We start from the raw sequence: 42517 nt of genomic DNA, 5'->3' as shown, positions 1-42517 counted from the left end.
AACCGAATATTGGACAGAAGTAGTTTTGTTACCCTCACTGTCAGTTGCCTCAATATAAAATGTAAGGCCCAGGTCCCCGAACGCAGAATCGGTAAATGTCCCGGAATAATTATCCCCAGAGATGCTTATCGCTGTTGCTGTGTAGTCCGTTTCAGACGTTTTTTTGGCAAAAATCTGAACATCTGAGAGATTTACGTTATCCGTTATAGTAGCTGTAATTGTATATCCACCTGATCCTATCAGATAAGAATCAGCAGCTATGATATTAGAGATAATAGGACTTCCAGCGACAGTTACAGTTACCGTCCAGACTTGAGAAGTACTCCCATCCTCAGAAGTGACTGTATAATTCACCTGACTAGAAAAATCATTGGCTGTTGTTCCACTTATCTGGGTTGTGCCATTGGCTTTGGTGGTTGCTCCACTAGACAGAGTAAAAGTGGCAACCAGCGATGTCAGGTCTGTACCTGAAGCCACTTCAATAGAAATGGTGTGGTTATTTAAATCAATTGTTGCAGGGCCGGTCTGCTGACTGAAAGAGTACGCTAGAATATCACTAGCATTCGTGATGACCTGATCTGACGTACCAGTTCCCAAGAGTGGAATTGAATTGGTCCCACTTGTCATATTTGAGATAGCTGTTAGAGTAGAGCTGTAAGTTTTGGCCTCGGTAGGAGAGAATGTAATCTCGACCTGAAATGAACTTGATGGTTCAATTTCCTTGTTACTAAAAGTACTTCCTACGTCTACTACAAACTGTGGAACTTCTCCATAAGACAAGCTACTTACAGTCAGAGGGCTATTTCCATCATTATGAATAGTCAAAGAGCGACTCACAGTTGTATTTAGTAGAATATTGCCAAATGACAAATCTCCTTCCAATCGTATGATTCTAGTTGGTGATATTGTTTTACTTAAAACCGATACCGTATTACTTCCATTATTAGCTACAGCTAAATCAGCTTTACCATCATCATCCAGATCTCCTATCACAACAATGTTTGAACCTTGGCCTGTCACATATTCAATTTTCGATGCATAACTTATCGAACCAGAATTTACACTTACGTTTTTAAGTATCGCTAAACTACCACTACTTGAAACTACCAAATCAGGCTTGTTATCACCATCCAAATCACTAATGGACACAGAATTAGGATAGAATGACGTTGCATAGTCTACCTTCGAATCAAAACTGAGTTCAACACCAGTTCCTCTGGCATTTCTAAACACTGATACGGTATTATCACTTTGATTTACTACAGCCATATCGGTCTTACCATCCATATCCAAATCCCCAACTGAAATAGAGACTGGACTTGCTCCCGTTGAATAATTAACTTTGGATGCAAAATCAACTGTGCCAGCACCTGGACTATTATTTTTAAATACAGCTACTTGAGCATCAGAATCAACCGCAACTGCCAAATCTGGCTTGTTATCTCCATCTAAATCTTCTATTGAAATGTCTGTTGGCTTTAGACCAGCCGGGTAATTCAACCCTGGAGCAAAACTAATAGCATCAACACTTGAACTGGTATTTCTAAATACCGAAACAATCCCACAATCTAAACTAACAATCGCTAAATCAGTCTTACCGTCACAGTCAAGGTCACCGATGTCAAGTGCAACAGGATTACACCCTGTTGCAATATCTAGCCTAGCTGAAAAGCTAATAATGCCAGTATCTGAACTGGTATTCCTAAATACGGACACAGACTTACTCGTATAATTTACCACTACCAAATCTACTCTACCATCCCCGTTTATATCGCCAACGGAAACCGAATTTGGCTTAGTACCTGTAGCATAATCATTCCTAGCAGCAAAGGAAACGGTTGAAGCACTTGTATTTCTGAACACTGACATTGTATTGCTGTTGAAATTCAATGTAACCAAATCTGCCTTACCATCGCTGTCTAAATCAGCTAATGCAGTTGAAATCGGATATTCTCCAGTTTCGTAGTCAGTTTTGGAGGCAAAAGAATTAGCATCAATTACTCCTCCACCATCAAAGGCTACCACAAAAGGTAATGATGAATAGCCTATTAAGTTATCAACCAAAACGGTAATAGGCTCATAAGTTGCACCCGCGGGAACAGTCACTGTAAGCGATATTGAAGTGGCTGCAGTGACGGCAGCTTTAGCGGCTCCAAAGAAGACAATATTGTTGGCTGGTGTAGCATCGAAATTAGTGCCAGTAATGGTTACTTCAGTACCTATCGGTCCATTTGCAGGAGAGAATGAGGAGATTGTAGGTACAGGCTGAGGTGCGATACTCACCGAAACCACCCAATCTTGAATTGTAGAACCGTCTTCGGCTACTATAGAATATGTAACTGGACTAGAAAAATCATTGGAAGTAGTACCACTTACTTGATTTACTGATGCGATCTTAGCCATCGCTCCATATGACAAGCTAAAAGCAGGAGTCAGTGACGTTACATTTGAACCGTAGGCCGCCTCAATTTCTATTGTGTGATTTTCATTATCTATAATTGCTGGCTCGGTTTGCGCAGAAAGGCTAAAAGCCGTAATATCAGTCATATTACTGGAAGCGGTAGTAACAGTTACGTTCCAATAATCATCATAGATTCCATTCGAAGACGTAACATGATAGGTAAAGGGACTTGTAAAGTTGCTTGCTGTAACGCCACTCACATGGATTGTACCATTCGCTCTAGCCACAGCAGACTCTGAAAGTGTAAACGTTGGTATCAAAGAACTAAGATCTGTACCAAATGCAACTTCGATATCTATAGTATGGTTGACCACATCAATGGTTGAAGAACCTGTTTGTTCCGAAAGAGAAAAACTGAGTATATCAGTTTCTGTATCAAGCTCTGGATTTACACGAACTCTCCAAAGCTGAGATGACACACCGTCTTCTGCCAAGATTTCATAGACCACAAAATTATCATATAATGGAAAAACACCTGCAGCAATAATCACTGAGCCTACATTTCTATAAAAATCATTAGATGTAGCTCCGCTTACCTGAGATATATCATTCACCTTTGCACTGGCACCTTGGGATAAAACAAAGGTAGCAATGAGTGAGTGTAGATCCGCTGAAGGTGATACATTGATTGAAATAGTATGAAGAGTATTGTCAATTACAGCTGAACCAGTCTGTTCTGTAAAGGAAAGTGCAGTTATATCCGTTTCACTATTAGGAGGGCTTTTTGAAACTGTCACTGTCCAGACTTGAGTTGTAGATCCATCCTCTGCGGTTATGGTATAAGTGACGACATTGGTAAAATCATTCACGGTTGTTCCACTGATTTGATCGGTCAAATTGACTTTGGCCGATGCTCCCGCAGAAAGTGTAAAAGTTGATATTAGGGCTGTCAAATCTGTACCATAGCCCACTTCTATATCTATTGTGTGATTGACATCGTCAACAGTTGCTGGACCAACCTGCTCCGTGAAACTATAAGAAAGGAAATCTGTATTAGTATTTGCGTATAACGCACTTCTTTCTGAATCAGACAGCGCCCTACTGTAGATGTGAACGTCATCAATTATTCCCTCAAATTTCCTATCCCAAAGTGCATCGCTGTGATGTACTGCTCCAATTACGAAATTGGTATTACTATTGCCCGATTTCATGGTTGCCGTAATTGATGTTTCCGAGACAAGTACCTGATCCACATACATCTTGATCTTCCCATCATCGGCAATAACTAATACATGCTGCCAAGATGTATTATATGTGCTGCTTACTACGTCTGTCGTCTCATACGCCCCATTATGATAAGCTTCAAAGGTGAGGGTGGTTGCAGGGTCGTTATCAAGAAATAGTAAATAAAACCTCCTGTCTTCTGTAGCAATATGTCTGCTCAAAATAGCCTGCAAAACACTTAGATTCGTATTATCAGGTTTTATCCAAACGGAAATTGTATACTCAGGGTATTTTTCCAGATCAAAAATTGTTGAGGCTCCACAATCAATATAGCCGTTACCATCGAATGCATAGGCCGAATTGCTGTTTCCAAAACGATCTGCAGTTAAGCTTGCTCCAACAACATTTCCATGAAGGGCATTGGCCGATTCGTCATTGGCATTACCACTGAATGGATAATAGGCTATATAATCAGTCGGCTGAGCAATCAAACTACCTGCTACTATGATCAAACCAAAGAAGAGAAAAGAAACTTTATTCATAAGCGCTCCCACCACAGTTAATTCTCACACTGTACTATTATACATCCGTTTTCCGATTTCATCAACATCAAAGCGTCGGCAAATCTGGCGGATTCGGAAAATTATCGCCACCTTCTGACCCACTGCCAGAATCCTTCAGTAAAATATAGCCTACTCCGATCAGCACTGCAGCTGGCAATACTTTGACTACTAGTGGGATCTTTCTTTTAATTCTAAACTCACCGGAAATTATGGATTGTGCGGGGTTCGTATTAGACTTCAACATGAATTTATACTTGCTTCCTGCTTTTGTCGATTTTGGAATATCCCATATATGGGCGGGTGGCTCGATTTGAGTTTCTATTGTGGAAACCAATTGACCTTTTCTCAACAGATCTATAGAATAATTATCTTCTTCCAGGCCTCCCTTCCACTTGATATCCATTGGCTTACCTTTTTTTCCACTACCATTTTTTTCTGGTGAAATAAATCTGATAGGTGAAAAAGTCATTTTGGCGGTTATGCTAAAATCTACTTCTCCTTTGATATTCTTGAAATTTTCTTCGCCTGAAAAAACAAACTGGAGTCTGTTGCCTGGTCGAACATCAGACAAACTCCCTTCTTTGACTTGCATTTCTTTCGTTACATTTCCAAAATGTGCCATTATGGTGATTTGATAGAGTTCATGGATACTTTCCTTGGGCATCAAATCGAAAGTAATGATCAAATCCTCCTCCACTATTTGAGCCGCAGCATTTTCCACTTTTTGTGCTTGTGCAACTGATATCACTGTCAGCAGTCCAATAAGAACTATGACAATTTTCAATTGTATATATTGATTTCTATTCTCCACGACTATCCAACTTTAACCACTCAAGAAATGCTGCCCTGATAATGCAATTTGCTGATCGAATTCGCAAAAATACAATAAAATATCTGCATCGTAACTCACCAGTTGGTGTCAGGAATAAGTCTGCTCTAATCATCTTCTAAGGGTAAAATGACCAAAATATTATTTTTTCGTATGCTAAGCGGATTCGGATCAAAATATTGAGTTTCAGCGTATGATTTTCCTGCCAATTTGTTTCCTTGCTCATCAAATAATGTTATTTGGGTAGTGGCATTTTCGATTACAGAATCTGACTGACCCACAATAGTCGACCACATTTCATATCCCTTTTGATCCAACTTTGACAATTGATAGCTTCCCTTTTTTGTAACAGTGAGCAGGACTATGTTACCCTCCTTATCGATGGCTATTTTTTTTAATTTTTTTTCAGGATCCACGGAAATCGTTTTACTCCATTTGGCCTTATTGTCGATGTCAAAAGAAGCCAATAACAAGCTGTAGCCTGATGTAGATATTGCTTCATCCTGAATCAGGATACTTTGTGAAAAATTGCCTGCCATGATTGTGCCTTCTTCAATTTTAATCACCTCTGGCGAGGTCAATTCGCCCTTTATTCCTAGCATTTCTTTTAGATTCTCTAGCGCGGGGGAACTCAGTTCTGACCTTTCCATTTGTATAATCTCTGCAGAATAATTACTTAGATCTCTCATGGACATGCCCACAGGAGCATTAACATACGTGGGGTCACAAACGACGTATTTTTTATCATTAAGCATGAAATAATCTCCCGCTACTTCTGTCTCAAAACGAACAGCTGTAGCAACATGTGAAGGATAATCTAAACCAACGACTTCATTACCCAAGAGGGTATTGACTAAGTATGCGAAAAAAACTGAGCGGTCTTCACAGTCAGAAAAAGGATAGTGTAAGATTTCTTCAGGGAAAAAAACTTTCTCTTCACCGAATTGGGCCTCATCAATTTTGTAACTGAAACTTTTCTGAACCAAGGCCAGTAGAAAGCCAACTGCTTCGAGCTCATCCATTGGCTCCATTATCGGATGCAAATTATGAATAAGGGATTGTTTTGTAACTTCCGAAATGTGCGAATTGAAATAGCCATCCAATGCTATGGAGGGAATGACGTTATAGAGATCAATTGCATTTTTATTGTATTCAAATTTGAAATTATAACTCTTATCCATGTAGGAAAAGTCAAATAAATTATACTTCGAACTCTGTTTTAGATTAAGAGCCTCGTTGATAGTGAAGTCCATAGTTTTGTAGGCTCCGGGATAGTCCTCTTCATAAGCGTACAGCTCACCTCCAGAATAATCCATAACATAAAACGGGATCTCATTATGAGTAAAATAGCTTTTACCGAATACCTTCCTGTTGCTTGGCAACAATAAATAAACTTGGTTCTCATTATATCCAATTTTTGATTTGTACTTGGATTTGGAAAGGATGAACCAAGTAAATAGACGTCTTTTGTTTTCCGTAGAAAATACGTAAGAAGTGAACTCCTTTATTAGAAGATAATAACCATAATCATTTAGTCGGTATTTCATTTTGTAATAGAGAAACCTTTCTAAAGCAAGCCTATAATTTGACTGGCTAATTTTTTCCCAAAAATCTCCGATTGTTGCCGGAGAAATGAAATTCAACTTACCCAAATCCAAATTCGTATCATATTTCAACAATACCGTATCTCCGAAGAAAGGGAAAGCCACCGTTTTGGACTCATCGGTATGTACCGCCCGTTTATGGTTGACAGGCATGACCAGTTCCTCAAGTAAATCCAACTTTTGAGGAAGGTGGCTTTGCTCAAGTTTTTTCGATTCTGGTATAATTTTACGCACCCGAGGAAACTCAACTGGTTTGGGTCTAGGTTCAATAATAATTCCGTCATGTAACTGAAAAGCTCTCCAGTTTTTCCTTAAAAAATCTGCGAATTCCTTGTCCTTTTGTTCGACAAACTCGTCATATCCCGAGCTATGGCTACTTTTTGCACTATTAAATTGATCACGAACGCTTTGTCCCGCGGACATTGACAAGGTCACGGTATAAATCGCAATGAGTAAGAAAAATTTAAGGTATTTCAACCAGTTCATATGATTTTTAGTCTATGGTTGCGATAACTAGCCTCTCTTCCACAGCAAAACCTCCCGTATCAAGTGCCTCTTCGCTATATGATCTGTTTTTGATGATGACCTCTTTGGTTTCAGCAGTTATCAAATTGAACCCATCTTTCATCTTGGTATCCAAAGGTACAAATTCGACATTTTGAGCATTGGCCTGAACGAATTCGATACCACATGGGCATGTCACTTCCCACTCTAAAGGCAGTTTGATCACACGATTGACTTTTCTATAATCGATATAATAATTATCAAGTAACATCACTTGAGTACCGTCCGCCCAATGGTTTATTAGCCTGATGTAGCCGATTTTATTCATTCGAATCAAAAGTCTCAGTTTATCTCCTTCTTTGTAAATTAATCCTTCATCTCCTTTGTTAGTCCATATTTCAAGTTTGGCTCCTCCGTTTACGATTTCATTTTTTGAGAAAAGTTTACCCTTTTCTACTGCGTAGAAATAGTTGGACGGTTTGTATTCCAATTTGGAATTGATCAGAGTTGCTATAGTCGTCCATCCTTCTTCTCCGGCTAGAATTGTTTGATTTAGGTCATCTTCCACCTTCCGAAGTGCCATTACGACCTGCAAACCATCCTGGCCTTCTTCCCAATAACTGCCCGAAAGAAAGTTGCCTGTTTTCGGTTGGTATGGTGCGCTCTTGAAATCAGCTACAATGAATCCCTCATTGGTCAAATCATTAATGAGAAGAGAAGAAAATCGTTCGGAAAACGCACTGCTCATTTTAGAATCTCTATAGGTAATATTAGATACTTGTATAGGTTCTTTCAAAGTACCGGTCTGCATCTTTAATGAAGCCACCAGAAAAGCGCTCAATTCTGATAGTGATAAATTCTTGCTGCTGTTGATGACCTCGGTCATTTTAGCTATCTCTCTTTTCAAATTTTGCGTCTGAGCTTTTAGCAAAGTATCCTTATCATCCAGGCCACAAATCACGAGTATGGTCTGAGCTTCTTCCATCTCTCTAAACAACCTTTTGGTCGAGTAAAAAATTCTCAGTGCTTTGATCTGATTGATTCTCAATAAATCAGACCCCAGATGAAATTGTTCTTCAATTTTTTGAAATTGGCTCTGAATTAGATTTGAATAATGATCAATCACTTCAGATTTCCTTACCCAAGTGAATGCAAAAATTTCTTTCTTTCGTGTATCAATAAAAACATCAGTTTTCAAGCCAGATACACTAATGTGGCTGTAAGACTGACTCACCTTTTCAAACTCTTGTAGTGAAATAGAGTTTACATTGGTCATTTTGTTTGTAATCTTACTTTCTATTGAAATTCTTATATTCTCGGATAACTGAACTTTGGCTTGTTCAATGATGTCCAGCTTTGCTTTTTCCAGATCATCACCTTTACTTAAATGCCCAGACATGAATCCGGTGAAATAGACGGCAGAGGGATAATTATCTATTCTTGATCTGTAGGATGTCCAATCCTGTTTCTGGGCTGAAAGGTACCCTGAACTAGAAACCAATAAGAGACCAACAAGAGCGCAAAACCTCAGCATTAATTACAAACCCAATAACTGATTGAGCTGTGCTTCATTGGTGTCCAACTTTTCACTCAATTCCTGTTTCATTATTCTTTTAGCTATACTCTTCACAGTTTTTAAGCTATAGATCGTAGAATATCTGTACTCAACATTATTGTCCACCTTTCTGTACATACGAATGACTGGTTTTAAAGCACCCAATTCTTTTTGGATAAGCGTTTTACTATTCGAAATAAACTCATCAATTGTCTCGACTTCTCCATTCTCATATTGTGTATTGGCCTTGTTGTTAGAAACCAAAGCAGAAACCTCTGACTGTATCTGACCTGCCAATGCTCCTCTGGCATTATCCATAGCATTGGCCGAAGCTACTCCCTCAGTACCGGCTACCGCACTTCCCATAGTAACGATATAAAGTGGGTTTCCTTTCTCATCCAACAAATATTGCTTTATCATGGACACTTCAAATTGTTTATCGAGCGGAGGGTCTCCAGGAAGATTGCTAAAGCCCATTTTCTCCCATTTTTTTGCCTCTTTTCTTGCTCCTTTAATGGCTTTGTCTTTTAGCTCTTTCTTTGCGTCTTTATAATCGGTTTGCGCCTCACTAGCCGTACCCAAAAGAATAATTGCCAAACATACCGTTAAAGCAATAGTATAAATTTTCATATCAGTTGATTTAATTCTTTGGTTTATACCTATAATTAAAAATTGTCAACACTACTTTTTGCTTTTTTTAATGAGTCCGAAACATTTTGAAGACTATCACGCTCAAGCGTTGCCGAATCTGCATGAACCGGTGCTTCGTTGATCTCAAACATCATGGGTGTCTCATTTGTGATGTCGGCGTTATTTTTCGTTTGATAAAAGAATAGCATAATCAGTGATAAAGAAGCTGCGATTCCACCATAAAAAATATATTTATTGAACGGAATTAATTTCTTACGCTCCTTACCTTCAATATATTCTTTCAGATAACCGTCTAGATCAATTCTCAGTTCAGCTTCCCCCTTCTCGCGAATGGCCAGAATAATTTGTTCATAAAGAGCTCTCTCCTTTTTCAACTCAGGGTTTTCTTCCAACAATTTTTCCAACTCTGCTCGATCATTGGCGCTGAGATCATTTTCAAGAAGCCGAATTATTTGTTCCTCTATTTTCATGGCTGCTGAATCAGGGTTGGCATTTTACTGACTTTATCTCTAATCTTTTTCAAACATCTGTACTTTTGCTGCCGAACAACCTGACTCGATCTATATGCCAGTCGTTCTTTAATTGCCTCTAAGTTTAGTTTTTTAAAATAAAATAATTGAAGAATCTCCTTGCATGTATCTCCAACCTCATCCAGAATTTTGTGAATTTTCTGGCCCAAATCTGGAGACGAAAACTGAGGCAATTCAAACTCAAAAGTCTCTACCGCTGTCAAATCTTGATCGATTTCACTATCGGCTATCTTGATTTTCTTCCTCCTCAATTGGTTAAGCCACATTCTTCTGCCGATGGCAAACAAATAAGTTCCTATAGAAGAAGTCAGTAGAAACTCTTCCTTGATTGCATTTCTATGAAATACTATAACCGTTTCCTGAAAAATGTCATGTCCATCTTCTCTGGAGCCAGAATTTTTGGTAACAAAAGAGGTAACTGTATTCAAATGAACATAAACATGCTTAAGCACACTCGTGTTACCATTCTTTAATTCCTTAATTATGTTTGCTTCGGTCATCAACTATTATTTCAGAAGGCTTTCAATTTAACTATTTAGCCCAGAATGACAAAAGTAACATTTGCTGATTAATAGCTGTTTCTTAGAAATGTCAACATTAGTTTGAAAATAGTACCATATACGTCCTCGTTTGAAGAGAATTCACTGAGAAAGGAACATCATCATCTATTCTACCTACTACTACTCTAAAGGCAAGTGATTATTTATTATTAATATTTGATCAATCGGGTTACATCTTCTTGTAGCATCACCCAACCATTATTGATCTAAATATCCGTGTCTTTTTATTGGGAATTTCATAATATACGTTGAGAAAAATTGTCAATTATGAAATGTCTATGAGTCGATTGCAGAAGAGGTTGCTCATTGCCGAATTGTTGCTTATTATATCTCCTATCTCCCCTTATGCACAAATCAGCGATAAGGGAGTGCCAAATATTGAAAATTTTTCCTATGAAGTATATAGCGCAGGAGCTCAAAATTGGGACATACTACAGGACGATACCGGTGTCATGCTTTTTGCCAACAACTATGGTTTACTGGAATACAATGGTCACGAATGGAACCTAACTCTTCAGACACCGAACAAAACTGTTATGCGATCCTTACACAGAGGCTCGGATGGCAGGATCTATCTAGGAGCTCAAAATGATTTTGGATTCATTAAGACCAACAACACAGGTCAGAAAAGGTACCACTCATTACTTCCTAAAATACCAGATCGTTTCAAAAATTTCAGCGATGTCTGGGAAATCTACGAGACTTCGTACGGTCTCTATTTCCTTACCAACGAGGCCGTCTTTTGCTATCAAAATGATACGGTCACGGTTATCAATCCCTTAGACAACCTCAAGAGTTTTTCTAAGGTAAATGATTCGATCCTGGTGCAGGATATAAACCACGACATTTTCGTAGTCAAAGAAAATTCATTGGAAAAAAGGATTGATAGTCATGAAATTGATAATGCTTTTATTTTAAAAATTTCTGAAGGCGAAGATGATCGGCTCATGCTCACTACAGAGCTAGGAGGCATTTTACCTTACATCGATAAATCAGCTGATTATGCCAATAAAATAAGTAATGGCTACCTCGCCAAAAATAAAATCCATTGTACGCAAAAACTTAGAGGTGGATATCTCGCCATAGGTTCCGTGGCCTCAGGGCTCTTGATATTGGACCAAGTCTACCAGCCAGTTCAATGGCTGAGTAAAAAAAATGGTCTGCAGAGCAACACAATTCTGGCTTTAGGCACTGATAATATTGGCAACCTTTGGGTGGCCACCGATGTCGGCATTGACTATGTGGAGATCGCCAGTCCATTTAACAAGATCAATGCAAATTACAATTTGGAAGGCACAGTATATTCTATGGTATCTCAGGGAGATTTACTCTACGCTGGAACAAACGCCGGTCTTTATGTCAGTAAATGGTCCAAACGAGAGAACCCCCTGCGTCCAACTCTTGGTTTTCGACCCTTTGAGCGTCTTTCGGGTCAGGTTTGGAATGTTTATGCCATTCATGGCGTCATCTATGTTTGTCATCAGAATGGCCTTTTTTATTTAGACCACCAAGAACCAAAAAAAATTTCTTCGTACTCCGGGGCCTGGAACTTACGCCAGTTGAAACGTGGAAGTCCTTTCTATTTACAAGGCACCTATACGGGCATTCATCTCTATGAGTTAGTCGATGGTATATTAAAGCATCGCTGGAAAATAAACGGATTTGAAGAAACCAGCAGGGTCATAGAGATAGAAGAAAATGGCACTATTTGGATGGCCCATGGATACAAGGGAATTTTCAAGCTTACGCTAAACAATGAATTAGATACTTTCGTTGCTCAACAATTCTATTCCAGCAAGCAAGGCTTTCCTACCAGCCTGTTCATCAATCTATTCAAAATCGATAATAAAATCGTATTCGGAACCGAATACGGTACTTACCTCTATAGTCCTGACCTGGATTCGATGATAAAAGACCCGTTCTTCAACAAGATTCTCGGCGATACCGAACATATCCGCTACCTCAAAGAAGACGATGAGGGTGATATATGGTTTGTGAAGGGCGATGATCTGCACGATCAGGTGGGTGTAATTGATTTTTTTGAAAATGATAAATATGAAGTGATCAAAGCACCAATGCAAAAGCTACACGGCAAACTGAACCCTGGATTTGAGAACATTAACGTGCAGAATACCAATAGCGTGCTATTTGGAACCAAAAATGGTTTTGTGCTATTTGACAGGACCCAAAACAGAAATTATTCAAAACAGTTTAACGCTGTTTTGACTCATGTCAAATTGTTGAATAATGATTCGCTCATCTATGGGCAATCTGCAATTGATGAACAGCGTCCGGTAAAAGATCGTGTAGGACAGATCTTATTACCTAATGATCTAAATTCTTTAAGCTTCGCTTTTTCGTCTGACCATTATGAAGATTCTAAAGAAGTAAAATATAGCTTCTATTTGGAGGGGCATGACCAGGATACACACAATTGGGTGAAATCCAATACGGCCAGTTATACCAATTTGCCTAGCGGTCAATACACCTTCAGCCTAAAAGCAAAGAATATCTATGAAGTTCAGAGCAATGAAGTTCGATACACTTTTCTGATTGCCCCGCCTTGGTATTGGTCAAAAACTTTCAAAATCATCTATGTACTTGTTTCGCTTGTTTTATTATGGCTATTGATAAAGCTATTTAGGCTCAATATTAAAAAGGTACAGAGAAAGGAAAGGTTAAAACAGCTTAGGATCTTACGAAAAAATCAGGCCCAATTCAAAAAAGATAAACTGATCTCAGAAAAAGAGCTTGTATTGCTCAGAAATCAAAGATTGGAAGATGAAATAGCTTTATCAAAATCCAAAATGGAAGTGCTCAATACGGAATTGGCCTCATCTATTATGGCAATTACACAAAAAAACGAAGTGCTGATCAAAGTGCGTAATGAATTGAGTGCATTGCTGAAAAAAGCCAAAGAATCCAATGTAAAGTTCATCGGTAAGGTCATACATCTTATCAATCAGGATATCGAAACGGAACAGGATTGGAAACAGTTCAAAATTCATTTTGATAAGGTGCATGGCAATTTTCTGGAACGGATGAAAAACGAATTTCCGGATGTTACCGGTAAAGATCTACAATTAGCAGCCTATTTAAGGTTGAACTTATCTTCCAAAGAGATCGCCTCGATGATGAACATCACTTTGAGAAGTGTAGAAGGGTGCAGGTATCGTTTGAGAAAACACCTGGATCTGGATGGTTCTATCAACTTGAGCGAGTTCATATTGAGATATTAAAAACCAACCGAATTAAATTCATAACATATTAATTAACAATCAATTACAATATCATAGCCAAATGGGTACGTAGTTTTTACGTGGTATTTCAGGTATCTGAGTGTTTTTTGAGAGGTAGGTTTTTTGTGGTAAGAATGACTGCGCTCTAATATGCATGTTCGAATCAAACTTAACGAACACGCTATGAAAAGAGCACTACTTAATTTTATTTTAATCCTGATTGTTCTAACGAACAAATTCAGTCTAAATGACGCCTTCGGTCAGACGGTGTCAGTGGGCAGCGGAAGTTATACGACCACGTTTCCGGGTGTCGACGCTGCCGGTAGAAATACATTCCCCTCCGGCACACCACAGCTTTCGGGAATAGCTGCTACAAAACCTGTTCCCACCAATGATTGGTGGTCTGATCTAATGAAATCCGATCACGGCGGAAAGGCTTTTAGTTATCCGCTCTCATTTAAGTCCATGTCTAACGGCTTAGTTATTAATTACACCATTCCTCTGGGTTCCGGCCCAACCGATTATCGGGAACCCATCAGCGATGTGAATGCTATAGTAGTAGGTACAGATGGCCTGAATGCTTCCCTCTCCACGCCTTCTAATCACTCTGATTGGAGCGTTACCATGAATTGGAACGACGATTTTAATGCCACGATGAACATCGGATCACCTTTTGTATATTTTGAAAAAAATACTGGAGCAGCTGCAAAAGTATCGGTCAACTTCAATGCTACAGGTGTAAGTGTGGATGGTAACAAGCTCGTCGTCGTCGACAACATGAATAATTCCAATTATGTTGTCTTCGGACCATCAGGGTCGACCTGGAGCGGAAGTGGTGGCGTTTACACCTCCACCTTGAACGGCAATAATTATTGGTCCATGGCCTTACTTCCGTTTGGAGTGGACATTAATGCAGCTATCGCCGAATTAGAGCCATACGCCTATGTATTCCCGGGAAACACGGAAGTAGATTGGAATTACAATGAGTCTACGGGAAGTGTCAGTACTACCTTTACGGTGACTCCAGATGTGAAAGAAGGAATTAATTCAAGCATTCTGCAAGGCCTGCTCCCTCATCAATGGGACCGACTAGCTGCAGCCTCTCCATTACCCAATGGCCCAACCTATCCTTCTGTTCGCGGTACTATCAAAACACTTGCATCTAATACTTTTATTGTTGAAAATACATTCAGTGGGATTCTGCCCACTTTACCGGATTTGGGTAAATACAGCAACGGTTTCGACCCAGGTGCTTTAGCAAGCAAGATCAGCCAAATAAAGAATGACGGCCTCCCTGAATGGACTGACTCCTACAATCAAGGACAGGACATGAATCGCCTAATTCAGGCGGCAAGAATCGCAGATCAAATGGGTGATACTGAAACAAGGGATTTAATGGTTTCAACGGTTCAAACCCGTCTGGAAGATTGGCTAACCTATGAAAGTGGCGAGGTAGCCTTCCTATTCTATTACAATTCGGATTGGAAATCCCTATTGGGCTATCCGGCCGGACACAGACAAGATGAAAATCTCAATGATCACCATTTCCACTGGGGCTATTTCATTCATGCCGCAGCAGCCATAGAACAATTCAATCCGGGTTGGGCCGAGCAGTGGGGAGACATGATCAATCTGCTTGCAAGAGACGCGGCCAACCCATCCAGAAATGATAGTATGTTCCCTTTCCTCAGAAACTTCAGCCCTTATGGTGGTCATAGCTGGGCCAATGGATTTGCGACCGAACCTTTCGGGAATGATCAGGAATCTACTTCCGAATCCATGCAATTCAATTCAGCACTGATTCATTGGGGAACCCTTACGGGCAATGATGAACTAAGAGATTTAGGTATCTTTTTGTATACCACCGAACTTTCAACCATTCAGGAATATTGGTTTGATGTGGAAGAAAGATCTTTTCAACCAGAATATGCCTATGAGATGGTAGCCCGGGTTTGGGGTGGTGGCTATGACAATGGCACCTGGTGGACCGACGACAAAGCAGCTTCTTATGGCATTCAATTGTATCCGATCCATGGTGGTTCATTGTATTTAGGCCATCGAGCAGATTACGTACAACGAGTCTGGACTGAGATGACTCAAAACACAGATGTACTCAACAACATTCCTAATGCCAATTTGTGGTACGACACTTATTGGAAATTCTTATCATTTATAGATCCTCAACAAGCCGTCGATCTTTATGATTCCTACGCGGATCGCGATATTAAAGTGGGTATCTCTGATGGGCATACTTATCATTGGCTGCATGCCATGAATGCCATGGGCCAGGTGAAAAATGAAATCACTGCCGATTACCCAATCGCAGCGGCATTCGAAGATAATGGCTCAATGACCTACGCTGCGCATAATTATGGGAATTCTCAGATTACCGTTCATTTTTCTGACGGGTATAATTTAAATGTACCAGCCAACAGCATGGCAACAAACAGGGATGTTACTGTAGACATTGCCCTTACTATCGACCAAACTGAAGTACCGGTGGCGGGCAGCGTGAATATGACCGCTTCAGTATCAGGCTCAGGAGTTACCAAAGTTGAATTTTATGTTGGAGATCAGCTGATAGGAACTGACAACTCAGCTCCATACAGTATGAACAGTGGATCTTTAGCAGCCGGATTTCCAAGCCTATATGCCAAGGCCTATATCGGAAGCGGTTTGAATATATCCAATGTAATCGCTGTGCAGGTTGGTGCACAAGCTGCTTATTCCGGAACTCCTGTAGCTATTCCCGGGACGATTGAAGCCGGTCTGTACGATACATTCGAAGGCGGAAACGGGCAGGGTATCGCCTACTCCGATAACAACTCCTTTAATGAAGGTAATTTCAGACCAGAAGAAGGGGTAGACGCCAGTACTACAACCAATGAAGGGGCCACAGTAGGATGGATCGACCCTGGAGAATGGTTGGAATACACCGTCAATGCCAGTCAGGCGGGTGCCTATCAGGTGACTTTAAGATACGCCTCAGGGAATACAGCCGGAGGAGGGCCATTTTGGTTCGAACGTGATGGAACAAAAATTAGCAGTGACATCAACGTCAATTTTACCGGTACCGATTGGAACGTCTGGCAAAACGTAATCACACAAAACGTCAATTTAGTTGCCGGCGAACAAGTCATTCGGGTGCAAGTAGGCAATGGCGGTTTCAACCTGGGTAAAATGACTTTTGAGCTAACCGGCACTTCCGAACCGGTACTCACCTCCATATCCGTTACTCCATCCAATTCAAGCATTGCACCAGATGCCACACAACAATTTACAGCAGTCGGTTTAGATCAATTTGGAGCTCCGTTTGCCACCAATTTTACCTGGAGTTCAACTTGTGGAACTATTTCCAATGGATTGTACACAGCTCCTTCCACGGCAGGTAGCTGTACAGTCACGGTCAGTTCCGGCGCTCTATCAGCAGACGCTACAGTCACAGTAAACACACAAGGCTCTGGCATTGGAAATGTACTTTGGGAAGAAAATTTCAATGCCCTCAATACCGAGCAATGGAATCCTAATACAGGAGACGGTTGCGATATCGGACTTTGTGGTTGGGGAAATCAGGAATTAGAATATTACTCACCCAATAATGTATATGTCGAAGACATTTCCGGCGAACCGGGTAACAGTGCACTGGTATTGGAAGCCAAAAATGAGAGCATCGGCAATAGTTCTTTTTCTTCAGGGAAAGTGGATACGGACGGAAAAGTATCTATTCATTATGGATTGATCGAGGTACGAATGAAAGTACCCGATTTAGCCACTGGTCTCTGGCCAGCCGCCTGGTTGCTGGGAGATGCCAATTTAACATGGCCGGCCAAAGGTGAAATTGATATGATGGAAATGGGTCATGCCGCAACAGAAAGGGAACGTCAAGGCTTTCCGGGCGTTACTGAAAACGACTATGTGGGTGCCAATGCCATCTGGCAGGCTCCCGACGGCTCCGTAGCGAGTATTGCCTGGGACGTGGATTATAACCAACCCTATATCGCTGACCAGCCTTTGAATGACCGATTTGTCACTTATCGTTTGTACTGGGAGCCTACCCAAATGCGATTTTCGGTAATAGACAACGGTACCGAACATGATTTATATACGAACCCATTACCCATAGATGAAAATGGTGAGTTGAATGCCTTCAACAAACCATTCTATATGTTACTTAACCTGGCCGTTGGAGGAAACTTCACTGATGCCGCCAGCCCGGGTCAAGTCACTGCCCCTTTACCAGCCAAAATGTATATTGATTATGTAAAAGTGTCGCAGTACAACGGTCACGGAAGTGTAACCTTCACCGACGGAAGTCTGCCAGCTGAGTCCGGAGTATTTGGCGTTTTCACTGAAGATACCCCAACAAACAATCAACTCAATTTTGGCACAGATGCCGAAATATTTGCCTGGGGAGAAACTGTGCAAGAAGGGACTACAGCCCCTTATGAAGGAACCGAAGTGATTGCATGGGAGACCACCACAGCCAATAGTTGGTTCGGTGGGGGTATTAGTTCTCTTTATGGAAGAAACATGTCCAATTATGTGGAAAACGGGTCATTGAAATTTAAAATCAAGATTCCGGGCGATGTGACCTTCAGAATCGGAGTAACTGACAATTACACTAATGAGCAATACGTTAGTTTTCCAGCTGGGCAGACTACTTACGGCTTGGTGAGAGACGGTGAATGGGGGCAGGTAGAAATTCCGATAGCAGATCTGGAAGGAATTATTGCCTTTCAGGACATGAACTACCTATTTGCAATAGTCAGTCAAGACGGAGCACTACCCACTTCAACTTTCCAATTTGCCATTGATGATATTGTATGGGATGATGGCAATGGAAATAGTACGCCGGTCCTAACATCCGTAAATTTATCGCCCCCCAATGCTACGATTAGCGAGGGCTCGACCCAACAATTCACTGCCGCTGGTTTTGATCAATTTGGTAACCTATTTACAATCAATCCTACCTGGTCAACTACAGGAGGAAGTGTTGACAGCAATGGATTGTATACAGGATCTACAGCAGGCTCATTTACCGTTTCTGCCTCTGACGGCAGCGTCTCAGGAACAGCCAGTATCACGGTCAATGCGGTGGCAGTTCCTGTATTGACTTCAATAATACTGTCACCCGCCAACATCACTATAGACGAGGGGGGAACTCAACAATTTACAGCAGCAGGCTTTGATCAGTTTGGCAATCCGTTCGCGATCAATCCTACCTGGACATCCACAGGTGGAAGTATATCAGCGGCAGGATTGTTTACCGGAACTGCAGCCGGTACCTTTACAGTCACCGCCAATGAGGGTGCCATTTCAGGCACAGCTGAGGTACAAGTAAATGTGGTTGGAGGTGACGAATGCACAGGAGGCCCATCCAATGGAGACTACACGTATTCAGTATCGGGAGACTCAAGCAATCCTACTATTACATTTGAACCAGGATACGCTGGAGTCGGAGACAACGTCGTTATACTCTTTTATGGATTTACGCCCGGAGGTGGTTATCCGGGATATATCGTTGCACCAAATTCAGCCTATGCCATCACAGCAAGCGCTGGCCAGACTGTTTATTTCTACTATACCTACAGTGTACCGGAGGGTGGTGAAAGAAATACTGCCAATGATATACACTCGGTCGTGATAGGAGATTGCGGATCGGTAGAAGTTCCTGTTTTAACAACAATTACAGTTTCTCCATCGAACGCATCTATAAATGAAGGAGCCATGCAGCAATTTACCGCTTCAGGCTTTGATCAGTTTGGAGATGCTTTTACTATCAACCCGACCTGGTCGACTACAGGTGGAAGTGTTGACAACAATGGATGGTATACAGGATCCGTTGTTGGTTCGTTTACTGTAACTGCGTCTCAGGATGGTCTATCCGGAACAGCCAATGTAACCGTGGAAGCTGCTTCGGCTGGTTGGGCCTTACTCGGCCGTATTGAAGCAGAAAATTTCAATGGTGGAGGAGAAGGCGTAGGATACCATGATCTGACCTCAGGAAACACAGGCGGTGCCTTTAGAAATAATGAAGATGTAGACATCGAACCTACTACAGACAGCCAGGGCGGTTTGTACAACATCGGATGGATTGACGCCGGTGAATGGCTGGCATATGACATCAATGCAACTGCCACTAGCAACAGTTATGACCTTTCGTTGCGAGTAGCCTCACCCAGTGGAAGTGGACAACTTCATATCGAGATAGATGGAGTAGATGTTACGGGTATTTTATCAGTTCCTAATACTGGAGGATGGCAGAACTTTACGACTATTATTGCTTCCAACGTTAATGTGCCGGCAGGTAGTCATACGATGCGCGTGGTGTTTGATGCATCAGGCTTGAATCTCAACTACATCGAAGGAGGTGAGTCATCTGCACCAGTTCCGGTGTTGACCACCATCACTGTTTCTCCGTCGAATGCCACCATTGATGAAGGAAGCACACAGCAATTTACAGCCACTGGTTTTGATCAGTTTGGCGATGCGTTTGTCGTCAATCCAAACTGGACGGCTACTGGAGGGAATATGGGTAACAGCGGATTGTATACTGGTTCCGCAGTGGGCTCATTTACCGTGACAGCGACCCAAAGTGGCGTAATAGGGTCAGCAAATATTGCGGTCAACGCAATATCTTCCATATGTAGCATTGCAGGATATACCGGCGATTTCTCTGTTGAAGTATCTGACGATACGAATAATCCTACCATGACTTTTGTACCTTCAATAGCAGGTGTGGGTGATAATATTGTGATTTTGTACTATGCAACATCCGCAAATGGGCCATGGCCTGGGTACATTGTTAATCCTGGTCAGCCATACCAGATCAACGCTAATGAAGGGCAAACCATTCATTACTACTATACCTATAGTTTACCGGAAGGTGGCGAAAACAATACCTCTGCGAATAAAGATAGTTTTGTAGTTGGTTCTTGTGTTAGCAGTGCCAGGATTCGTGGAACCTCGACGGATATGGAAGAGCATTTAGATGAAGGACTTTCTTCGTTGCAGCTCTACCCTAATCCTGCACAAGATTTACTGAAGATTCAGTCAAGTCGGGATGCTATTTTGTCATTATCTGTATTCAATCTGATGGGGATGCATATCATCGATCAGAGTTATGAGATAGGTCAGCAAGTGATTGAATTAGATGTTTCCGATTTCGATCAAGGCAATTACTTTATTAGAGCCAACAGTTTGAATGACACACAAATATTAAGATTCATTAAACAATAAACCACTAACCTAAAGGAGGCTGCTCAAGGATGATTATCCCTTCGAGTCAGCCTCCTTTTTTTGGTTATTGCCTTTTAAAATTTCAAAGTGAAAAACCAATTCACTGACTTATCTAACCTCCTCTCTACCGTCAGCATGTAGCGCAAACCGTCCCTTATCCCGGTCATGTACCTGCTCCTGCAGAGGCCAGGGCCAACCACCAAAGGCAGTTTTTTGATAATCTTCAAATGCCTGTCGAATTTCTTCCTCAGTATTCATTACAAAAGGGCCATATTGAGCCACCGGCTCATTAATCGGCTTTCCTTGCAGCATCAGAAAATAGGCGTCGTGATCGCTGTTCACTATAGTTATATCTTTTAGTGAATTTAACTGGATCAGATGATTTTGATCTACGCTTTCTCCCTCCACAGTTATTTCAGATCCTTTATAAAAGTAAAGCACTCGGTTTGCTTCTCCCCCGGCTGCAGGAAACGTCCATTGCGCCCCCGCTTCCATTTTGACGGTTAGGACATTAACCAGGTTTTCAGGGTTTGCTGCCCAGGAATTGGGTGTAGGTGCTGGTGCCTGCGTGTCCTTGTAACTACCCGCAATCACATCAATCACAGTACTTTTATTGTCATCATCCTTTTCCGTAACCACTGGTACAACGTCGTTCCAAAGCATCTTGAAGTGAGGTTCTACAAATTTGTTAGCTTTCGGAAGATTGAGCCAGACCTGGAATATTTCCAGTGGATTTTCCTTGTCCTTGTTTAATAAAGGAAACATTTCTGAATGCTGCACGCCTTTACCGGCAGTCATCCATTGTACATCTCCTTTACCAAATCGTCCGGCTGCTCCCAACGAGTCTGAATGATCCACAATACCTTCCTTATTGATGGTAATGGTCTCGAAGCCTCGATGGGGATGATAGGGAAATCCTGGAATGGCGCTTCCATGATACATGCGCCAGCCATTCTTGACGGTGAAATCTTGTCCAATATTTCGGCCGTTCAAATGTACAGGATCAGGTCCCATTTGATCATTTCCAGCTGGGTATTCGTCTCTGTGATAGGCACAAAACAGAAACGGATCTTGAGCTTCCCAGGGGAAGTTCATCGGTTTTATAGCAATAATTTTATCGGTATTCATTATTTCCTTCTTTGAATTAAGACGCTTTTCAGCGTACTCATAGTTATGCTATTATTAATAATCAATTTTACAAATCCTTTAGATCAGGAGTTTTAAGTTCATCAATCGGCCATCCGGCCAATTTCGCACCAGCTTGGTAGGAGCTCTCCATAAAGTCGAGCAGCACAGATCTGGGATCTTCTGTCTCGATGAGTTCATGATAGCTCAGTGTAGCCATGGGGCTCCCATTATTATCGACCCAATTAGCGAACTCAGGTTTGAGTTGCTCATCACCGAGCCCGTCTGGCGAAGGATATGCATAAGCATAAAAGGTCGGCTGTTGGACCTGATCATCTCCTGGCCAAAAACCAAAACTAATGACTTCGTGCGAATAAGCATCCTTATCAGAGACTCGTGCGGATGGGTCCATCGGAGGCGCTTTCTTTCCTGAAAATCTCGTCATAGCCAAATCCATATGGTGCCAGTAGATCTGTACTGGACACGTCTTACCATAGAAACGCCCACCAAACTCATTGAAAACCCCGTCAATCCATAATAAAATCTTCCAGAACCTTCGTATATAATCTTGGTCGAAGTGATGGAATTCGGTAATCTCCGAAAACCTCTGGTCTATGCCCAAATCAAATGGTTTGTCAATTAGATTCGGTTCTACCTTCAGGTTCTGTAGTGCTTTCTCGAATTTGGAATAAAATTCGGCAATCGTTAACCCCTCCTTCAAAGGGATAATAACTGGCTGTTCGAAGCTTGATGCTATCCGAACTTCCATTTTGTGTACATCAAAGATGATTTCAAATGAATTGAGCCCATCCGGGTGAGGAATGGAAGAAGTACTGAATCCATTTACAGATACATATTCAGTTATAAACCACCAATGATTTTTACGCGGAGTCATCTTCAATCTCACTTTGCCTATAATTTGCAAAATCAGATGTAAGGTCATTCTGGTCTCTTTCCATTCATTGAATGGAAGCTGAGACAATGATTGTTCTTTTTTCATGTGACATATGGTTAGTAAAAAACAAACCGGCTGTTATTGAATTAGCCAGGTACGTTGTAGTAAAATCGCTCCTCAATGATTTGATCGTCTTGCCATTTTTGCCGTGCGATTTGTTCTGCCTTCATTCGCGTCCCACCCTGAAAGGTGACGTCCATCCAGGATTCAACCATAGTGAAGCCTTCCTCCTCGTTGGAAGTAATAGCTACGACTCCTGCATTATGCCATTCCTGTACGCTGGCCAAAAACTTTTTCTCGGCTTCCCGGTTGACGTCCTTACCTTCACGCCTTTCTCCGTTGGCCTCAATCATGACGACATCTTCGTGGTAATACTGTTCGAATGCATCCAACAATTGTCCTTTGGACAATAGGTCCTGAATATCTCTTGCTTTGTCTGAATAACTCATTTTACTTTATTTTTTGTTTGTAATAGATTATTTATGTTTTGTTCAATCCGTATTAATAAATGTCTAAACATTTATTGTTTAAACAACTGTTTACTCAAAAAAATACTAAGCCCTCATTTTATCCAAAATTCGGCTAAGCTCTGATGCCTCTTTGTCAGAAATTCGGGTCTGATCAATAAATTGTTTGTTTAATTTTGGCTCAATTCTTTTGATTAAAGCCAGCCCGCTTTCCGTAATTGTGATATCCAATTTCCTCCTGTTTTCAGGACAAACCTCCCTGGTCACCCAGCCTTTGACTACTAATCGGTCTATCATTCGGGTCAAATCGGGTCCTTTATCTATCATGACTTCTTTGATCTCATTCGAGGCACAACTTTTAGGATATCTCCCTTTCAAAATTTTCAATACATTAAATTGCTGTTGCGTAATATCGAAAGGTTTTAAGACCTTCTTGGTTTGCTCAATCAGCCAATAGGCGGTAAACATTATGTTCAAATGCGCTTTTTGACGAACACTTTTAAATTGTTTTTGCCCTAATTCTTCCGCTATTCCCATTCTATATCAATACAATACGTGTGATAACAACATTTGTTTAAACAAATTTAAGAAAATTTTTAACTATGCCAAATAGCTGGCAACTGTTCCGTTAATTCCATGCCATAGGCATGATACCTGTAAGTTGTTCAAATGTTGGTTCTCAGTACGTTGGTCTTACTCCATTTGTCGTTTGTCAGGAGCTAGAGGCCGCATGAGCTCAACGACGTAAGTACTTCGGTAAAACTAACTGAAGACCATGTGCTCGAATGCTTGCTTTGCATTTTCAATTCGAGTAAATTCACTGACTATGGCTATATTCAACTTAAAAATTAACAATAAGACCCAAGAGATAGATGTGGCGCCGGATACGCCCGTATTATGGGTACTAAGAGATCATGCTAACCTTGTTGGAACCAAATTCGGTTGTGGCATTGGTCAATGCGGTGCATGTACAATCCATCTAGATGGTGTAGCTACACGATCGTGCCTTCTTCCGATCTCCAGTATTGGCGATCGTGCCATTACCACGATTGAAGGTCTGTCAGAACAAGCAGATCATCCAGTCCAAAAGGCTTGGATAGCACACGATGTGGCACAATGCGGCTACTGCCAATCCGGACAAATCATGAATGCGGCTTCTCTTTTGAATCAAAAGTCTGCCCCTACTGACAAGGATATTGATCAGGCCATGAACGGCAACATCTGTCGCTGCGGAACCTATGTTCGAATCAAGGCTGCGATCAAAACTGCTGCCAAAGAAGCATAACTACACATCCAAAATTCATCTCCCTTCAAATCCCCATACTATGACCCTGATCAAAACAAAATATAACAGACGCTCATTTCTTAAAGTCTCTTCTGCGGCTAGCGGCGGGCTAGTCCTGGGCTTCAACTGGTTGGCCTCATGCGCGCCAACACCGGAGCAACTCAAAGCCATGCCCGAAGAGTGGTTCAATATCAATGCCTATCTCAAAATTGGCGACAACGGCATAGTGACCATCGTCTCTCCAAATCCTGAAATAGGCCAAAATGTAAAAACTTCCATGCCGATGATCGTGGCAGAAGAACTGGATATCAATTGGAAGGATGTGGTGGTCGAACAAGCAGGATTGGACACAAAAAAATATAAAAGGCAACTGGCTGGTGGTAGCCAATCTATCCGTCAGGGATGGCAAAGTCTGCGTATGGCAGGTGCTACAGCGCGAAGAATGCTTTTGGAAGCAGCCGCTAAGCAGTGGAAGGTTCCGGTCGGAGAATTGACAACCGTCGACGGCATGATCAATCATGGTTCGGGTCAATCGATCAGCTATGGCGAAATTGCTGCTGCTGCGGCTCAAGTAACTGTACCAGAGGAAGTCAAACTCAAGGAAACCAAAGACTTTAAAATCATAGGCACACCTACCAAAAATGTGGATGGCCCTAAGTTAATTAAAGGTGAATCGCTTTTTGGATTGGATTACAAACGTGAAGGTATGCTCATTGCCATGATTGTCCATCCACCTGCTTTTGGTATGAAACTCAAATCTGTGGATGACACGGAAGCCCGGTCAATGCCAGGCATAAAAGAGGTCATTACTATTGATTCACTTCCGGAAGGTGTAGAAAGACAATGGTCAGACGTCAATGCATTCCCAAATCTGGTAGCCGTAGTAGGAAGCAGCACCTGGGAGGTAATGAGTGCCAAAAAGAAACTGAAAATAGAATGGCAGACAGAGTCCAATGGTGAAAACAGTTCGAATCACAGAAAACTTTTAGATGGTTGGTTGGAAGGCTCCGAGCAAAAAACTGCCAGAAAGGATGGCAATCCTGATACCGCATTCAAAAAAGCGGCCAAGGTAATTTCACAAACTTACGGTGCTCCATTTCTGGCCCACAATACCATGGAGCCTATGAATTTCTTTGCCCATGTCACGGCAGACAAGGCTGAATTAGTGGGACCCATTCAGACTCCTGAATATCTCAGTAAGACAGTTTCGAAAGTAATCGGTTTGCCTGAAGATAAAATTTCCATCATGATGACCAGAATGGGCGGTGGCTTTGGCCGTCGTCTGTATGGCAACTTTGCTGTTGAAGCAGCAGTCATTTCACAGCAAGTGAATGCACCTGTAAAACTCATCTATACCCGAGAAGATGATATGACACAAGGCACTTATCGCCCACCCTATCAGGTTAATTACCAGGCTGCCTTGGATGAAAACAATCAAATGATTGGCTTCAAGGTCAGAGGCGTAGGACTCAATGGAAGTCCGGTCTTTGAAAACCGGTTTCCTGCTGGTGCAGTAGATCATTACCAGGCTGAAGATCATAGCCTGGAGTCCAATGTTTCGACAGGTGCCTGGCGCGCTCCCGCTTCCAACTTTATTGGTTTTGCGGAGCAATCATTTTTAGATGAAGTGGCCGAAGAAGTCGGTAAAGATCCCATTGATTTCAGACTGGAATTATTTGATCGAGCCATATCCAATCCAGTTGGTAATGACAACGATTATGACCCTTCGAGATATGCCGGGGTATTGAGACTGGTAAAAGAGAAGTCTGGTTGGGGCAATGACACACCCGGTATCTCAAGAGGAGTCTCAGCCTACTACTGTCACAATTCTTATGTGGCGCAAGTAGTCGATCTCAAAATGGAAGACGGATTGCCCAAAATCCAAAAGGTCTGGTGTGCCATTGATTGTGGCATAGTTGTGAACCCGGAAGGTGCATTGAATCAGGTCGAAGGCGGAATTATAGACGGCATCGGTCACGCCATGTATAGTGCCATGACCTTCAAGGATAGCCAACCGGATCAAAGTAACTTCAATACATATCGACTCATTCGACATAAGGAAGCACCATTGGAAATTGAAACCTTTTTTGTAGAAAATGGAATCGATCCAACAGGTCTTGGCGAGCCTTCCTTGCCTCCAATTGCGGCGGCATTGGCAAATGCCATTTATTCGGCTACAGGGAAAAGAGTCAGGCAACAGCCTTTTGTGGAAAATATGGGGTAGATCTTCCCTCCCTATCAGTTCTTCCTCAACCCAGCCGTTCCAAGTTGGTCCAAGCCCTTCTCAGGTGGAGACATTGGTTATGGAGAAGGAATGTGCTCCCTCCAGGGATCATTCGGTATTCTCATACCCAATCCTTACTATCAAAAGCATCAATGACCATGCTTTGAATAAAAGTGCTTTTAACCTGAGTTCGAGTCTTAAATCGGTCCCTTTCGATCTGTTGCAGTAAATGCAAAAACTTATGATTTCGCATCAAAAAAGAGGTTGATCAAACAATTCAATTTGGCCTCTTTTGGAACAAACTTCTTTTTAGGATTTTCCTTATTGTACAAAAAGTCTGCATCAAACTATTATTAGTTTTTAAAAGAAAAAAAAGTTGCTCTCCAAGCATCAAAAAAAGAAATATTCCGCACGAAAAAAGATTTTTTTTCTTCTACATTGGAAAAATCAACCTTTCCCAAAAGCCTAACCTACCTGCTACTCTTGTTGCTTTTTATGGAGCAATCTGGAGGTCAGAAAGTCAAGATAAAACTTGAATAAAGTATTAGTAATTCCCTGGAAAAACAGTGCAACAAAGACCTGAGCTATTATTAATAAAGTGTAATTCAAAACAATTGCCATGAGAAAAAATAATTTCTACCACTGGATCAAACTGCAGCGTCGTTATCGTCATGCACAAGTAAGACTTTTAAATAAATATGATTCTCGTCTTGAGCGAAAGATAGCTATCATCGCTCGCAGACTGATGGGGCTCAATCGGAAGTGGAAATTGGGTGTAACTGCCAGTGCATTATCCGCCTGGTTGGCCATGGCACCCACAACCGGCATTCAGGCCCAAAACACATTTCCAGGTACCCTTGAGCTTTCGACACTCAACGGCACCACAGGTTTCACTCTCAACGGAGTAGGCGCCAATACGCTATCCGGCAAATCTGTGAGTGATGCCGGTGATGTGAATGGTGACGGTATCAATGACCTGATCATTGGGGCTCCGAATGTTTACTATAACACCGGCAATAGCTTCGTAGTTTTTGGAACTAGCAGCGGCTTTAATCCCAGTTTGGATTTATCAGCATTAGACGGTTCCAATGGATTTAAAATTAATGGAGCAGGCAAGTATAACGAGTCGGGAACCTCTGTCAGTAAAGCAGGCGATATCAACGGTGACGGCATTGATGATTTGATTATCGGTGCCCCGGCAGTCTACTACAGTCTGGGAAATAGCTATGTTCTTTTTGGAAGTGATACAGGCTTTGCTGCGCAGGTTAATTTATCTACCCTTGATGCTGGCGACGGTTCTACGGGTTTTATGATTAATGGAACAGCTCGTTACAATAAGACTGGCACTTCCGTCAGTCAGGCCGGGGACATTAATGGTGATGGTATTGACGACCTGATTGTGGGAGCACCAAATGTCTACTACAGTTTAGGCAACTGTTATGTGGTCTTTGGAAGTGATACCGGATTTTCTTCCCGGGTAGAATTGAATGCTCTCGATGGCTCAAACGGTTTTATGCTCAATGGCACAGCACGCTACAATCAAACAGGCATGTCGGTGAGCCATGCCGGAGATATTAATAATGACGGTTTTGATGATCTGGTTATTGGGGCACCCAATGTCTATTACTCCACAGGTAATAGCTACGTGGTCTTTGGAACTGATACCGGATTTTCTGCCAGAGTAGAATTGAATGCGCTGGACGGCACAAATGGCTTTACAGTAAAAGGAGCAGCCAGATATGACAAATTCGGCACCTCTGTAAGTCATGCTGGCGATGTCAATGGTGACGGCATTGATGACCTCGTATTTGGAGCGCCAAAAGCAGACAATGATGGAGCCTATGATGCAGGGGTCAGTTATGTGCTCTTTGGGAGCAATAACGCTTTTGGAGCCACTATCGAACTATCTGGTCTGGACGGCACAAATGGATTTTCTATTAAAGGAATAGGAGCAAATGACGAATTTGGCAGTGCCGTAAGTAGTGCCGGTGACATCAATCAGGATGGAGCGGATGATCTGATTATCGGCGCTCCCAAAGTCGATGGAACAACCGATTCAGATGTCGGGACGAGCTATGTAATTTTTGGCAGTTCCAACGCCTTTGGAGCAGCCATTGACTTAACCGGTCTGGATGGCACAAATGGTTTTGCTATCAAAGGAAACGAAGTAGACGACCTATTAGGCACAGCGGTCAGTAATCTGGGAGACATTAATGGTGACGGTGTCGATGACGTAGTAATCGGCGCAACAGGTGCCAACACCAATGTCGGCGCCGGGTATGTATTGTTTGGAATCATTAAACCTACTGCACCTACTGTCGCCAATACCATACCCGATCAGGTTACTGATGAAGATGCCGTATTTAATTTCATTGTAGCCGCCAACACGTTTGATGACATCAACCCAAACGATGTACATACCTTATCTGCAGCGCTGTCAGGTAACGGAGAATTGCCTGCCTGGCTGACTTTTGACGATCAAACAAATACTTTCAGTGGCACACCTGCTAATGGAGATGTTGGCATCTTATCCATAACTGTTACTGCGACCGATGTAGATGGCCTCACCACTGAAGCTACATTCGATTTAACTATCAATAATACCAATGATGCCCCGGTGCTTGCGGCTATAGGAAACCAAGCTATAGACAAAAACAAGGAATTGACATTCATTGTTGCTGCTACGGATGAGGATATACCAGCCCAAACATTGGCCTTCAGCTTGGATGTAACTTCTTCTGGCAAAGGCATGACTCTCGATGCGGCCTCTGGCGCATTTAGTTGGACTCCAGGCACAGAACTAGCGGCTACGACTCACGACGTTACTGTAAAAGTTAGTGATGGGGTCACAGAGGACACCGAAGTGATTACCATCACGGTAAATGACAACAACACACCGGTACTGGCAGCCATTGGAGATCAAAGCACGGACGAAGGTGCTGAATTGATTTTTACTGCTGCTGCCTCAGATACAGATATACCGGCGCAAACGCTGACTTTTAGCCTGGATGAATCGTCTACAGCCAAAGGCATGGTTATGGATGCGGCAACAGGAGCATTTAGTTGGACCCCTTCGGAATCACAAGACGGTGTGCATTCCATCACCGTAACTGTTAGTGATGGACAAAGTTCGATTAGTGAGATGGTAACAATAACGGTAAATGAAGTTAATACAGCTCCTGTTTTGACCGCTTTAGGCAACAAGAATACAGAAGAGGGCGCGACTTTAGTTTTCAATGCTATCGCTATGGATGAAGACCTACCTGCACAAATACTCACATTCAGTTTGGATGAAACTTCAATCGGCAAAGGAATGACTATAGATGGTATCACAGGCGCGTTTAGCTGGACACCATCTAATTCCGATAACGGCACACATGATGTTACTGTCAGTGTAAGTGACGGCAGCAGCTCAGATAGTGAAACGATAGAAGTTGCCTCCATTCCGGTATTGAGCGTAGCAGGCGAAATTGACGGTGGCATTCAGATCTATCCAAATCCTGCGATGGAGCAAATTAAGCTGGCACTGGAAAACAATCATGTTGGATCTGTTAAGATTCAAATTATAGATTTAAGCGGCCAGGTATTACTTGGAAAGGAAATCGAAAAAAAGAAGGCAAAGATGAACGCTAGTATGGATGTAGCAAAACTAAGTGCAGGAATCTACATCATGGAGATACAAATGAGCGGTAGGCAAACCATCTCCCATAGACTTAGCAAACTGTAAGGATAATCTACAACAACCAGGAGGGCCGTCGCGCTTGATGTGCGATCGCCTTCTTTTTAGAACAACTAAATGATGTCAATTATGATAGCTGAAAAACTGCAAACAAAAACACCATCGGATCAACCCACCTTTGAAATCGTCACCTCCCGTCAGTTTCAAAACTGGTTAACCTCTCATCAGGCGAGTTTGATGTTCACCACCTATCAGCTCGGTAAAGCCTTTATGCTAGGCACCAATCCGGACCAGACGCTACATGTTACCGAACGAACATTTAGCAGATGCATGGGATTGAGTAAAGCGATAGACAATACCTTTTGGATGAGTTCGCTGTTTCAGCTGTGGCGTTTTGACAACTCGCTTCCACCAGATGGTAAATTCAAGGACTACGATAAAGTGTATTTGCCACAGGCTGCTTATACGACGGGTGATATTGATATCCATGACATCATGGTTGGAAATGACGGCAGGCCCATCTTCGTCAATACATTATTTAGTTGCCTGGCAACTGTCAGCGAAAGTCATAGTTTTAAACGGGTGTGGCAACCACCATTTATATCGAAATTGGTACCTGAGGACCGATGCCATTTGAATGGTCTGGCAGAACGAGATGGCCAACCTGCACATGTGACTATGGTGGGTATGAGTGATGTTTCGGATGGCTGGCGTGAGCACCGCCAGAATGGAGGTGTCGTGATGGACGTTCAAACCAACGAGATTGTTTGCGACGGTTTGTCCATGCCGCATTCACCCCGCTGGTATAATGGAAAATTATATCTCCTGGAAGCAGGTACGGGTTACTTCGGCTCCGTTGATCTGAAAACTAATAAATTTGAAAAAATTGCGTTTTGCCCGGGATTTCTTAGAGGGCTGGACTTTGTTGGGAATTATGCCATAGTCGCAATTTCATCTGCAAGAAAAAACAGAACTTTTGGAGGTCTGGCCTTGGACGACAATTTGAAAGCCGCAAATACTCAAGCGAGATGTGGCCTTCAGATCATCAACCTTGAGACAGGTGCCGCAGAACACTGGGTACGATTGTCTGGCCATGTCGATGAACTTTACGATGTAAAAGTGCTTCCCAAAGTAAACAAGCCTCTGCTTATCGGCACTCAAAAAGACGATATTCGAACTATGATTTCGATTGAGCAGTAGCTAGCCAAAAACTAAAAAAGGCCACATTCATATGGAATGCGGCCCTTATAGGTAAATACAAACTGAAGTTGTTGTGACTAATTCTTGACTATCTTTTTGGATATAATACCTAAAGTAGTTCGCAATCTGATCATGTAAACTCCTCTCTTGAATTGATCAGTATTTATTACCACGTTGTTTTCTATATGATTTAGCTGGTAAAAGATCCTATTGCCTAGCAAGTCGTAAATACCTATTTCATCTACTCCCCTTTCTGGTAATTCTAGTGTGAATTTATCTTCAAATGGATTTGGGTAAATGTTTATGGCTGCGGGCCCATTTTCGATAGCTGTTACTGTTCCTTTTTCAGTAACTATGACTTCAAAGTCATCCGTGACCGAACCTCCACGACCATCACTCGCGGTAACAGTGATCACAGCCGTTCCACTGCCTACTTCCGTGAGCGTCAATACATGTTCAGCGATAGAGACAGTGACGACCGATACGTTGCTTGAACTTGCGGTGATTGATAGTGCATCTGCATCTGCGTCGCTGAAGACGTCAGTTAGATTCACATCCACAGTGCCAAACCCTTCTTCCATTGAAGAATTGGCGATTGGATTGGCCACGGAGGGACTGTTATTTCCGGCAGCATTTACATTTATAATAAAAACGTCGTCCACTGTCCCACCTTTGCCATCAGCTGCAGTCACAGTAATGGTAGTGGCACCATTGGCTACTTCTGTAATGGTTAAGACCTGCTCGGAAACACTTACTGTAGCGACCGATTCATCACTTGAAGCGGCGGTGATTGACAAGGCATCCGCATCTGTATCACTAAATACGTTAGCTACATTCACCTCCACGGAACCAAACCCTTCTTGTACCGACACATCGTCAATGGGACTGGCCACTGTGGGACTGTTGTTTCCAGCAATAATGATATTGACTACAAAAACGTCGTCCGTCACTCCACCATTGTCGTCATTGGCGGTCACGGTGATGGTGGCCGATCCACTCCCAACTTCAGTAATCGTGAGGTCCGTGTCAGACAAACTCACACTGACCACGGAGACATCGCTGCTAGAAGCTGACAGCATCAGCGCATGGCCCTCGGCATCAGTAAATATGTTGGCTAAATCGATTAAAGTACTCGCAAAGCCCGCATCCAGATTTTGATCTGCTATGGGATTGGCAACCGTTGGCGCTGTATTGAATTCTGTAATCTTGATGTTGAAGCTGAAACTTGTAGTAGCACCCGGGATAGGTTCCATCGTAATAGGATCCGTAATGAACTCGAATATCACTCCATTGACAATGGTCTCCCCTGTTTTGCCGCTGGCAGACTCAAAGGTCAGATCACCGTTGCCAACTGCTATTTTTGGCTGCGTTGAAAACAAGCTCTGATCTTCAGCAGTAAGCGTAATGAGCACAGGGTCCGTTCCACTATCGCCATCCGAAATATTGGTGGCCCATCCGGCAAAGGTTTGCGGACCGGAGTCCTTGACTACAAAAATGTCTTCTCCTACCGTGATGGTTGGGTTTTCTCCTACATCAATGACCTCAAATGTATGGTTACCCTCATAAGACAGGCAAAAGGGGTCAGTCAATTTTACCCGAATGGATACCGTTGTATTTGATTCATAATCAAGACTTTGGTCAGTCGTATACAGGACATTATCCTGAAAGCTGAAATGATCATTGAAGTCATCGCCTGCACCAGCTACCAGCTCGTAGGCGAACCCACTAATGTCATTTGGGTCTATGGCCGAAAACCCGGCTACTAATATGCCTGATGATTCGTTTTCATGGATTTGGCTCCCCTCTACAATGAAACCGGTAGGTGCCTGGTTTAGCGCATCAAGAGAGAGCCCCCATTCCAAATCAGTGGCTGCGAAAGTGGACGTCCCGCCCGGGGAATGATCTGTAAGTGTCGACGCATTGGGAACATCCAGTTTGAGATAGGTCAATGCTCCATCCGTCTCGATAAGAGAAAAGTTACCCATTTCACATTTGATCTGATTGGCTGTCAAAACTTTGTTCCAAACCTTCACCTCATCCATGACACCGTCAAAAGAGCTCCAAAAATTATCAGGACTATCTCCCAGCCATACCTCTCCGGTTTCAAAACCAAATCCTGCTATTGACGCCTCTCCCTGATATACCCCATCAATATATAGGAACACTAAATCCAGGTTATAATCGAATGCGATGGCCAGGTGGTACCAGGTACTGTCTTCTATGAAATTGATAGAATTAATGTTTTTGGGGGCTCCATTTCCTTTCACCTGTATCCGAAAACTCTCTCCAGCCTGCACAAGATTCCATCCATTTTGTGACGCAGTTGCCGAATGTCTGTTGGCAATAGTTTGCGCAGTTCCCGAGCTCAATGTATTCATGAAGACCCACATAGATACTGTGCCTACCCCCTGAAGGTCGTCTTGGGTGATTAGCAGTTTTGAATTATCAAATATGCCTCCTCTATTATCAGTTGTGTCTTTGGCCGTGATTGTAAAGGCCTTTTCAAAAGTGGCTCCTTCGTTGTCTTTGGTTTCTATCCTTACGCTGTATTGCGGCTGTGCCTCATAGTCTAATATAGATTGAACCCAAAGCTTGTCATCTATGATTTCAAAAGTAGCATTGTCCGTGTCACCTGTGCCGGTGATGAGTGAGTAAGTAAAAGTATTTCCTGCATTCTCATCGGTAGTGGTCAGTTGACCCACTTCGTCTATTACATTTTCGTAAGCTGTACTATTGGAAATAGAAATATCGGTGGGCGCTTCATTTAAGTCCACTAAATTGATGGTGAAGATATTATCGAAAAATAAGCCTCTATTGTCAGTGCTTCTGACTCGAATACTGTAGGAACTTTTCGTTTCAAAATCGAATGTTTCATTGGTGAAAAGACGGACATCCGGAATGTTAAATTTATCATTGTCTTCATCGCCAGATCCTGCCACCAATTCATAAGTGAATGTATCGCTGAGATTGACATCGGTGGTTGACAAATCTCCCACTTTGGTATCGGCGGGCAAGCCTTCGTTGATTTGACTGCTGCTAAGGAGGATATTAGTAGGGGCCTCATTGACGTCAACATTCACCACTCGATTGGTAAATGCAGCCGTGTTTAAAAATTCGGCTCCATTGTACCCTCTTGAATCCTCAGCGTATGTCCCCTTGCCCTCATTGAATCTCCAATAGGACAGCAATCCTGGCTCATCGCCATCGAGTCCTGTATTGGCACCGTCTTTAATTTGAGCCGCTGATCTGGCCGATGACCAAATTCTGGTCTCATCTATTTGTCCAAAAAACTCGGCATTATCAAACACCGGGTTTGCTCCGATCGTTACGTTTTGATTGTTTACTGCCGGAGTTCCGGAAGCCACCGCTTCATCTTCCAAATAACCATCGATATAAATCTTGAGGTTTGTCCCATCATAGACGCCAGCTACATGATGCCACTTTTGGTCATTCACACTGGTTTGGCTGACTACTGACCCGGCCCCAGCGACATCGAAAATTAGCTGGTTTGTCGTTCCATTTCTACGAATGGTCCAGGCGTCATTTCCTTTCGAAATGATGACTTCATTTGGTGACACGAAACCGTTTGACCTGAACTGCGTTTCGATGGTGAAATGCCCACCGAAATCATAGGTAGATTCTTCCTGAACATTGATGGAAGAGGCAGCGTCAATTTCGGCTACATAGTTTTGATTAACGACAGTGGTAGGCTTTTCCTGATTGCGCTTATACCGAATGTATTTCCAATATAACGCCTGGTCGTATACCGCCAGGTCATCAATGAATCCATTGAAGTGTCTATCCAGTGAACTGTGCCAGCTTTCCCGGCCGATTCTCAGATGCTCCGGGTTATTGAGCAATGAGTGGTTGAAAGTAGCAGTGGCGTCCTCCACCCCGTTAATAACCAGTGTCATCGTAGGCTTGTCGAAAGTACAGGCCACATGGTACCACGTATCAGGATCCAGCTCAGTAGTACTCTTTAATACGGTGGTATTTGCACCGTTAACTAATTCCATTCTCAGCTTGTACTTCCCGTTTTCTTCTTCTACACCAAAAGCATAATTTGATACAGCACCCGCGGCTTTTCCGGCGATTGTTCCTATGCCGGTTTGAGAAGGATTGATTTTGATCCAGGCGGTCATGGAAAACGCATCTGTGAAGTCCAGTAGATTGTTGTCCACGATACTCATGAACTGCGAACCACGAAATTGATATCCTTTGCCTGAGATGTTGTGCCGGTCTGGCCCTTCCAATACATTAACAGGTACGCCTGCCGTCAGGCCATTTCCTGAAGCATCGTCTCCATTGCCTTCCATTTTGTATTCTGCTACAGGAGCGGGCATTTCATAGATCACCAGGTTATCCAATTCAAATTTTTGATTTAGAAGATCTGTCCATACCTGGAAAAGTAGCTGTCTGTCTGAATTGTAGCCCTTGTCCAAAACAATTGTCCGCTCAGTCCAGACATAATCTGAATTCAAGTCATTACTCGCTTGCCAGAGTGTTTCATTTCCACCTGTCTGAATACCATCTGTCCAATAAAGCTCCAGCGATGCAGCACTATTGAACACATCATGATCTGCTCGATATTCAAAAAATAATAATGACTTTTTTGAAATTTGAATTTTAGGAGTTAGTAGGTTTGCACGGTCTCCATGAAAGGTAGCAGGTGTGACACCCAAATAGTCATTCGCTCCTTCTGTTTGACGATTCCACTTGTTTCCAAGCCCGTCCTTTTGATGATCAGTCCAGTCAAAACTTTCCCAATTGCCGCTACCGAGTTGGAAGCGTTCTTTCTCCCAATATTCGGTGGCCATGGTATTGGGCACCTCGTTCCACCAGAATTCCTTCCACTCGATAAAATCCGGGCAGCCGCCCGTACAGGTTTCAAAATCTTCATTTAGTTTGATTTGCGCAGATAGAGGGCCTGCCAGGCAAATCAAACCCAATAGGGCAAGTAGATTAATAACTTTCATAGCAACTTCAGTTTGTTTGTGAAATGAAGCTATTACAGATAGGAACCTAACTCAAAAATGAGGGATGAACGACCAATTCATGTATGTGGAGGTTGGAAAACCCGTGATTAAGGTTATTGCATTTTTTTCACCTGGGAGAGCAATTCGTCTCTGTAATTCTTTCCGAGAGGGATTTGCTGAGAGTCGATGTAGATGTTTTGATTGTTGATCGCTTCGATACTGGCAAGGTTTACTACAAAAGAGCGGTGCGATCTGAAAAATTTGTCCTGAGGGAGTTGGTCATGAAGGTCTTTTAGCGGCATTCTTACCAGGTGTTTCTTTCCACCTTCTTCATGTATGGTCGTATAATTTCCGTCGGGAGACAGCCACTGTATTTTTTCAATTTTGACCTTCACATAGAGATGGCCTTCTTTCACAAACAAAGAGTCCTTGATGATCAGGTCGTTATTTTTCACTTCCAGGGGTGAGCTATCTGCGTCTCTTGAATAAGAAAAGTTGGACAGTGCTACTTCAATAGCCGAAAACAGATCGTTCTGCTCAAACGGCTTAACTAAATAACCATGAGGGTGGAGCTGCTTCGCTTTATCTACTGTTCCTTTATCGGCATGAGAGGTGCAAAACACAAACGGAATATTCTGATGATTGATGATGTGACTGGCGAGGTCCAGTCCGTCTTGTTTTGTTCCCAGCGTAATGTCTACCATGGCAATATCTGGTGCAGTGGCAGCCAGCAGTCGCCTGGCCTCGTCGAGTCTCCCAGTTACCCCGACCACCTCATACCCTAGTGATTCGAGCATATCACGCATGTCCTCAGCTATGATCAGTTCATCTTCTACAATAAGGATTTTTACTTTGGCCATTACGCGGTCATTTTTATTTCATTGAATATGATCTTAAAGCGCGACCCATTTTTTGATTCATAGCTCAGCTCACCATTCAATTGTTTGGTTAGAATGTTTACCAATTTGAGCCCTAAAGACTTAGTTGCTTCAAGGTCAAAGTCTTCCGGAAGCCCGTCACCATTATCAGATACGTTTAATTGAAGTTGCCCGTCGTCCAGCCTTTTTAGATCTATCTGGATCAACCCTTTCCTTTCACTGCTGAAGGCATATTTGTAGGCGTTGGAAATAAGTTCATTTAGAATCAGACCCAGCGGGATAGCAGTGTCTATATCCAGCATGATCTCCCTGGCCTCCACCTGATTTTCCACCTCGAGTTCCTTTTTCTTATATAAAGTAGCGAGCTGGTCTATCAGCTGACTGATGTAGTCCTGAAAATCAATCTCACTTAGATTGTCTGTTTGATAGAGTTTTTGATGAATCAGGGACATGGCCTTTACCCTACTTTGCCCTTCCTGGATGACCTCAAGCATTTCAGGGCTGTCTGTACCTCGGGATTGCATATTGAGCAAACTGGAGATCACCTGCAGGTTGTTTTTCACCCGGTGATGGATTTCTTTGAGCAGGGACTCTTTTTCATGCAGAGACTCTTCAATGGCTTTGTTCTTCTCTGCGATTTCCTGATTCTTTTTGTTTTTGATCCGCTGATTTCTATAAATCAAGCCAATAATGACGGCAAACATAACCAGTCCACCAATCAGTGCATTTCTAAGTATAGCTTGTTTGGACAATTCTATTTCCTGCCTGGCCAATTTTGCATTTTGCACTTCTATCTGACGCTGTTTCTGCTCAGATTCAAACTTCTCTTTCATTTCGGCCACCTGGTTTGATTGCGCTTCTCCAAATAAACTGTCGCTCAGCACATCATATTCCTGATAAAAGAGAAGCGCGTTTTTATGGTCTCCCAGCCATTCCAGAATTTCTGATTTGGCTTTATAACCTGTCGGTAAGTCTTCGGCCAAACCAAGCTCTTCACTGATTGCTATTTTTTTGTTGGCATATTCTAGTCCTGTAAGTATGCTTTTTCTGTCATTTGTGCTATCTCCCAGCCCGTAATAGGCCTGAGAATAACCCTGGTAGATAATTGCCAATTCCGTTTTACTTCCTAACTTAAGCGCTTCACTTTCTGCCTTTTTGTAGCTTTCAATAGCTTTTAAGTAGTTTTTTTGCCTTGTAAGCAAGGCTCCCATCAGTTCGTATCCATCAGCCATTGTAGTCGGGCTCTCTTGCCTTTCACCTGCAGCCATTACTTTATCTATATAAATCTTGGCCGAATCTAACTGACCCAGATCCAAATGAATATTGGCCACATTTACATAACTTTTTGTGGCCTTGTCAATTAGTTCGGGGTTATTTTCTGCGAGATCAATGGCTGTCATAAAAGCATCCAATGCTTCCTGCGTCAACCCCATGCTATTGTATACAGCTCCAACGTTTACTTTATGGGCGATCCAGTCAAAAACACTGTCATATGCAGGATCACGATACTTGATAGATTTAAAATAATGATCGAGCGCCAGTTGATATTTACCCTGGTTGTCATATATGATTCCCAGATTGGTATTGATAGAACTGATGCCATTTAGATCACCTAAAGAGTCGAAAATATATTCCGCCTGTTTGAATCTGTCAATCGCTAAATCAAAATCTGAGTTAACCCAGTGGGCTATTCCTTCAAATGTTAGCATCCGCGCTGCCTTGAGGTCATCATTTAATTTTCGGGCCAATGCCAGTCCTAATCGAGCATAGTGTGCAGAGGTATCTCCGTTGATAAATGTGGTGTGCCTGGAGATATTTTGAAGCACCGTGAATCTGGTGGTGTCATGAATATCTGTTTTCAGAATTGCTTTTAGACTGTCAATCTTGTACTGCTTCTGAGCCATCAATGGCAACTGGCTCAATAGGATAAGCACAAAGACTTTCAGCAGGCGGTTCATATTCTAAAATTACTAAAATATATTCGAATCGAACCATTGACAGCTCTTGGTCACTGGGTTTATGACCTGCTATATAGGTCAACTCGTCTGCGAGTTAAGCTCGTTCTTTGATCCAAAAGGCTGCTCCGAAAATATCACCTAAGCAACCCAACTATTCATTCAAAGCAGCATATTATTGTGCTTATGATTGCAGTCAACATCGTTGGGGCCAGTGTGTTGTGTATTATGCTTTTGTTCATATTCATGAAAAAAGGCAAAAAAAACTGCGACTACTGGTTGATTGCCGTGATAGGATTGCTCGCCGCCTACTTCATCATCGATCTATGGTTACGACAGGGTCTGACGCACACCAACCTGATCATTCGGAGTTTACTGACTCCTTATCTCTTTGCCGCCTTCCTGACCTATGCGGCCCTCATGCTGGATGAAGGTCACCAATTGAGAAAAGAATGGTGGTGGTTCGGTGCTTATGCGGTGATTTGGACCATTTTTCTTTTGACGGACTTCAGTATATCGAATTATACACTTTCAGATCTTGACACGATTTACAACTCACCTCCGGTAGCCTACAAAACACTCCTACTGGTGCACGACTTCTTCAACGTCGGCGCTTTGTTTTGGCTCTTGAAAAAGACCAAATCATATGACCAGACGCTTAAAAACAATTATTCTGACATTGCTCAAGTCAATCTCCATTGGCTCAAGAACTTTATCTGGATTTACCTTATACTCAAATTCACGGCATTCGCTGCCTGGGGTGCGCTGAGCCTGGAAATTGCGACAAGCATCGCGGATATCCGACCCATTTTTAATGTCTGGTTTGTGATATTGATGATCTATCTGAGTTACCATGGGATCAGGCAATACGCAGTGGCCGAGTTTTATGATTATGATCCGGCAAACAAATCCGTGACCCTGAAGGCGGGTAAACCCACTCAAAAGTATCAATCCTCCACACTGAGCGATGAAGACCTGGATCAGCTACAAACGCAGATCGATCAGCTATTTGAAGATGAGCAGCTTTACCTCAATCCGGAATTTAAAGTGCATGACTTGGCCGAAAAATTGGACATCACCACGCACAAGGTTTCGCAGACGCTGAATAGCAAAGCAGGACTTACCTTTTATGACTATGTCAATCAATACCGGGTGGAGCATTTCAAAAAACTACTGACTGATCCAAAAAAACAGAATTTCACGATTCTGGCATTGGGGTTCGAAAGCGGTTTCAATTCTAAGGCTTCTATGAACAGGATCTTCAAGCAGATGGCCGGAGTAACACCTAAAGCATATCAAACGCAGTCCTCTGCTTCCAGCGAGAAAGTGCCGCAAGGATAATACGCTACAAGTCTCTTTCACACTAAAAATTTCTTTCTCCGGACATTAAAAAAATAATGTCTCATATCAGCGCATGAGTCGATTGGGACGATGCATGCCCACATATTTGCTTTCAGTAAGTAATCAAAAACGCTAGAATAACAGAAAACTTAAAATCAAATGCAAACAACAATCAGAGCATTCAAGGAAACCGATACAGACACCCTCATTAACGTGTGGTATCAATCCTCCTCACTGGCACATCCTTTTCTCACTGCAGACTTCATGGAACAGGAGAAGAAGAACATTCGCGAAATATACATTCCGAATACACTTACTTGGGTGGTAACTACAGATGATCAGATCGACGGGTTTATCAGTATGATAAGCAATGAGGTTGGAGCCATTTTTGTCCACCCTAACAAACATGGACAAGGTCTCGGAAAGCAACTCATGGATCATGTGAGCCTGCTTCACTCAGAGTTAGAAGTCGAGGTCTTCAAAAACAACAGTATTGGTCGAGCCTTTTACGATCGATACGGATTTGAACAAATCGCTGAGTCGGTACATGAACCCACCAATCAAAAGCTCATCAGAATGAAATACAAAAAACAACAACCATGAAAAGGATGATCATTTATATCATAGGCGTCATAGCAGCCCTCATTATAGCCATAGGCATCTATGGCGGTTCGCAACCGAAGCATGTGTCTGCACAGATCTTTATCGAGGCCTCAACTGCCCAGGTATGGGCGCTGTGGTCGAAGTTTGATAACGTGGCTGACTTTGTACCCATGGTGCATGACGCGTATACGGTCGGTGATATCACCGAGGGACTGGGACAGGCCAGGCGGTGCAACATCCAGCCGGGCGTGTATGTAGAAGAAAGAATCACGGCCTGGGATCCGGGTAAGGCCTACGCCATGGAGGTCTATCAAAAAGAAGGGGTCATGATAGACAAAATGCAGGTGGACTTTCAGGTAAAACCTTCGGGGGATGGTACGCTGGCCCTGGTGCACATGAGCTATCAAATGCAGGGACTGGCTGATTTCCTACCGATCTATGGCATGATGAAAACGCAGGCCATCGATCACCTCGTGGGCATCAAACATCTGTCGGAAACAGGAGAAAAGATCACGGCCGAACTGCTGGAAACACTCAAAAAGAAATACTTATCGGACTACAAAATATTACCCTAAGGTCAAAATCACCATTTCAAGTCGTTGAGTAAACGCCAATTGGGTTTGGTGTAGAGTAGCCCGGGGCCATTGCAGTGGATGAATTGGACTGTGCAGAGGTGGAAGTGCTTTATGCAGAGGGTAAAATGCTCTATGCATTACCGGAAATGGTCTATGCACAGGGTAAAATGGTCTGTGCAGAGGTGGAAGTGCTCTATGCAAAGGGTGAAATGCTTTATGCAGAGGTGAAAGTGCTCTATGCAGAGGGTGAAATGCTTTATGCACAGCTTGAAGCGGTCATTGCAGTAGTAGAATTGATCCGAAGGGGGTTGGGTAAGCGTCACGCGTTACGCCGAAAATGGCTAAACGCGTGCCA

23 protein-coding genes are annotated in these 42517 nt (G+C 42.6%); 9 read left to right on the top strand and 14 right to left on the bottom strand.

The window, feature by feature from the left end; translation table 11 throughout:
* The 7 genes from ABJD64_RS21800 to ABJD64_RS21770 form a co-directional block, all read right to left on the bottom strand.
* Nucleotides 1-4167: FG-GAP-like repeat-containing protein (locus ABJD64_RS21800; protein WP_348176640.1), on the bottom strand; the 4167-nt coding region annotated here is incomplete at its 3' end.
* Between the two features lie 67 nt (nt 4168-4234).
* The gene (locus tag ABJD64_RS21795) at nt 4235-4999 is read right to left on the bottom strand and encodes a hypothetical protein (RefSeq protein WP_348176638.1); all 765 of its coding nucleotides are present in this window, start codon (nt 4997-4999) and stop codon (nt 4235-4237) included.
* 125 nt (nt 5000-5124) lie between these two features.
* Complete coding sequence (locus ABJD64_RS21790) at nt 5125-7107, bottom strand: hypothetical protein (protein WP_348176636.1); 1983 nt, start codon at nt 7105-7107, stop codon at nt 5125-5127.
* 7 nt (nt 7108-7114) lie between these two features.
* Nucleotides 7115-8659, bottom strand: coding sequence for a hypothetical protein (locus ABJD64_RS21785; RefSeq protein ID WP_348176634.1), 1545 nt, complete (start codon nt 8657-8659; stop codon nt 7115-7117).
* A 3-nt stretch (nt 8660-8662) separates the two neighbouring features.
* Entirely contained in the window at nt 8663-9310 is a 648-nt protein-coding gene (locus ABJD64_RS21780; protein WP_348176632.1) for a hypothetical protein, read from the bottom strand.
* Nucleotides 9311-9345: 35 nt separating this feature from the next.
* Complete coding sequence (locus ABJD64_RS21775; RefSeq protein ID WP_348176630.1) at nt 9346-9801, bottom strand: hypothetical protein; 456 nt, start codon at nt 9799-9801, stop codon at nt 9346-9348.
* Entirely contained in the window at nt 9798-10361 is a 564-nt protein-coding gene (locus ABJD64_RS21770; protein WP_348176628.1) for a sigma-70 family RNA polymerase sigma factor, read from the bottom strand. Before ABJD64_RS21770 ends, ABJD64_RS21775 begins: the two co-directional genes overlap by 4 nt.
* Before the next feature lie 338 nt (nt 10362-10699).
* On the opposite strand from ABJD64_RS21770, the gene ABJD64_RS21765 reads away from it, so the two are divergent.
* Nucleotides 10700-13660, top strand: a complete 2961-nt coding sequence (locus ABJD64_RS21765; protein ID WP_348176626.1) for a triple tyrosine motif-containing protein — start codon at nt 10700-10702, stop codon at nt 13658-13660.
* Nucleotides 13661-13843: 183 nt separating this feature from the next.
* The gene (locus ABJD64_RS21760; RefSeq protein WP_348176624.1) at nt 13844-20899 is read left to right on the top strand and encodes a glycosyl hydrolase; all 7056 of its coding nucleotides are present in this window, start codon (nt 13844-13846) and stop codon (nt 20897-20899) included.
* Nucleotides 20900-21007: 108 nt separating this feature from the next.
* On the opposite strand, the gene ABJD64_RS21755 is transcribed toward ABJD64_RS21760, so the two are convergent.
* From ABJD64_RS21755 to ABJD64_RS21740, 4 genes are all read right to left on the bottom strand, one after another.
* Entirely contained in the window at nt 21008-22027 is a 1020-nt protein-coding gene (locus ABJD64_RS21755; protein WP_348176622.1) for a pirin family protein, read from the bottom strand.
* Nucleotides 22028-22094: 67 nt separating this feature from the next.
* Nucleotides 22095-23024: a DUF5996 family protein gene (locus tag ABJD64_RS21750; RefSeq protein WP_348176620.1), complete on the bottom strand. Its 930-nt coding sequence runs from the start codon at nt 23022-23024 to the stop codon at nt 22095-22097.
* Between the two features lie 41 nt (nt 23025-23065).
* Nucleotides 23066-23428, bottom strand: coding sequence for a SnoaL-like domain-containing protein (locus ABJD64_RS21745; protein ID WP_348176618.1), 363 nt, complete (start codon nt 23426-23428; stop codon nt 23066-23068).
* Nucleotides 23429-23533: 105 nt separating this feature from the next.
* A complete protein-coding gene (locus tag ABJD64_RS21740; RefSeq protein ID WP_348176616.1) occupies nt 23534-23983 on the bottom strand; it encodes a MarR family transcriptional regulator in 450 nt (149 codons plus the stop codon).
* Between the two features lie 289 nt (nt 23984-24272).
* Between ABJD64_RS21740 and ABJD64_RS21735 the strand changes: the two genes are divergently transcribed.
* From ABJD64_RS21735 to ABJD64_RS21720, 4 genes are all read left to right on the top strand, one after another.
* On the top strand, nt 24273-24731 hold the full coding sequence (locus ABJD64_RS21735) for a (2Fe-2S)-binding protein (protein WP_348176614.1): 459 nt from the start codon (nt 24273-24275) through the stop codon (nt 24729-24731).
* 40 nt (nt 24732-24771) lie between these two features.
* Nucleotides 24772-26955: a molybdopterin cofactor-binding domain-containing protein gene (locus tag ABJD64_RS21730; protein WP_348176612.1), complete on the top strand. Its 2184-nt coding sequence runs from the start codon at nt 24772-24774 to the stop codon at nt 26953-26955.
* Nucleotides 26956-27574: 619 nt separating this feature from the next.
* The gene (locus ABJD64_RS21725; protein WP_348176610.1) at nt 27575-30682 is read left to right on the top strand and encodes a putative Ig domain-containing protein; all 3108 of its coding nucleotides are present in this window, start codon (nt 27575-27577) and stop codon (nt 30680-30682) included.
* Nucleotides 30683-30763: 81 nt separating this feature from the next.
* Nucleotides 30764-31834, top strand: coding sequence for a TIGR03032 family protein (locus tag ABJD64_RS21720; RefSeq protein ID WP_348176608.1), 1071 nt, complete (start codon nt 30764-30766; stop codon nt 31832-31834).
* 77 nt (nt 31835-31911) lie between these two features.
* Here ABJD64_RS21720 and ABJD64_RS21715 read toward each other — a convergent pair whose 3' ends face one another.
* The 3 genes from ABJD64_RS21715 to ABJD64_RS21705 form a co-directional block, all read right to left on the bottom strand.
* Nucleotides 31912-36810, bottom strand: coding sequence for a LamG-like jellyroll fold domain-containing protein (locus ABJD64_RS21715; RefSeq protein WP_348176606.1), 4899 nt, complete (start codon nt 36808-36810; stop codon nt 31912-31914).
* A gap of 113 nt (nt 36811-36923) precedes the next feature.
* The gene (locus tag ABJD64_RS21710) at nt 36924-37670 is read right to left on the bottom strand and encodes a response regulator (RefSeq protein WP_348176604.1); all 747 of its coding nucleotides are present in this window, start codon (nt 37668-37670) and stop codon (nt 36924-36926) included.
* Nucleotides 37670-39646: a sensor histidine kinase gene (locus ABJD64_RS21705; protein ID WP_348176602.1), complete on the bottom strand. Its 1977-nt coding sequence runs from the start codon at nt 39644-39646 to the stop codon at nt 37670-37672. Before ABJD64_RS21705 ends, ABJD64_RS21710 begins: the two co-directional genes overlap by 1 nt.
* Before the next feature lie 243 nt (nt 39647-39889).
* On the opposite strand from ABJD64_RS21705, the gene ABJD64_RS21700 reads away from it, so the two are divergent.
* The 3 genes from ABJD64_RS21700 to ABJD64_RS21690 all read left to right on the top strand — a co-directional run bounded on the left by ABJD64_RS21700 (nt 39890) and on the right by ABJD64_RS21690 (nt 42162).
* The gene (locus ABJD64_RS21700; protein ID WP_348176600.1) at nt 39890-40984 is read left to right on the top strand and encodes a helix-turn-helix domain-containing protein; all 1095 of its coding nucleotides are present in this window, start codon (nt 39890-39892) and stop codon (nt 40982-40984) included.
* A gap of 159 nt (nt 40985-41143) precedes the next feature.
* On the top strand, nt 41144-41587 hold the full coding sequence (locus ABJD64_RS21695) for a GNAT family N-acetyltransferase (protein ID WP_348176598.1): 444 nt from the start codon (nt 41144-41146) through the stop codon (nt 41585-41587).
* Nucleotides 41584-42162 carry an SRPBCC family protein gene (locus ABJD64_RS21690; protein WP_348176596.1) on the top strand — a complete coding sequence of 193 codons (579 nt, stop codon included), beginning with the start codon at nt 41584-41586 and terminating at the stop codon, nt 42160-42162. The genes ABJD64_RS21695 and ABJD64_RS21690 overlap by 4 nt, the downstream gene beginning before the upstream one ends.
* Nucleotides 42163-42517: the final 355 nt, after the last annotated feature.

The organism is Reichenbachiella sp. (assembly GCF_039944555.1).
Classification (GTDB): Bacteria; Bacteroidota; Bacteroidia; order Cytophagales; family Cyclobacteriaceae; genus Reichenbachiella.
The sequence above is the reverse complement of the archived record's forward strand: the minus strand, read 5'-3'. Positions and strand labels throughout refer to the sequence as shown.

Excerpts from the sequence above, each read along its gene's own strand:
- ABJD64_RS21790 (WP_348176636.1), bottom strand. The coding sequence starts at position 7,107 with ATGAACTGGTTGAAATACCTTAAATTTTTCTTACTCATTGCGATTTAT.
- ABJD64_RS21785 (WP_348176634.1), bottom strand. The coding sequence starts at position 8,659 with ATGCTGAGGTTTTGCGCTCTTGTTGGTCTCTTATTGGTTTCTAGTTCA.
- ABJD64_RS21780 (WP_348176632.1), bottom strand. The coding sequence starts at position 9,310 with ATGAAAATTTATACTATTGCTTTAACGGTATGTTTGGCAATTATTCTT.
- ABJD64_RS21775 (WP_348176630.1), bottom strand. The coding sequence starts at position 9,801 with ATGAAAATAGAGGAACAAATAATTCGGCTTCTTGAAAATGATCTCAGC.
- ABJD64_RS21770 (WP_348176628.1), bottom strand. The coding sequence starts at position 10,361 with ATGACCGAAGCAAACATAATTAAGGAATTAAAGAATGGTAACACGAGT.
- ABJD64_RS21765 (WP_348176626.1), top strand. The coding sequence starts at position 10,700 with ATGAGTCGATTGCAGAAGAGGTTGCTCATTGCCGAATTGTTGCTTATT.
- ABJD64_RS21760 (WP_348176624.1), top strand. The coding sequence starts at position 13,844 with ATGAAAAGAGCACTACTTAATTTTATTTTAATCCTGATTGTTCTAACG.
- ABJD64_RS21755 (WP_348176622.1), bottom strand. The coding sequence starts at position 22,027 with ATGAATACCGATAAAATTATTGCTATAAAACCGATGAACTTCCCCTGG.
- ABJD64_RS21750 (WP_348176620.1), bottom strand. The coding sequence starts at position 23,024 with ATGAAAAAAGAACAATCATTGTCTCAGCTTCCATTCAATGAATGGAAA.
- ABJD64_RS21745 (WP_348176618.1), bottom strand. The coding sequence starts at position 23,428 with ATGAGTTATTCAGACAAAGCAAGAGATATTCAGGACCTATTGTCCAAA.
- ABJD64_RS21740 (WP_348176616.1), bottom strand. The coding sequence starts at position 23,983 with ATGGGAATAGCGGAAGAATTAGGGCAAAAACAATTTAAAAGTGTTCGT.
- ABJD64_RS21735 (WP_348176614.1), top strand. The coding sequence starts at position 24,273 with ATGGCTATATTCAACTTAAAAATTAACAATAAGACCCAAGAGATAGAT.
- ABJD64_RS21730 (WP_348176612.1), top strand. The coding sequence starts at position 24,772 with ATGACCCTGATCAAAACAAAATATAACAGACGCTCATTTCTTAAAGTC.
- ABJD64_RS21725 (WP_348176610.1), top strand. The coding sequence starts at position 27,575 with ATGAGAAAAAATAATTTCTACCACTGGATCAAACTGCAGCGTCGTTAT.
- ABJD64_RS21720 (WP_348176608.1), top strand. The coding sequence starts at position 30,764 with ATGATAGCTGAAAAACTGCAAACAAAAACACCATCGGATCAACCCACC.
- ABJD64_RS21715 (WP_348176606.1), bottom strand. The coding sequence starts at position 36,810 with ATGAAAGTTATTAATCTACTTGCCCTATTGGGTTTGATTTGCCTGGCA.
- ABJD64_RS21710 (WP_348176604.1), bottom strand. The coding sequence starts at position 37,670 with ATGGCCAAAGTAAAAATCCTTATTGTAGAAGATGAACTGATCATAGCT.
- ABJD64_RS21705 (WP_348176602.1), bottom strand. The coding sequence starts at position 39,646 with ATGAACCGCCTGCTGAAAGTCTTTGTGCTTATCCTATTGAGCCAGTTG.
- ABJD64_RS21700 (WP_348176600.1), top strand. The coding sequence starts at position 39,890 with ATGAAAAAAGGCAAAAAAAACTGCGACTACTGGTTGATTGCCGTGATA.
- ABJD64_RS21695 (WP_348176598.1), top strand. The coding sequence starts at position 41,144 with ATGCAAACAACAATCAGAGCATTCAAGGAAACCGATACAGACACCCTC.
- ABJD64_RS21690 (WP_348176596.1), top strand. The coding sequence starts at position 41,584 with ATGAAAAGGATGATCATTTATATCATAGGCGTCATAGCAGCCCTCATT.